Origin of the sequence: Ramlibacter humi (genome assembly GCF_004681975.1) — a bacterium.
In the GTDB taxonomy this organism is placed as follows: domain Bacteria; phylum Pseudomonadota; class Gammaproteobacteria; order Burkholderiales; family Burkholderiaceae_C; genus Ramlibacter; species Ramlibacter humi.
The window spans coordinates 168,229-223,913 of record NZ_SMLK01000004.1 but is presented as its reverse complement, the minus strand read 5'-3'; the positions used below and the strand labels follow the sequence as shown (position 1 = coordinate 223,913).

52 protein-coding genes, 3 tRNA genes and 1 pseudogene (2 of these 56 only partly in view) are annotated in these 55,685 nt (G+C 69.9%); 37 read left to right on the top strand and 19 right to left on the bottom strand.

Annotated features, from left to right (window positions below; translation table 11 throughout):
- On the bottom strand, window positions 1-541 hold the 5' portion of the coding sequence (locus tag EZ216_RS14125; protein ID WP_135250420.1) for an alpha/beta fold hydrolase. 266 nt of this gene lie to the left of the window's left edge; only the first 541 of its 807 coding nucleotides appear in the window; it begins with the start codon at window positions 539-541; its stop codon lies off the left edge, out of view.
- A 1-nt stretch (window position 542) separates the two neighbouring features.
- Window positions 543-1,838, bottom strand: a complete 1,296-nt coding sequence (locus tag EZ216_RS14120) for an O-acetylhomoserine aminocarboxypropyltransferase (protein ID WP_135250419.1) — start codon at window positions 1,836-1,838, stop codon at window positions 543-545.
- Between the two features lie 107 nt (window positions 1,839-1,945).
- Between EZ216_RS14120 and EZ216_RS14115 the strand changes: the two genes are divergently transcribed.
- From EZ216_RS14115 to EZ216_RS14095, 5 genes are all read left to right on the top strand, one after another.
- Entirely contained in the window at window positions 1,946-2,410 is a 465-nt protein-coding gene (locus EZ216_RS14115; protein WP_135250418.1) for a CBS domain-containing protein, read from the top strand.
- A gap of 133 nt (window positions 2,411-2,543) precedes the next feature.
- Window positions 2,544-3,641 carry a chorismate synthase gene (aroC, locus tag EZ216_RS14110; protein WP_135250417.1) on the top strand — a complete coding sequence of 366 codons (1,098 nt, stop codon included), beginning with the start codon at window positions 2,544-2,546 and terminating at the stop codon, window positions 3,639-3,641.
- Window position 3,642: 1 nt separating this feature from the next.
- On the top strand, window positions 3,643-4,824 hold the full coding sequence (locus EZ216_RS14105) for an MFS transporter (protein WP_135250416.1): 1,182 nt from the start codon (window positions 3,643-3,645) through the stop codon (window positions 4,822-4,824).
- A 185-nt stretch (window positions 4,825-5,009) separates the two neighbouring features.
- On the top strand, window positions 5,010-7,142 hold the full coding sequence (locus tag EZ216_RS14100; RefSeq protein ID WP_135250415.1) for a hybrid sensor histidine kinase/response regulator: 2,133 nt from the start codon (window positions 5,010-5,012) through the stop codon (window positions 7,140-7,142).
- Between the two features lie 15 nt (window positions 7,143-7,157).
- Complete coding sequence (locus EZ216_RS14095) at window positions 7,158-7,610, top strand: tellurite resistance TerB family protein (RefSeq protein ID WP_135250414.1); 453 nt, start codon at window positions 7,158-7,160, stop codon at window positions 7,608-7,610.
- Between the two features lie 265 nt (window positions 7,611-7,875).
- Here the strand turns inward: EZ216_RS14095 and EZ216_RS14085 are convergent, their stop codons facing one another.
- Window positions 7,876-8,805, bottom strand: a complete 930-nt coding sequence (locus EZ216_RS14085) for a hypothetical protein (RefSeq protein ID WP_135250412.1) — start codon at window positions 8,803-8,805, stop codon at window positions 7,876-7,878.
- A complete protein-coding gene (locus tag EZ216_RS14080) occupies window positions 8,750-9,598 on the bottom strand; it encodes a hypothetical protein (RefSeq protein ID WP_135250411.1) in 849 nt (282 codons plus the stop codon). The genes EZ216_RS14085 and EZ216_RS14080 overlap by 56 nt, the downstream gene beginning before the upstream one ends.
- A gap of 189 nt (window positions 9,599-9,787) precedes the next feature.
- On the opposite strand from EZ216_RS14080, the pseudogene EZ216_RS14075 reads away from it, so the two are divergent.
- Window positions 9,788-10,037: pseudogene (locus EZ216_RS14075) on the top strand (short-chain dehydrogenase); the annotation flags it as partial.
- Between the two features lie 3 nt (window positions 10,038-10,040).
- Here EZ216_RS14075 and EZ216_RS14070 read toward each other — a convergent pair.
- The 4 genes from EZ216_RS14070 to EZ216_RS14055 are packed head-to-tail and all read right to left on the bottom strand — an operon-like array spanning window position 10,041 to window position 13,209.
- Window positions 10,041-10,421, bottom strand: a complete 381-nt coding sequence (locus tag EZ216_RS14070) for a response regulator (protein WP_135250410.1) — start codon at window positions 10,419-10,421, stop codon at window positions 10,041-10,043.
- 46 nt (window positions 10,422-10,467) lie between these two features.
- On the bottom strand, window positions 10,468-12,084 hold the full coding sequence (locus tag EZ216_RS14065; RefSeq protein WP_135250409.1) for an MFS transporter: 1,617 nt from the start codon (window positions 12,082-12,084) through the stop codon (window positions 10,468-10,470).
- A complete protein-coding gene (locus EZ216_RS14060; RefSeq protein ID WP_135250408.1) occupies window positions 12,084-12,719 on the bottom strand; it encodes a retropepsin-like aspartic protease family protein in 636 nt (211 codons plus the stop codon). Before EZ216_RS14060 ends, EZ216_RS14065 begins: the two co-directional genes overlap by 1 nt.
- Before the next feature lie 4 nt (window positions 12,720-12,723).
- Window positions 12,724-13,209 carry a YajQ family cyclic di-GMP-binding protein gene (locus EZ216_RS14055; protein WP_135250407.1) on the bottom strand — a complete coding sequence of 162 codons (486 nt, stop codon included), beginning with the start codon at window positions 13,207-13,209 and terminating at the stop codon, window positions 12,724-12,726.
- Window positions 13,210-13,254: 45 nt separating this feature from the next.
- Between EZ216_RS14055 and murB the strand changes: the two genes are divergently transcribed.
- The 3 genes from murB to EZ216_RS14040 all read left to right on the top strand — a co-directional run bounded on the left by murB (window position 13,255) and on the right by EZ216_RS14040 (window position 19,969).
- Complete coding sequence (murB, locus tag EZ216_RS14050; RefSeq protein ID WP_135250406.1) at window positions 13,255-14,304, top strand: UDP-N-acetylmuramate dehydrogenase; 1,050 nt, start codon at window positions 13,255-13,257, stop codon at window positions 14,302-14,304.
- 115 nt (window positions 14,305-14,419) lie between these two features.
- Window positions 14,420-16,228 carry an autotransporter assembly complex protein TamA gene (locus tag EZ216_RS21990; RefSeq protein WP_135250405.1) on the top strand — a complete coding sequence of 603 codons (1,809 nt, stop codon included), beginning with the start codon at window positions 14,420-14,422 and terminating at the stop codon, window positions 16,226-16,228.
- Between the two features lie 12 nt (window positions 16,229-16,240).
- Window positions 16,241-19,969, top strand: a complete 3,729-nt coding sequence (locus EZ216_RS14040; RefSeq protein ID WP_135250404.1) for a translocation/assembly module TamB domain-containing protein — start codon at window positions 16,241-16,243, stop codon at window positions 19,967-19,969.
- Between the two features lie 556 nt (window positions 19,970-20,525).
- Here the strand turns inward: EZ216_RS14040 and argG are convergent.
- The 4 genes from argG to EZ216_RS14020 all read right to left on the bottom strand — a co-directional run bounded on the left by argG (window position 20,526) and on the right by EZ216_RS14020 (window position 23,494).
- On the bottom strand, window positions 20,526-21,860 hold the full coding sequence (gene argG / locus EZ216_RS14035) for an argininosuccinate synthase (RefSeq protein WP_135250403.1): 1,335 nt from the start codon (window positions 21,858-21,860) through the stop codon (window positions 20,526-20,528).
- A 14-nt stretch (window positions 21,861-21,874) separates the two neighbouring features.
- A complete protein-coding gene (gene ppnP, locus EZ216_RS14030; protein ID WP_135250402.1) occupies window positions 21,875-22,192 on the bottom strand; it encodes a pyrimidine/purine nucleoside phosphorylase in 318 nt (105 codons plus the stop codon).
- A gap of 176 nt (window positions 22,193-22,368) precedes the next feature.
- A complete protein-coding gene (locus EZ216_RS14025; RefSeq protein ID WP_135250554.1) occupies window positions 22,369-23,040 on the bottom strand; it encodes a glycine zipper 2TM domain-containing protein in 672 nt (223 codons plus the stop codon).
- A 97-nt stretch (window positions 23,041-23,137) separates the two neighbouring features.
- A complete protein-coding gene (locus EZ216_RS14020) occupies window positions 23,138-23,494 on the bottom strand; it encodes an ArsC family reductase (protein WP_135250401.1) in 357 nt (118 codons plus the stop codon).
- A gap of 31 nt (window positions 23,495-23,525) precedes the next feature.
- Here EZ216_RS14020 and folC point away from each other — a divergent pair, with 31 nt between their 5' ends.
- From folC to EZ216_RS13965, 11 genes are all read left to right on the top strand, one after another.
- A complete protein-coding gene (folC, locus tag EZ216_RS14015; RefSeq protein ID WP_135250400.1) occupies window positions 23,526-24,815 on the top strand; it encodes a bifunctional tetrahydrofolate synthase/dihydrofolate synthase in 1,290 nt (429 codons plus the stop codon).
- A gap of 10 nt (window positions 24,816-24,825) precedes the next feature.
- The gene (locus tag EZ216_RS14010; RefSeq protein WP_135250399.1) at window positions 24,826-25,680 is read left to right on the top strand and encodes an SPOR domain-containing protein; all 855 of its coding nucleotides are present in this window, start codon (window positions 24,826-24,828) and stop codon (window positions 25,678-25,680) included.
- A gap of 13 nt (window positions 25,681-25,693) precedes the next feature.
- Window positions 25,694-26,179: a CvpA family protein gene (locus tag EZ216_RS14005; RefSeq protein WP_135250553.1), complete on the top strand. Its 486-nt coding sequence runs from the start codon at window positions 25,694-25,696 to the stop codon at window positions 26,177-26,179.
- Window positions 26,180-26,200: 21 nt separating this feature from the next.
- Entirely contained in the window at window positions 26,201-27,724 is a 1,524-nt protein-coding gene (gene purF / locus EZ216_RS14000) for an amidophosphoribosyltransferase (protein WP_135250398.1), read from the top strand.
- A gap of 1 nt (window position 27,725) precedes the next feature.
- Complete coding sequence (locus EZ216_RS13995) at window positions 27,726-28,937, top strand: O-succinylhomoserine sulfhydrylase (RefSeq protein WP_135250397.1); 1,212 nt, start codon at window positions 27,726-27,728, stop codon at window positions 28,935-28,937.
- Window positions 28,938-28,951: 14 nt separating this feature from the next.
- Window positions 28,952-30,346 (top strand): glutamate--tRNA ligase, encoded by a 1,395-nt coding sequence (gene gltX, locus EZ216_RS13990; protein ID WP_135250396.1) that lies wholly within the window; start codon window positions 28,952-28,954, stop codon window positions 30,344-30,346.
- Window positions 30,347-30,368: 22 nt separating this feature from the next.
- Window positions 30,369-30,444, top strand: a tRNA-Ala gene (locus EZ216_RS13985).
- Window positions 30,445-30,485: 41 nt separating this feature from the next.
- Window positions 30,486-30,561, top strand: a tRNA-Glu gene (locus tag EZ216_RS13980).
- A 75-nt stretch (window positions 30,562-30,636) separates the two neighbouring features.
- Window positions 30,637-30,713, top strand: a tRNA-Asp gene (locus EZ216_RS13975).
- Between the two features lie 127 nt (window positions 30,714-30,840).
- Complete coding sequence (locus EZ216_RS13970) at window positions 30,841-31,053, top strand: hypothetical protein (RefSeq protein WP_135250395.1); 213 nt, start codon at window positions 30,841-30,843, stop codon at window positions 31,051-31,053.
- Between the two features lie 87 nt (window positions 31,054-31,140).
- Window positions 31,141-31,662 carry a septal ring lytic transglycosylase RlpA family protein gene (locus EZ216_RS13965; protein WP_239024386.1) on the top strand — a complete coding sequence of 174 codons (522 nt, stop codon included), beginning with the start codon at window positions 31,141-31,143 and terminating at the stop codon, window positions 31,660-31,662.
- Between the two features lie 9 nt (window positions 31,663-31,671).
- On the opposite strand, the gene EZ216_RS13960 is transcribed toward EZ216_RS13965, so the two are convergent.
- The gene (locus tag EZ216_RS13960) at window positions 31,672-31,962 is read right to left on the bottom strand and encodes a hypothetical protein (RefSeq protein ID WP_135250394.1); all 291 of its coding nucleotides are present in this window, start codon (window positions 31,960-31,962) and stop codon (window positions 31,672-31,674) included.
- A 207-nt stretch (window positions 31,963-32,169) separates the two neighbouring features.
- Here EZ216_RS13960 and EZ216_RS13955 point away from each other — a divergent pair, with 207 nt between their 5' ends.
- On the top strand, window positions 32,170-32,838 hold the full coding sequence (locus EZ216_RS13955) for a response regulator transcription factor (RefSeq protein WP_167772919.1): 669 nt from the start codon (window positions 32,170-32,172) through the stop codon (window positions 32,836-32,838).
- 52 nt (window positions 32,839-32,890) lie between these two features.
- Here the strand turns inward: EZ216_RS13955 and EZ216_RS13950 are convergent, their stop codons facing one another.
- The 3 genes from EZ216_RS13950 to EZ216_RS21450 all read right to left on the bottom strand — a co-directional run bounded on the left by EZ216_RS13950 (window position 32,891) and on the right by EZ216_RS21450 (window position 36,695).
- A complete protein-coding gene (locus EZ216_RS13950; protein ID WP_135250392.1) occupies window positions 32,891-33,784 on the bottom strand; it encodes a CpsD/CapB family tyrosine-protein kinase in 894 nt (297 codons plus the stop codon).
- A 4-nt stretch (window positions 33,785-33,788) separates the two neighbouring features.
- Window positions 33,789-35,168 carry a Wzz/FepE/Etk N-terminal domain-containing protein gene (locus EZ216_RS13945; protein WP_167772918.1) on the bottom strand — a complete coding sequence of 460 codons (1,380 nt, stop codon included), beginning with the start codon at window positions 35,166-35,168 and terminating at the stop codon, window positions 33,789-33,791.
- Window positions 35,169-35,294: 126 nt separating this feature from the next.
- A complete protein-coding gene (locus tag EZ216_RS21450; RefSeq protein ID WP_167772917.1) occupies window positions 35,295-36,695 on the bottom strand; it encodes an exopolysaccharide biosynthesis polyprenyl glycosylphosphotransferase in 1,401 nt (466 codons plus the stop codon).
- 187 nt (window positions 36,696-36,882) lie between these two features.
- Here EZ216_RS21450 and EZ216_RS21445 point away from each other — a divergent pair, with 187 nt between their 5' ends.
- Window positions 36,883-38,187, top strand: coding sequence for a hypothetical protein (locus EZ216_RS21445; RefSeq protein WP_167772916.1), 1,305 nt, complete (start codon window positions 36,883-36,885; stop codon window positions 38,185-38,187).
- Here EZ216_RS21445 and EZ216_RS13930 read toward each other — a convergent pair.
- A complete protein-coding gene (locus EZ216_RS13930; RefSeq protein WP_167772915.1) occupies window positions 38,079-39,365 on the bottom strand; it encodes a glycosyltransferase family 4 protein in 1,287 nt (428 codons plus the stop codon). The two genes, EZ216_RS21445 and EZ216_RS13930, sit on opposite strands and share 109 nt — an antisense overlap.
- 174 nt (window positions 39,366-39,539) lie before the next feature.
- Between EZ216_RS13930 and EZ216_RS13925 the strand changes: the two genes are divergently transcribed.
- On the top strand, window positions 39,540-40,976 hold the full coding sequence (locus tag EZ216_RS13925; protein ID WP_135250387.1) for a UbiA family prenyltransferase: 1,437 nt from the start codon (window positions 39,540-39,542) through the stop codon (window positions 40,974-40,976).
- A complete protein-coding gene (locus tag EZ216_RS13920) occupies window positions 40,973-41,371 on the top strand; it encodes a GtrA family protein (RefSeq protein ID WP_135250386.1) in 399 nt (132 codons plus the stop codon). The genes EZ216_RS13925 and EZ216_RS13920 overlap by 4 nt, the downstream gene beginning before the upstream one ends.
- Window positions 41,372-41,380: 9 nt before the next feature.
- Here the strand turns inward: EZ216_RS13920 and EZ216_RS21640 are convergent, their stop codons facing one another.
- Window positions 41,381-42,847, bottom strand: a complete 1,467-nt coding sequence (locus EZ216_RS21640) for an Ig-like domain-containing protein (protein WP_135250385.1) — start codon at window positions 42,845-42,847, stop codon at window positions 41,381-41,383.
- A gap of 342 nt (window positions 42,848-43,189) precedes the next feature.
- Between EZ216_RS21640 and EZ216_RS21435 the strand changes: the two genes are divergently transcribed.
- The 9 genes from EZ216_RS21435 to EZ216_RS21420 all read left to right on the top strand — a co-directional run bounded on the left by EZ216_RS21435 (window position 43,190) and on the right by EZ216_RS21420 (window position 51,546).
- Window positions 43,190-46,633, top strand: a complete 3,444-nt coding sequence (locus tag EZ216_RS21435) for a hypothetical protein (protein WP_167772914.1) — start codon at window positions 43,190-43,192, stop codon at window positions 46,631-46,633.
- Window positions 46,630-47,919, top strand: a complete 1,290-nt coding sequence (locus tag EZ216_RS13905; RefSeq protein WP_135250384.1) for a lipid II flippase MurJ — start codon at window positions 46,630-46,632, stop codon at window positions 47,917-47,919. The genes EZ216_RS21435 and EZ216_RS13905 overlap by 4 nt, the downstream gene beginning before the upstream one ends.
- A 12-nt stretch (window positions 47,920-47,931) precedes the next feature.
- Window positions 47,932-49,065, top strand: coding sequence for a glycosyltransferase family 4 protein (locus EZ216_RS13900; RefSeq protein ID WP_135250383.1), 1,134 nt, complete (start codon window positions 47,932-47,934; stop codon window positions 49,063-49,065).
- Window positions 49,062-50,402 (top strand): glycosyltransferase family 87 protein, encoded by a 1,341-nt coding sequence (locus EZ216_RS13895; protein ID WP_135250382.1) that lies wholly within the window; start codon window positions 49,062-49,064, stop codon window positions 50,400-50,402. Before EZ216_RS13900 ends, EZ216_RS13895 begins: the two co-directional genes overlap by 4 nt.
- 86 nt (window positions 50,403-50,488) lie before the next feature.
- Window positions 50,489-50,776: a hypothetical protein gene (locus EZ216_RS13890; RefSeq protein ID WP_135250381.1), complete on the top strand. Its 288-nt coding sequence runs from the start codon at window positions 50,489-50,491 to the stop codon at window positions 50,774-50,776.
- Between the two features lie 76 nt (window positions 50,777-50,852).
- Window positions 50,853-51,053 carry a hypothetical protein gene (locus tag EZ216_RS13885; protein WP_135250380.1) on the top strand — a complete coding sequence of 67 codons (201 nt, stop codon included), beginning with the start codon at window positions 50,853-50,855 and terminating at the stop codon, window positions 51,051-51,053.
- Window positions 51,054-51,065: 12 nt separating this feature from the next.
- Window positions 51,066-51,233 carry a hypothetical protein gene (locus EZ216_RS21430; RefSeq protein WP_167772913.1) on the top strand — a complete coding sequence of 56 codons (168 nt, stop codon included), beginning with the start codon at window positions 51,066-51,068 and terminating at the stop codon, window positions 51,231-51,233.
- A 23-nt stretch (window positions 51,234-51,256) separates the two neighbouring features.
- Complete coding sequence (locus tag EZ216_RS21425) at window positions 51,257-51,400, top strand: hypothetical protein (RefSeq protein ID WP_167772912.1); 144 nt, start codon at window positions 51,257-51,259, stop codon at window positions 51,398-51,400.
- Window positions 51,397-51,546, top strand: a complete 150-nt coding sequence (locus tag EZ216_RS21420) for a hypothetical protein (protein WP_167772911.1) — start codon at window positions 51,397-51,399, stop codon at window positions 51,544-51,546. Before EZ216_RS21425 ends, EZ216_RS21420 begins: the two co-directional genes overlap by 4 nt.
- A gap of 53 nt (window positions 51,547-51,599) precedes the next feature.
- Here EZ216_RS21420 and EZ216_RS13880 read toward each other — a convergent pair whose 3' ends face one another.
- Window positions 51,600-52,343 carry a hypothetical protein gene (locus EZ216_RS13880; protein ID WP_135250379.1) on the bottom strand — a complete coding sequence of 248 codons (744 nt, stop codon included), beginning with the start codon at window positions 52,341-52,343 and terminating at the stop codon, window positions 51,600-51,602.
- Between the two features lie 97 nt (window positions 52,344-52,440).
- Here EZ216_RS13880 and EZ216_RS13875 point away from each other — a divergent pair, with 97 nt between their 5' ends.
- The 4 genes from EZ216_RS13875 to EZ216_RS13860 all read left to right on the top strand — a co-directional run.
- Window positions 52,441-52,749 (top strand): hypothetical protein, encoded by a 309-nt coding sequence (locus EZ216_RS13875; protein WP_135250378.1) that lies wholly within the window; start codon window positions 52,441-52,443, stop codon window positions 52,747-52,749.
- Window positions 52,750-53,267: 518 nt separating this feature from the next.
- Window positions 53,268-54,056 carry an XrtB/PEP-CTERM-associated transcriptional regulator EpsA gene (epsA, locus tag EZ216_RS13870; protein WP_135250377.1) on the top strand — a complete coding sequence of 263 codons (789 nt, stop codon included), beginning with the start codon at window positions 53,268-53,270 and terminating at the stop codon, window positions 54,054-54,056.
- A complete protein-coding gene (locus EZ216_RS13865; protein WP_135250376.1) occupies window positions 54,049-55,485 on the top strand; it encodes an undecaprenyl-phosphate glucose phosphotransferase in 1,437 nt (478 codons plus the stop codon). The genes epsA and EZ216_RS13865 overlap by 8 nt, the downstream gene beginning before the upstream one ends.
- 105 nt (window positions 55,486-55,590) lie before the next feature.
- Window positions 55,591-55,685: the 5' end (the start) of an outer membrane beta-barrel protein gene (locus tag EZ216_RS13860; protein ID WP_167772910.1), read on the top strand. 1,237 nt of this gene lie beyond the right edge of the window; the window shows 95 of its 1,332 coding nt (coding positions 1-95); the start codon lies at window positions 55,591-55,593; its stop codon lies off the right edge, out of view.

Sequence of the window (55,685 nt, the reverse complement as noted above, 5' to 3'; positions counted from 1 at the left end):
CCAGCACGCGCCGCATCAGCGCTTTCGATCCGCCGTACAGCCACGTGCCCGGCCCGAGCGCGGAGGGCGGCGGCGCCAGCATGGAGTGCGAGTACACGTTGACCATGTCGATGGCCTTCTGCGGCGCGTTCAGAGAGTCGTCCAGCAACGCGGCCGACACCTTCATCGGCGACGCGGTGCCGAGCAACGCCACGCGCGAGATGCGCGACGGCGCCATCGCGGCCGCTTCCAGCGCCGTGAGCGAGCCGAAGCTGTGGCCGACCAGCGCGGCCTTCTCCACCTGGACCGCGTCGAGCAGGTCGATGACGAAGCGCGCCGCTTCCTCCACGCTCTTCGGGGGATCGCCTTCGCTCTTGCAGTGCCCGGGCAGATCGGGCGCCAGCACGTTCCAGCCGTGGTGCGCGAAGTAGCGCGTCTGCAAAATGAACACGCTGTGGTCGTTCAGCACGCCGTGGATGAAGACCACGGTGGGCTTGGCGGGATCGAAAGCCTTGCCGCCGGTGTAGCAGAAGGTCTTGTGGCCGTGGACGGTGAGTTCCATGTCAGACTTTCTCCGCCGCCTTCAGCGCGCGCTTCAGGTCGTCGATCAGGTCGTCCGGATCTTCCAGCCCGATGGACAGGCGGATGGTGCCCTGCGTGATGCCGGCGCCCGCCAGCGCGTCGTCGCTCATGCGGAAGTGCGTGGTGCTGGCCGGGTGGATCACCAGCGAACGGCAGTCGCCCACGTTGGCCAGGTGGCTGAACACCTTCAGCGTCTCGATGAACTTGCGTCCCTGTTCGCGGTTGCCGCGCATGTCGAAGCTGAACACCGAGCCCGCGCCGCGCGGCAGCAGCTTCTTCGCCAGTTCGTGGCTGGGATGGCTTTCCAGCATCGGGTGGCCGACGCGGTCGACGAAGGGGTGCGATGCCAGGAACTGCACCACCTTTTCGGTGTTGCGCATGTGGCGTTCCATGCGCAGCGGCAGCGTCTCGATGCCCTGCAGGATCAGCCAGGCGGTGTGCGGGCTCATGCTGGCGCCGAAGTCGCGCAGGCCCTCGCGCCGGGCGCGCAGCAGGAAGGCGCCGACGGTGGATTCCTCGCTGAACACCATGCCGTGGAAGCCGTCGTACGGCGCGGTGAGTTCCGGGAAACGGCCCGAGCGTTCCCAGTCGAAGCTGCCGCCGTCCACCAGCACGCCGCCGATGACGGTGCCGTGCCCCGACAGGAACTTGGTGGCCGAGTGGTAAACCAGGTCGGCGCCGTGCGCGAACGGCTGCATGAGCCACGGCGAGGTGAGGGTGGAGTCCACCAGCAGCGGCACGCCGGCCTCGTGCGCGATGGCCGAGACGGTGGGGATGTCCAGCACGTCCAGGCCGGGGTTGCCCACGGTTTCGCCGAACAGCAGCTTCGTGTTGGGGCGGATGGCGGCGCGCCAGCCGTCGATGTCGCCCGGCTTGACGAAGGTCGTCTCGATGCCGAAGCGGCGCATCGTGTAATGCAGCAGGTTCTGCGAGCCGCCGTACAGCGCCGTGCTGGCGACGATGTGCGAGCCCGAACCCATCAGCGTGGCCACGGCCAGGTGCAGGGCCGCCTGCCCGCTGGCGGTGGCGATGGCGCCGATGCCGCCTTCCAGCGCCGAGACGCGCTGCTCCAGCACCGCGTTGGTCGGGTTGCTGATGCGCGAGTAGACGTGGCCCGCACGCTCCAGGTTGAACAGCGCCGCCGCGTGCTCGCTGGACTCGAAGACGAACGAGGTGGTCAGGTGGATGGGCACCGCGCGGGCGCCGGTGGCGGGGTCGGGCGCGGCGCCGGCGTGCAGCGCCAGGGTGTCGAAGCCGGGGTCTGAATGGCCGGGCATGGGGGTCTCGCGTCCCTTGTCTCGTTTGGGGGTGCGCCGGATTGTGGGCTATATTCATCCGCACTTCATCCGCATCCGCCAGCAGCGCCGCACCGAGGAGACCAGCCATGAAAGTCAGCGACATCCTGCGCGTGAAGGGCAACACGCTCTACACCGTCGCCCCCGACGAGCCGCTGGCCCGCGCCATCGAGGCGATGGCCGAGAAGGACATCGGCTCGCTGCCGGTCATGGCGCACGGCGACCTGGTGGGCATGCTCACCTTCCGCGAAGTGATCCAGTGCATCGTCGCCAACCAGGGCGTGGTGGGCGAGAAGCTGGTTCGCACGGCGATGGACGACCACCCGCTCACCTGCACCATGGAGACCGAGCTGGACGAGGTGCGCCGCATGATGCTGGAGCGGCACGCGCGCTACATGCCGGTGATGGACAAGCGCATGCTGATGGGCGTGATCAGCTTCTACGACGTGGCCAAGGCGGTGGTGGACAGCCAGAACTTCGAGAACCGCATGCTCAAGGCGTATATCCGCGACTGGCCTTCGTCGGACGATTCGCAGCCGACGGCGCAGCTCTAGCGCTCACCCCGGCGCCGTCCCCGCGGAGGCGGGGACCCATGGCTTGCATTGGCAGCCCCGCGGAAAGCGGACGCCATGGATTCCCCTCTCCGCGGGAATGGCGCCAATCGGCCCTCTGGAATAATCCGGACGTATGAGCGGCAACACCTTCGGCACCCTGTTCGCGGTCACCAACTTCGGTGAATCGCATGGCCCCGCCATCGGGTGCGTCATCGACGGCTGCCCGCCCGGCCTGGAACTGTCGGAAGCGGACATCCAGCCCGACCTGGACCGCCGCCGCCCGGGCACCAGCCGCCACGTCACGCAGCGCCAGGAAGAAGACAAGGTCGAGATCCTCTCGGGCGTGTACGAAGGCCAGACCACCGGCACGCCCATCTGCCTGTTGATCCGCAACACCGACCAGCGCAGCAAGGACTACAGCGAGATCGCGCAGACCTTCCGTCCCGGCCACGCCGACTACACCTACCTGCACAAGTACGGCCTGCGCGACCCGCGCGGCGGCGGCCGTTCGTCCGCGCGCCTCACGGCGCCGATGGTCGCGGCGGGCGCCGTGGCGAAGAAGTGGCTGGCCCGCCGGCACGGCATGGCATTCCGCGGCTGCATGCAGCAGGTGGGCGAGATCGCCATCCCGTTCGAGTCGTGGGACCACGTCCCCAACAACCCGTTCTTCGCGCCGGTGGCCGACGTGTCGCAGCTGGAGGCCTACATGGACCAGCTGCGCAAGGCCGGCGATTCCTGCGGCGCGCGCATCCGCGTCACGGCCACCAACGTGCCCGTGGGCCTGGGCGAGCCGCTGTTCGACAAGCTGGACGCCGACATCGCCTGGGCCATGATGGGCCTCAACGCGGTGAAGGGCGTGGAGATCGGAGCCGGCTTCCAGAGCGTGGTGCAGCGTGGCACCACGCACGGCGACTCGCTCACGCCGCAGGGCTTCGCCACCAACAACGCCGGCGGCGTGCTGGGCGGCATCAGCACCGGGCAGGACCTGGAGGTGTCCATCGCCATCAAGCCCACCAGCTCCATCATCAGCCCGCGCGACACGATCAACACGAAGGGCGAGGCCACGCAGGTCGTCACCAAGGGCCGGCACGACCCCTGCGTGGGCATTCGCGCCACGCCCATCGCCGAAGCGCTGCTGGCGCTCGTCGTGATGGACCACGTGCTGCGCCACCGCGCGCAGAACGCGGACGTGCAGCCCGCGCTGCCGCCCATCGCCGCTTCCTTCCTCTGAAGTGAGCGCACAGGCGCCCACCCGGCACGCGCTGGTGCCGTTCGCCGGCCTGTCGGCCACCTACTTCGCGCACATCGGGTTCTTCAACCCGTACCTGCCGCTGTGGCTGAAGCACCTGGGCCTGCCCATCGTGGTGATCAGCCTGCTGACTTCGGTGCAGTCGTTCACGCGCGTGTTCGCGCCGTATGCATGGGGCGCGCTGTCCGACCACACGGGTGAACGCGTGCGCCTGCTGCGCTACAGCGCGGCAGCGGCGCTGGTGTGTTCCGCCGGGCTGTGGTTCGACGGCGGCGGCGCGTGGTGGATCGCGCTGGTGCTGCTGCTGCTGTTCACCCACACCAGTTCGATGATGTCGCTGACCGAGGCGGCGATGGCGCACCTGGTCGCGGGCGACTGGGGCCGCTACGGCCGCGTGCGCGTCTGGGGATCGGTGGGTTTCATGGCGACCGTGTTCGCGGCCGGCGCCTGGTTCCAGCGCTTCGGCATGGGCCACTTCCCGGGATGGACCATGGTGTCGCTGGTCGGCGTGCTGGCCTGCACGCTGTGGCTGCCCGACACGCGCGAGAAGCCATCGGCTGCGCACCCCGGCGGCCAGCCCATAGGGCCCGTGCTGCGCCAGCCGGTGGTGCGCTGGTTCTTCGCCTCGCTGTTCTTCCACATCATGTCGCACTTCGCGGTCTATGCGTTCTTCTCGCTCTTCCTGGACGCGCGTGGGTACGGCAAGGCCATGATCGGGCTGCTGTGGGCGGTGTCGGTGCTGGTGGAGGTCGCGTGGTTCTTCTCGCAGGGCCGCCTGCTGCCGGCCTTGCCCATCACGCGCTGGCTGTGGGTGTGCGGCCTCGCGTGCGTGCTGCGCATGGGCTTGACCGGCGCGCTGGCCGGTTCGCTCGCCGCATTGTTCGTGGCCCAGGCGTTGCACGCGCTGACCTTCGCCACCCACCACACGGCCTGCATCGCGACCGTGACCCGGCACTTTCCCGGCCGGCTGCGCGCCCGCGGCCAGGCGCTGTTCACCGTCATCGGCTACGGCTTCGGCGGCGTGATCGGCGTGGTGGCGGGCGGCGCCCTGGTCTCGCGGCTGGGCTACCAGGCGCTGTTCGGCGCCGCCGTCGTGCTGGCCGCGGCCGGCACGCTTTGCGGCTGGCGCACGGATCGGCTCGAACGCGCGGCCAACGCAAGCTGATGCACATGTTACGCGGCTGAACCAGGCCCGGCTGCTAGCGAAAGACTAGCAGCCGAGCCAGTCGATCCGAGGCTGTGGCATGGCCGACATGGTACTGTCATCCGCATTCGCGGGAGGGGCCGCGCACATTCGAGGCCCGGCTGTGAAGCTTTGCCGCTACCCTGATTTGATACCCGTGCTTTCCAATGGCCGCGCTGTCCACGTCAGAGCAGATCCTGAAGACGCCGCTCCGGCAGACGCCGGAACGGCAGGACCCGGTCGGCCCCACGCCGGCGGACGCGCAGTACCTGCACGAGACGCTGCACCAGAGCGAAGAGCGGCTGCAGCTGGCGCTGGAGGCCGGTGGCATGGGCATCTGGCAGGCCGACCTGCTGACCGGCCTGAGCACGTGGTGGCCCGGCATGGACCGGCTGCACGGCCTGCCGCCGGGCGCGCCGCCGCTGCACGGCGAGGACTATTTCCAGGTGGTCGACCCGCTTGATCGCGAGCGTGCCCGCCTCGCCATGGCCGAGGCCATCGAACACAGCGGCTGGCTGCGCGAGGAGTTCCGCGTGCGCTGGCCCGACGGCACGATGCGCTGGCTGGAGGCTCGCGGCGTGGTCCGCCGCGACGAAAGCGGCCGCCCCATCTCGATGGCCGGCGTGTGCATGGACGTCACGCGCCGCAAGCTCACCGAGCTGGACCTGCAATTCCTCGCCGAAGCCAGCGCCGAGCTGGCGAACGTGGACGACTACGGCAGCACCCTGGAGCGCATCGCGCACCTGTCGGTGCCGCACTTCGCCGACTGGTGCGCCATCGACCTGCTGCAGCCCGACGGTACGCTCAGGCGCATGGCCGCCGCCCACGTGGACCCGGCCAAGGTGCAGCTCGCGCACGAGCTGCACAAGCGCTACCCGCCCGACCCGGCCAGCCCCGCCGGCACCTGGAACGTGCTGCGCACCGGCCAGGGAGTGATCGTGCCGGAGATCACCGACGAGATGGTGGAGCTGGGCGCTTCCGATCCCGAGCTGCTGATCATCCTGCGCACGCTGGGTCTGTACTCGTACATCGGCGCTCCGCTCATCGCGCGCGGCAAGACGATGGGGGTGCTGACCTTCATCACCGCCGAATCGCGGCGGCGCTACGCACCCGAGGACCTGGCCCTGGCCGAAGACCTGGCGCGCCGCGCGGCGGTGGCCATCGAAAACGCGCAGCTGGTGGAAGCCCTGCGCGAATCCGACAAGGCCAAGGACGTGTTCCTCGCCACGCTGGCGCACGAGCTGCGCAACCCGCTGGCGCCGATCTGGAACGGCCTGTCCATCCTCAAGCGCGCGCGCGGCGACCCGTACCGGCTGGAGCAGGTGGGCGGCATCATCGAGCGGCAGGTGGGCCAGCTGTCGCGGCTGGTGGACGACCTGCTGGACGTCTCGCGCATCAGCGCCGGCAAGATCGAGCTGAAGCTGGAGCCGACCAACCTGGTGCACATCATCAACGCCGCGGTCGAGATCAGCCGGCCGCACATCGAGGCGGCGCACCACAAGCTGTCCATCTCGTACCCCAGCGTGCCCACCGACCTGCTGGCCGATTCCGCGCGGCTGACCCAGGTGTTCTCCAACCTGCTCAACAACGCCGCCAAGTACACGCGCCGCGGCGGCCGCATCGACGTGGCCATCGACGCGGCCGGCGACGAGGTCACCGTGGGCATCCGCGACAACGGCATCGGCATCGCGCCGGAGATGCTGGGCAAGGTGTTCGGGATGTTCACCCAGGTGACGCAGCCGCGCGAGCGGCGGCAGGGCGGCCTGGGCATCGGGCTGTCGCTGGTGGACGGGCTGGTGCGGCTGCACGGCGGCCGCGTGGAGGCGCGCAGCGACGGGCTGGAAAAAGGCAGCGAGTTCGTGGTGCGCCTGCCGCGCGAACAGTCCGGACCGCGGCGGCCGGCGGCGGCGGCGCCCATCGTGGCGGGGCCGGCGCCTTCGGCCCAGGCGCGCCGGCTGCTGGTGGTGGACGACAACGAGGATGCGGCCAGCACGGTGGCCGACCTGCTGCGCATGTCGGGCAACGAAGTGCTGGTGGCGCACGACGGCGCGGGCGCCGTGAAGTGCATGGCCGAATTCCGGCCCGACGTGGTGCTGCTGGACATCGGGTTGCCGGACATCGACGGCTACGAAGTGGCGCGGCGCATCCGCCGCCTGGAAGGCGTGCGCCAGCCCATCCTGATCGCGCTGACCGGCTGGGGCGCGCAGCAGGACAAGGACGCGGCCGCGCGCGCCGGCTTCGACCACCACTGGACCAAGCCGGTGGACCCGGCGCGCCTGCAGGAACTTTCCACGCGTTGAGCAGGTCCCTCGGGGATGTTCCAAGGGCTGCGCGACTTCCTGGATTCGCTCACCGACGGCCTGGCCGAGCCTCATCCCGACAACCTGCCGCTGGCGTGCGCCGTGCTGCTGGTGGAAGTCATGCGCGCGGAGCCGCAGGTCTCGCCCGCCGCGCGCCAGGCCGTGATGGCCGGCCTGCGCCGCCGCTTCCGGCTGGGCGACGAGGCGCTCACCGCGCTGATCGCGATGGCCGAACAGGCTTCGCGGCACGCGTCCGACTTCCACCAGTTCACCTCGCAGCTGAACGACGCGCTGGACAACGCCGCGAAGATCGCGGTGGTCGAATCGATGTGGCAGGTGGCTTACGCCGACGGCGCGCTTGGCGACCACGAGCAGCACCTGATCTCGCGCATCGCGGGATTGCTGAACGTGACCCACGGCGAGTACATCGCCGCCAAGATGCGCGCGAAAGAGGCGGCGGGCCTGTAGGCACGCTCCGACCCGCGCGGACCGCGCAGTTCTACAGCGTTGCGCGCGGGCGCTTGCCATAGTGGGCGCCGAAAAGGAGCGACCCCATGGACGAGAAACCCGGCGCGAAGAACGCGCAGCGCGGCGCTGGAAGACCTGACCGACGAGCGCATCGAGGAAACGCTGAAGACCAACATCTTCGGCTACATGTACATGGCCCGTGCCGCGCTGTTCGAGGCGGTCAGCAATCGCTGAATGTCACGGGGTTCCATCGCGCAGATTCTTTTCAGAGGTTGACGACGACCGCACCCGGGTCAATGTCGATAAGGCCCTTGTTGAGGCCTCGGCCGTATTCGACCAGCACATTGGTGTACCAGTCGGTGTTGGCCTGATAAGTGTTGGAATTGAGATTCGGGATGATCTCATGGAAGCCAACGTCGAGTTGGACGGCATCGCGCGGTTCGTGTCGCTCGTAATGCGTGTCTGCGCTCAAGTTGCGGCCGCTCACGTCGAGTTCACGATACGAGGCCGAAGCAAGGGCGGCGAGATCGGGCGCGCTCCTATGGAAAAGGTAGCATCCGCAGCTGAGGATGTTCGACATGCCGGTCGCCCATGCCATGTGCTCGATCTCAATTTTGATGATCGGCACGACTGCAGCAGGTTGGGTTAACTCGAAAAGGAAACGCATTCCGGGTATGCCGCAACCGTTCTTGGCGATGGGTTGCGAGCTGTCCGAGCGACGGCGCAAGATGGTGCGCGCGGCACCGATCTGCGGCACAACAGGGGCGAACAGTTTGAACCCGGATAGCACGGTCCACACCGGTGCCTCAAGGACTATCCAAATGAAATCCCACTTGGTCGCCCAATCGGTGCTGTAAATCGCATGATCGATGACCTGATTGATGTCTCGGATTGGACCCGCACGACCAAGCAGCACACCATCATAAGGATTGACCGGGGTGCCGCCCCCCTTCTTGCCAAACAGCCTGAATTGCACCTGGCCACCCGACGCACCCGAAGCATCCCAGCCGTTGTCGGCCGAGCTCACGATGATTTTGTCCACCGCCTGCGGACTTTCTCGAAGATCGACACCGGCAAAGCCGACTGTGCTTTGAGCGTAACCGGTCAGGGTGTTATCGGCAAAGATACCGGTAAGCCCGCTACCGCCTGTCATGGAGCCGAACTTGGGAAAGTTGGTTACGTCGATACGCGACACTAGCTGATCCTCTGTCCAATAAACCAAATGTCGGAACCATCCTGGCCGACGCTGCCGCGACAAGCCCACGTTCTAGGCAATGCCACGGTTCCGAAGTGTCCAGCGCCCATAACCGTCCGCTGGCACAACGCGAACACTCGCCGTGGAATGGGTGCAAGAAGGCCACCAAACCATTCGAGCTATAAAACCCGATGATCGATCCAATCGGATTATCGGTCTGATTGTAACCAACGGCCGGCGGAGATACCGGCAGCAACGATGGTCGTGCGAGCGGTCGCAGCGCCGACATCATCAAGCAATGTCCTTGATGAAAGTTGAAAATACCAAGCGTTGTTTGCGCCGTGCTTGCGTTGGTGCCATCGAGCAATGTTGGGATAAACGAGCTCACGCCGAGGGTCGAAAATACGGTGGCGGCATCGTCCAGAATAGTCCGGACAAAGGTACTAATGCCGATTACGGGTATGACCTGCGCTGGGGTCAAGGTAACAGGCGACCCTGTCCCGCTCACGGCACCAAGCATGGTCAAACCCGTGATGTCTGCAAGTTTCGCCAACGTCATCGCTTTGTTAACGAGCTTCGCCGTCGAGATGATGTTGTCGGTAAGGTTCGCTTGACCTCCCGTGCCGTTGGCATTCGACAACTTGGTCGCCAGCTGCGCGGTCATCGTTGCGGCGAAGTTCGGATCGTCACCGAGCGCGGCGGCGATCTCGTTGAGCGTGTCGAGAGTGATCGGCGCCCCGTCAACAATCGGCGCCATGATAAGGATGGCGATCTGATCCAGTGACAAGTTCACGGTTCGCCATTGCGCATGGCCGGGACGATATGCTCTTCCGACGCCGTGAATCAATGCGGACACTCAATCGTGACTACGCAAAAGTCTCAATAGAGATCGAGCCCGAAATGTAGCGATTGGCGTCGGTCGTTTCGAGCAACAATACCACCCGCCGAATAGCGATTGGCGGCCGTATCGACCGCTGTTACCGCCTCTGCACCGTACCTGATGGCGGGCGCGTCGATAATCGACACCGGATCGGGTGATGGGCCTTCGCGGCAGCGGTTCGCTGCTGGATTACTCCGTGACCAAGGCGCGATCCATGCGTTCACCATGTCGCTGGCGCCCGGCCCAGCCGGAGGAGCTGTCGCCCGCGTACGTGTTCCTGGCCGCGCCTTCGTGCGCGAGCTACATCACGGGCATCGTGCTGCCGGTGACGGGGTCGGTGGGCGCCAGCTGAGGTTCAGGCGGCTTGCCCGAGGCCCGCGCACCAGTCGATCAGGGCCTCGGTTTCCATCGCCTTGTCGAACACGCCGTCGCTGCCCAGCGCCAGGCACTGTTCGCGCACCAGCGGGTCGGCCGTCGCGGTGAGCACGACGACCTTGCGCGCGGGGTCGCGGTGCTTCAGGGCCCTGAGCACTTCGGAGCCGTGACCGCCGCGTTCCAGCACCAGGTCGACGATGGCGATGTCCCAGGCGTGCGCCGGGTCGGTGAGCCAGGCGATGGCTTCCTTCGCGCTGGCGCTCTGCCCGACGGTGCGCACGCCCGCCAGTTCGGCCAGCGCCTCGGCCAGGCTTTCGCGCAGCGTGTCGTGGTCTTCGACGATGTAGGCGTTCAGCGGCAAGGCGGTACTCCTGCGCCGGATGGTAGCGGAGCGCCTGCCCGGCCGCTCACTCCTGCTCGATGACGTAGCGCGTGATCTTGGGCGGCGCGTCGCCCAGCTGGAACGACAGCCGCAGGTCGCGCAGCTGGGCATCGGCGGCGGTGACGCGGTCGAAGCGGCGCAGGTGCTCGGTCCAGGATTCGTCGGTGATCTGCTCCACGTAGCGCCCCGGCTCGATCAGGTCGTGCAGCAGCTGCCAGGCCAGCGCGCCCTGGCGCAGCCGGCTGCGGCGGCTTTCCTCCATCACGCGCGAAAACTCCTCCGCGCGCGCGGGGTCGATCAGGTACTCCACGCGAACCACCACGCGGCCCGACTTCGGCGGCGCGGGGATGTCGGGCACCTTGATCACGTGCGAGGGCGTGAGGTCTTCCTCCGTGCCGCGGTCGGCCACCAGCTTCTGCACCACGTACATCAGGAACACGCCGGTGAAGGCCGCCACCGTCAGGCTGTCGCGCACGCTGCCAAAGGTGGCCACCTGGCCCCAGAACGCCGCGCCGGCGGCGGTGGAGCCCATCAGGCACATCTGGTAGATGGACATGCCGCGCGCGCGCACCCAGTCGGGCAGCGCCATCTGCGCGGCGACGGTGAGCGAGTTGGCCACCGTGATCCACGCCATGCCGGACACCGCCATCGCGGGCACCGCCAGCCAGACGTTGGGCGCGTACGCCACGGCCAGCGTGCCCAGCGCCTGCAGCACGGTGCCGGTGAACACCAGCCGCTGCAGCGGCAGCCAGGCGCGGATGCGCGGCATGTTCAGCGCCGCGAAGATGGCGCCCGCGCCCATGGACGCCAGCAGCAGGGTGAAGGTGCCCGCCGCGCCGCCGGGCAGCCCGCGCGCCACCAGCGGCAGCAGGGCCAACTGCGCGGTGGAGTGCAGGAAGAACATCGAGATGCGCAGGAAGATGCCGCGCAGCCGGCTGGACTGGCGCACGAACTGCAGGCCCACGCGCATGGCGCTGGTGAGGCGCTCGCGGCCGAGCGGGCTTTCCTTGTGCTCGCGCCGCCAGCGCATGATGACGAAGCCGGCGCCGATGGAGAGGCAGGCGTTCAGCACGAACACCCAGGCGCTGCCCAGGCTGGCGATCAGCGCGCCGGCCACCAGCGGGCCGATGATGCGCGAGCCGTTCATGGCCACGCCGTTGAGCGCCAGCGCCTGCGGCAGCTGTGGCCGCGGCACCACCTCGGGGATGATGGCCGCGAACACCGGCCAGCGCATCGCCAGGCCCACGCCGTTGGCGAAAGTGAGGGCGAGCAGCAGCGCGGGATTCAGCGCGTCGAACAGGATCACCCCGCACAGGATGCAGGCCACCGACGCCACCCAGAATTGCGTGACCATGAAGTAGCGCCGCCGGTCCAGGATGTCGGCCAGCGCGCCGCTGGGCAGGCCGAGGAAGAACACCGGCAAGGTGGACGCCGACTGCACCAGCGCCACCCACAGCGGCGACGGCGCGATGGACGTCATCAGCCACGCGGCCGCGACGTCGTTCATCCACATCGTGGTGTTGGCCGCCAGCCAGGTGAACCACAGCATGCGGAACACCGGGATGCCCAGCGGGCCGAAGGCGGTGACCGCCGGGGGCGCCATCGGGGGCGCCTGGAGGGTGGCTTGCTCGGGGTCGGCCATCAGTAGCGCCGCTCGAGGACCATCTGGTCGTTCTCGCGCCGCATCTGGAACCGGTTCAGGAAACTGTTGCCCAGCAGGATGTAAGGCATGGACGCCTGGCTGACGACGGCTTCCACGTCGCGCACTTCCACGTCGCGGATGCGCACGCTGGACAGCGTCACGCGCCAGCCCAGGGTCATGCCGTTGGCGGTGCCCATGCGCACGGGCTGGCCGCCCTTGTAGTCGATGCCCAGGCGCTCGGCGTCGGCGGCGCCCATGCCGATGCTGGTGGCGCCCGTGTCCACCATGAAGTAGGCGGCCTTGTCGTTGATGCGGCCTTCGGTGAGGAAGTGGCCGCCGCTGCCGGCGGTGAGCACGATCTTCGCGCCCTGCGGCGCCGCGGCGCCGCCCACGCTGGCCGGCGCCTCGCCCACGCGCAGCGTCAGGCGCCTGCCGTCGACTTCCACCACCGCCTGGTCGCCGGCGGTGGAAACCACCTTCACGCCGCGGTGCGTTTCGCCCGGCGCCACCGGCTTGGGCGGGGAGCCGTCGACGATGAGCAGGGCGCGATTGCCCATCATGCCCTGCAGTGCCACCTGGGCCCAGGCGGGCGCGGCGGCGCAGGCCAGCGCCGCGACGAGCGCGAAAGTCCTCATGCGGTCAGTCGCGGAAGTTGTTGAAGGACAGCGGCAGGTCGGCGACGTCCTTGCGGATCAGCGCCATGGCCGCCTGCAGGTCGTCCCTCTTGGCGCCGGAGACGCGCACCGCGTCGCCCTGGATGGACGCCTGCACCTTGAGCTTGCTGTCCTTGATGAGCCGCTGGATCTTCTTGGCGGCTTCGCTCTCGATGCCGCTGCGCACCTTCACGACCTGCTTGACGCGGTCGCCGCCGATCTTCTCGGACTTGCCCCGGTCGAGAAAGCGCACGTCGACGTTGCGCTTGGCCAGCTTGTTCGTGAGGATGTCCTCGATCTGCGACAGCTGGAAGTCGGCATCGCCGAACAGGGTGATCTCCTTGTCCTTGATCTCCAGGGCCGCTGAGGTGCCCTTGAAATCGAATCGGGTGGAGATTTCCTTGCTGGCGTTGTCGACGGCGTTGCGCACTTCGACGAGGTTGGGCTCGCAGACGGTATCGAAAGACGGCATTGGTGAGGTTCCCGGCGCCTTGCGCGCTTGGGCCACAATTGTCCCATGATCGTGGAGCAGAACGTCTCCCTGGCGCCGCACAACAGCTTCGGAATCGTGGCGAAGGCCCGTGAACTGGTGCGCGTGCGCAGCGAAGCCGACATCGTGCAGCTGCTGGCCGACCCGCAGCTGGCCGCCCGGCCCAAGTTCATCCTGGGCGGCGGCAGCAACATCGTGCTGACCGGCGACGTCCGGCCGCTGGTGCTGAAAGTCGAGATTCCGGGCCGCCGGGTCGTCGAGGACGGCCCGCGCGCCACCGTGGTGGAGATCGGCGCGGGCGAAAACTGGCACGAAGCCGTGCGATGGACGCTGGACCAGGGCTTCGCCGGCCTGGAGAACATGGCGCTGATCCCCGGCACCGTGGGCGCCTCGCCGGTGCAGAACGTGGGCGCCTACGGCGTGGAACTGCAGGACCGCTTCGAGTCGCTGGATGCCATCGACCTGCAGACCGGCCGCATCTTCACGCTGGACGCCGCGCAGTGCGCCTTCGGCTACCGCGACTCGGTCTTCAAGCACCCGCCGCCGGACGCCGGCAGCGCGCTGGGCATGGGCCTGGCGGGCCGCGCGCTCATCCTGCGCGTGCGCCTGCGCCTGCCCAAGCCGTGGAAGCCGGTGCTGGGTTACGCCGACCTGGAACGCAGGATCGCCGAAACCGGTATCCGGAACCCGGCGGCGCGGCAGGTCTTCGACTGGATCTGCGCCATCCGCGGCAGCAAGCTGCCGGACCCGCGCGTGATCGGCAACGCCGGCAGCTTCTTCAAGAACCCCACCGTCACGCCTGAGCAGTGCACCGACATCATCGCGCGCGAGCCGGGCATCGTGCACTACCCCATGCCCGACGGGCGCGTGAAGCTGGCCGCGGCCTGGCTCATCGATGCCTGCGGCTGGAAGGGCAAGTCGGTGGGCAACGCCGGCGTGTACGAGAAGCAGGCGCTGGTGCTGGTCAACCGCGGCGGCGCCACCGGCGGCGAGGTGGTGACGCTGGCCCGCGCCATCCAGACCAGCGTGTACGAGCGCTTCGGCATCCGGCTGGAGCCGGAGCCGGTGGTGGTGTGAGCCGGCACGGCCCGGCAGCAAGCTGAGCGGTTGTCGGCATGGGCCTACGCGTCCGGCCGCCGAACCTCTTCATAGTCATGTCCGGCCGCACCGCCGCGCGGCCTGCCTTCGCCGGATGACAGATCGCCGCCCCTGGTTCGCCCGTTCGCTGGCCGTGCTCTGCACGGCGGTGCTGGCGTGCGCTGCGGCGGCGCAGGACGTGGAGCCCGCGCCCCCACCGGCCTTCAACATCGACGTGCGCGTCGCCGACAAGGCGGTGCGCGAGCTGCTGCAAAAGCACCTGGAGCTGCAGCGCTACCGCGAGGTGAGCGACCTGGACGACGCCGAACTCGCGCGCCTGCTCACGCTGGCCGAGCGCGACACGCGCGAGCTGCTGGGCACGCTGGGCTACTTCGCGCCCAGGCTGTCCATCCGGCGCGAACCCGGCACGCCGCCCGCCGTGGTGGTGGAGGTCGACCCGGGCCCGCCCGCGACCATCGGCGGCGTCGAGGTTTCGTTCGATGGCGACATCGCCACCTCCGAGGAGCCGCAAGCCATCGTGCAGCGCGCGGAAATCCGCGAGCACTGGCGCCTGCCCGCCGGCCGGCGCTTCACGCAGGAAAGCTGGGACAGCGCCAAGGCGCAGGCGCTGCGCGAGCTGGTGGCGAGGCGCTATCCCGCGGGCCGCGTGGGTTTCAGCATGGCCGACGTGGACGCCGCGACGCAGAAGGTGCGGCTGGGCCTGAAGCTGGACTCGGGCCCGCTGTTCCGCCTGGGGCCCATGCAGGTGACGGGCGTGGACCGCTACGACCCGGTGCTGGTGCCGCGCCTGGCGCAGCTGACGCCGGGGCTGGTGTACGACGCCGACCAGATCCAGCGCGCGCAGTTGCGGCTGGTGGGCAGCGGCTACTTCGATTCGGCCTTCATCTACGTCGATCCCGCCAGCCCGCCCGAGGCGGCGCCGGTGCAGGTGAACGTGCGCGAGTCGCCGCTGAAGAAACTGGTGCTGGGCGTCGGTTTTTCGACCGACGCCGGGCCGCGCGGCACGATCGAATACACGCACAACAAGGTGCCCGGCCTGGGCTGGCGGGCGGTGAACAAGCTGCAGCTGGACCGCAAGAACCCGCTCATCAGCACCGAACTCACCGCCGTGCCCGGCGAGGACCTGTGGCGCTGGGGCGTGGCCGGCCGCATCGAGCGGCAGGACGACGGCCAGCTGGTCACCCACAGCCGGACGCTGCGCCTGGGCCGCTCGCGCACCGAAGAGCGCATCGACCGCAACGTGTACGTGCAGTACGACCGGTCCAACGTGCACGCCGACGTCGGCGCGCCCGCGCCCGCGGACACCGGCGACGGCACGTCCATCAGCGCCAACTACGTCTGGACGGGGCGCTACTTCGACCGCCAGCCTTATCCCACCAGCGGCTTCTCCCTCGGCGCGGAACTGGGCGCCGGCTTCACGCTCACCGGCAGCCGCAGCCCGTTCCAGCGCACGGTGCTGCGCTGGCTGGAGATCCATCCGCTGAAGGACGGCCGCATCCAGTGGCGCGCCGAGGGCGGCGCGGTCCTCGCCAGCCCCAGCGCGCGCGTGCCGGCGACGCAACTGTTCCGCACCGGCGGCGACACCACGGTGCGCGGCTATGGCTACCGCGAGATCGGCGTGCAGCAGCCGGGCGGCATCGTCGGGCCGGGCCGCTACCTGGCGGTGGGCAGCATCGAATACCAGAAGCCGATCCGGCGCGGCGGCGTGGAGACCAGCTTCGAAGGCGCGGCGTTCATCGACGCGGGCGCCGTGGCCGACCGTGCCACGCAGCTGAGCCCTTCGGTGGGCGTGGGCGTCGGCGTGCGTTACCGCAGCCCGCTGGGCCCGCTGCAGGTGGACCTGGCTTATGGCGTGAAGGCGCAGCGCTTCCGGTTGCACGTGAACCTGGGCACGACGTTCTAGGGGCCCGGGACGATGCGCGCGCTGAAGTGGATCGCCGGCAGCCTGTTCGCCCTCGTGGTGCTGGCGGTGGTGCTGGTCGCGGCGATCTGGTGGTGGGCGGGCACGGAAGGTTCCGCGCGGTTCGCGCTGGAGCAGGTGGCGAAGCGCCAGCCCATCACCGCCGAGGGCGTGACGGGCTCGCTGCGGCACGGCTTGCGCATCGAGCGGCTGGCGTGGTCGCAGGACGGCCTGCAAGCCGAGGCGAAGAACGTCGAGCTGGCCTGGCAGCCGCTCGCGCTGCTGCAGCGGCTGCTGAAGCTGGATCGCCTGACCGCGTCGGAAGTGAGCGTGCGCGACCAGCGGCCGCCCACCGGCGGGAAGCCGCAGCCGCCGCGCGCGCTGGGCTTGCCCCTGCGCGTCGCGGTGGACGACTTCGAGGTGGGGCGCTTCACGTGGGCGGGCGGCTCGCCGGTGGAGCTGCGCGACCTGGCGGCGAGCTACGGGTACGACGGTTCTTCGCACCGGCTGGACCTGCGCAATCTGCGCGCATGGGACGGCACGTACCGCGGCGAGGTGCGGCTGGGCGCGGCCGAACCCTTCACGCTGAACGCCTCGCTGCAAGGCCGCGTGGCCGCGCCGGTCCCCGGTGCCGGCAGTCCGTTGCCACTGGTGTTCGATGCACGAGCGGACGGGCCGCTGGCGGGCTTCGACCTGCGCGGTTCGGTCCAGCCTGAAGGGACGCAGGCTGGACCAGGCGCTCAGGCACGCGTCACCGCGCGAGTCACGCCCTGGGCCGCCATGCCGCTGGAGCGCGCGCAGGCGGACTTCGAAGGCTTCGATCCCGCGGCGCTGTGGGGACAGGCGCCGCACCTGGTGCTCTCCGGCGCCGTGAGGACCGCGCCCGCCGGCACGTCCACCTGGACCTTGAGCGGCGACCTGCGCAACGCCGAGCCCGGCCCCTGGGACAAGCACCGCGTGCCGGCCAGCCGCGTGAAGCTGGAAGGCGAGTGGCGCGCGCCGCATTTCGTGCTGCTGCGTGAGCTGGACGCGGACGCGGGCGGCGGGCGCGTGCGCGCGCAAGGCGTGTGGGAGGGCGAGGACGCGTGGAAGGTGGAAGCCGCGCTGGCGGGCGTGAACCCCGCGGCCGTTCACACCGCGATGGCGCCGCTGCCGTTGAGCGGACGCGCGACGGTGCGCGCCCAGGGAGCGGCGTGGTCATTCGACACGGAGCTCGCGGCGTCCGGCGCGCGCGCGCGGCAGGCGCCCGCGTCCAACGAGATCGCCGCCACGGTGGGCGCGCTGGAGCTGCGCTCGCTGCGCGCACGGGGCCGCTGGGCCGAAGGGCAACTGGCGTTGCCCCTGCTGCAGGTGGCCACGTCGGACGCGAAGCTGGATGCGGCGGTGGACGTGCAGCCCAGCGCCCGCAGCGGCCGCGGCCGCGCGCAGCTGGAAGCGCCGGGGCTGCTCCTGCGCGGCGTCGGCTCGGTCGGCCCGCGCACCGGCGGCGGCACGGTGAAATTGAATGCGGACGACCTGGCCGCCGCGCAGCGCTGGCTGCAGAAGATCCCCGGCGTGCCGGAAGCGCTGCGCTCGCCGCAGGTGATGGGCCGCGGCGAACTGCAGCTGGCGTGGCAAGGCGGCTGGGACGATCCCACGGTGCAGGGCACGCTGTCGCTGCCGCTGCTGCAGGCCGTCGCGCCTCCGGGGCAGCCGGCGCTCTGGGCCGTCCGCGATGCGACCGCGAAGCTCGACGGGCGCCTGGCGGATGCGCGCGTGGATCTGCGCGCGCAGGCGCAGGCCGGCACGCGCGCGCTGACGCTGGAAGCGGCCGGCCGCGGTGGGCGGCGCGCGAACGGCGCATGGCAAGGGCAGCTCGCTTCGCTGGTTGCCTCGCTGCGCGACAGTGCCATTGGCCCCGGCCCGTGGCGCGTGACGCTGCGACGACCGATGGACTTCAGCTGGCAGGCGGGACGTTTCGAGGCGGGCGCGTCGGAAGCGGTGCTGGCGGCGCCGGTGACCAACGGCGCGCCTTCGCAGGCGGAAGTGAGCTGGGATCCCGTGCGATGGTCGGGTGGGCAGCTGCGCACCGCCGGCCGCATCACCGGCCTGCCGATGACGTGGATCGAACTGGTGGGCGGCCCGCAGTTCGCGGGTTCGGCGTTCAGCGGTGACATGGTGTTCGACGCGCAGTGGGACGCGCTGCTGGGCGACACGATGCGGGTGCGCGCGTCGCTCGCGCGCCGGTCGGGCGACGTGGCGGTGATGGCCGAGACCGCCGAAGGCGCCAGCGCGCGAGTGCAGGCCGGCGTGCGCGAAGCGCGCGTGACGGTCGAAGGCGAGGGCGAGTCCATCACCGCGGCATTGCGCTGGGATTCCGAGCGGGCGGGCACCGCGCAGGCGCGCTTGACGACGCGTCTCGCGCGCGCGGGCGGCGGCTGGTCGTGGCCGGAGGACGCGCCCTTGTCGGGACAAGTGCGTGCGCAGCTGCCGCGATTGGGCGTGTGGTCGCTGGTGGCGCCACCGGGTTGGCGATTGCGCGGCTCGCTCAACGCCGACGTGAACGTCGCGGGCACGCGCGCGGAGCCCAGTCTCACCGGCACGCTGGCGGCGGACGACCTGGCGCTGCGCTCGGTGGTGGACGGCATCGCGCTGCATGACGGGCGGATGCGCGCGCGGCTGGAAGGCCGGCGGCTGGTGGTGAGCGAGTTCACGCTGCGCGGCAGCGGCGCGCAGGGCGGCACGGTCACCGGCTCGGGCGAAGGCGGCTGGATGCGCGATGGCCTGCAGGTGCGGCTGGATGCGCGGCTGGACCGCTTGCGCGCGAGCATCCGCACGGATCGCGAGCTCACCGTGTCCGGCACCGTGCAGGCGAGCATGGATTCGTCGTCGGCGGCGGTGCGCGGGCAGTTGCGCGTGGATCGGGCGCGCATCGTGCTGCCCGACGAGACCGCGCCTGCGCTGGGTTCGGACGTGGTGGTGCGCAACCTGCCGCCGGGCGTTTCGCTGGGCCGCAACGTGCCGCGCGAGCCTGAGAAGCAGCAGCCGCGCAGCAGCGGTCGTCCGCTCGTGCTGGCGGTTGCGCTGGACCTGGGCGACGACTTCCGCGTGCAGGGGCGCGGCATCGGGACGCGGCTGGCGGGCACGCTCAACGTCGGTGGCGAAACCATCACCGCCCCGCGGCTCACCGGCGTGATCAACACGGTGGGGGGCGAGTACCAGGCTTACGGCCAGCGCCTGGACATCGAGCGCGGCGTGCTGCGCTTCACCGGGCCTGTCGACAACCCCGCGCTGGACATCCTCGCCATCCGTCCGCGCATGGCGCAGCGCGTGGGCGTGCAGGTGACCGGCACCGCGCAGTCGCCGTTCGTGCGTCTGTACGCGGAGCCGGATCTGCCGGAGGCGGAGAAGCTGTCGTGGCTGGTGCTGGGGCGGGCTTCCGCATCGGGCGGGGCGGAGACGGCGCTGTTGCAGTCGGCCGCGCTGGCGTTGCTGGAGAGCCGGTCGGGGCGCAGCGGGGGGAAGGGGCCGGCGGCGCTGTTGGGGCTGGATGAATTGGGGTTCCGCCGGGACAGCGCGGAAGGGCCCGCTGTGACGCTGGGGAAGCGGTTGGGACAGAACCTGTATGCGTCGTATGAGCGGAGTTTGTCGGGGGCTCTGGGGACGCTGTATGTGTTTTATGACTTGTCGCAGAGGGTGACTGTGCGGGCGCAGGCTGGGGAGAGGGCTGCGGTGGATTTGATCTTCACGTTTGCGTATGACTGATGTTGTGAGGTGGTCGGGCTTGGAGGCCGTGCGGGGCGCGGCGGGTAGCGCCTGGCGCGGCCTCATGCTCCAGCGGCCGTGCTTCGCCTTCGGCTCGCACAGGCTTCCCGCCGAATCGGCCGGGCCCGGGACGGCCGGCGCAACTCGTTGCGAGCTGCGCTCGCCACTCAAACACTCACCGGAGCTAGAGGACAGTCGCATCACGCGCTGTCGCGCGTGATGCTGTCCCGGGCCCGGCCGATTCGGCGGCGCTTCCGAAATCGGCCGCGCCAGGCGCCACCCGCCGCGCTGGGACCAGCGTGCGGGTTCGAAGAAGGAATTCCACCTGCATCGCGCGGCCTCTCAACGGCGTCATTCCCGCGAAGGCGGAAATCCATCGCTTCCACTACGGCCGTTGAATGCGGACGCCATGGATTCCCGCCTCCGCGGGAATGACGCCGAAGCCTACGCGAAGTGTTTGATCGCGACAGCGCTCAAACATCGCCGGAGAATGAACCCAGGCCGGGCACCGCCTGGCGCGCCGCGCGGCCTTCAAGCCAACCCCGGATTGCGCGCCTTACTTCTTCTCGCCGATCTGCGGCAGCGAAGCCCCGCCACCCACCGACAGCAAACCGCTCTTGCTGTAAATCCCCAGCTTTTCGCGCGTGTCGACGATGTCCAGGTTGCGCATGGTGAGCTGGCCGATGCGGTCCTTGGGCGAGAACGGGGCGTTCTCCACCTTCTCCATCGACAGGCGCTCGGGCGCGTAGGTGAGGTTGGGCGACTCGGTGTTCAGCAGCGAGTAGTCGTTGCCGCGGCGCAGTTCCAGCGTCACTTCGCCGGTGATCGCACGCGCCACCCAGCGCTGCGCGGTCTCGCGCAGCATGATGGCCTGCGGGTCGAACCAGCGGCCCTGGTAGAGCAGGCGGCCCAGCTTGCGGCCGTTGTCGCGGTACTGCTCGATGGTGTCTTCGTTGTGGATGCCGGTGACCAGGCGCTCGTAGGCGATGAACAGCAGCGCCAGGCCGGGCGCTTCGTAGATGCCGCGGCTCTTGGCTTCGATGATGCGGTTCTCGATCTGGTCGCTCATGCCCAGGCCGTGGCGGCCGCCGATGCGGTTGGCTTCCAGGATCAGCTCGACGGGGTCGGCGTATTCCTTGCCGTTCAGGGCGACCGGCTGGCCTTCCTCGAAGCGCACGCGCACTTCCTCGGCCTTCACCTGCACGTCGTCGCGCCAGAACGCCACACCCATGATCGGGTTGACGATCCTGATGCCGGAGTTCAGGTGCTCCAGGTCCTTGGCTTCGTGCGTGGCGCCCAGCATGTTGCTGTCGGTGCTGTACGCCTTCTCGGCCGACATCTTGTAGGCGAAGCCGGACCTGGTCATGAACGCGCTCATCTCGGCGCGGCCACCCAGTTCGTCGATGAACATCTGGTCCAGCCAGGGCTTGTAGACCTTCAGCGCGGGGTTGGTCAGCAGGCCGTAGCGGTAGAAGCGCTCGATGTCGTTGCCCTTGAAGGTGCTGCCGTCGCCCCAGATGTTGACGTCGTCTTCCTTCATCGCGGCCACCAGCATGGTGCCGGTGACGGCGCGGCCCAGCGGCGTGGTGTTGAAGTAGGTCAGGCCTGCGGTGGTGATGTGGAAAGCGCCGGCCTGCAACGCGGCGATGCCTTCCTGCGCCAGCTGCTTGCGGCAGTCGATCAGGCGCGCCTTCTCGGCGCCGTACTGCATGGCCTTGCGCGGGATCTCGTCGTAGTCTGGCTCGTCGGGCTGGCCCAGGTTGGCGGTGTACGCGTAGGGGATGGCGCCCTTCTGGCGCATCCAGTGCAGCGCGGCGCTGGTGTCCAGGCCGCCGGAGAACGCGATGCCGACTTTCTGGCCGGCGGGCAGGTGTTCGAGGATGGTGCTCATGGCGTGTGCGCGGTTCAGCCGAAGTGGCAGATGTAGTGGTAAGGCTCCGTCACGCGGATCTCGAAGCTGGTGTTGCCCGGCACGCTGAACTTCTCGCCCACGCCGGACTTCTTCCACTCGCTGGTGCCGGCGAGCTTGTACTCGCACGAGCCGCCCACGCATTCCATGATCTCGGGCGCGCCGGTGTTGAAAGTGAGGGTGGCAGGCAGGATCACGCCCACCGACTTCTTCGTGCCGTCGGGAAAGGCCAGCGTGTGGCTCACGCACTTGCCGTCGAAATACACGTTGGCGCGCGTGGTCACGCTGACGCCGGCCAGGGTCTCGGTGGTCATGGGAAGGCTGCCGCTAGGGGAAACCCATGATTTTACCGAGCAGGCTGGGGCTGATCCGCCGAATCCAGCCGGGCTGGCGGCGCGCAGGGAAGGGCAGCCGCCAGAATCCGCCGCCATGGCCGCCAAAGAAAAACCGCCACGGTCGTGGCGGTTTTTTCGTGGGTGCCCGCGAGGGCTCAGCGCCAGTGGCGGTGATGCCCGCCGCCCCACACATAACCCAGGGACAGCGATACCGGCGGGTAGTAGTACGGGCGCGGGTAGTAGGCCGGGTACACCACCGTGCTGGGCACGACGACGGTGGGCGCCGGCTGCACGTAGACGGGCGCCGCCGCGATGGGAGCGGTCTGCACCGGTGCCAGCGTCTGCGGCGGGGGCGGCGCGGCGTTGACCGGCGTGACCTGCAGTTGCACGGTGGGGCCCGGGTCGTTGGGCATGTTCACCTGGTATTGGCGGCCGGCGTATTCGTACACCACGTTGTAACTGGTGGCGCGGTTCTCGTAGAAGGTCTGGGTCGTGCACTGCTGCACGTTCTGCAGCTGCGTGCGGTTGCCGCCTTCGAGGTTGTTGCCCAGCACGGCGCCGCCGAGCGCGCCGATGACCGTGGCCACGCCGCGGCCGCTGCCGGCGCCGATGGTGCTGCCGATGGCGCCGCCCGCGATGGCGCCCATGACGCCGCCGGCGCCGGTGGTGGGCTGCTCGACCGCCACGGCCTGCTGGTTGCAGATTTGGCGCGGCACCGCGACCTGCTGGATCACGGGCGTGGTGGACAGGACGCGGCCGACTTCCTGCGCCTGGACCGCGGCGGTGCCGGCCAGGGCGGCCAGCGCGATGACAACGGATTTCTTCATCATGGGGGACCTCGCTTTCCTGAAGGCCATGCGCAAATTCTAGGCAGGTGCTGTCGCCGCCGGGTACCGCATTGGTAAAGGCACCGTAAAAGATGGGCTAAGGGCGGACTTTGCCCTGCCAGGTGTTGGTGTCGAAACCCACGGTGACGGTTCCGCCGGGCCACTCCACCACCGGGCGCTTGATCACGCTGGGCTGCGCCAGCATCAGCTCGCGCGCCGAAGCGTCGTCGCGCACGGCGCCCTGGACGCCCGCGTCGAGCTTGCGCCAGGTGGTGCCCTGCCGGTTGACCAGCTTCTCCCAGCCCACGGCCCGGCTCCAGGCCGCCAGCCGGTCGGCGGGCACGCCGGCCTTCTTGAAATCGTGGAAACGGTACGCGACGCCCTGGCCGTCGAGCCAGGCGCGCGCCTTCTTGACCGTGTCGCAGTTTGGGATGCCGTAGACGCAAGGTTCCATGGGTGCATCGTATCGCTGGGACAATCGCGGCATGCAGACCCTGCAAGACTGGCTGGCGCATTGCGAGCGCCTGCACCCCAAGGCCATCGCGCTCGGCCTGGACCGCGTGCGCGAAGTGGCCGGCCGCATGAACCTGGCCTTCGCCTGCCCCGTGATCACCGTCGCGGGCACCAACGGCAAGGGCTCCACCTGCGCGATGCTGGAATCCATCTGCCGGCAGGCGGGCTGGCGCACTGGCGTGTACACCTCGCCGCACCTGGTGCACTTCGAGGAACGCTGCCGCCTGCTGGGCGAGATCGTGTCCCCGCAAGCGCTGGTGCCGCACTTCGAGCGCGTCGAAGCCGCGCGCCAGGACGTGCAGCTGACCTACTTCGAGTTCACCACGCTGGCGATCATGAGCCTGATGGCCGCCAGCGAACTGGACGTTGCCATCCTGGAAGTGGGCCTGGGCGGCCGCCTGGACGCGGTGAACGTCATCGACACCGACTGCGCGGTGATCACCAGCATCGACCTGGACCACCAGGAGTTCCTGGGCCCCGACCGCGAGGCGATCGGCCGCGAGAAGGCCGGCATCCTGCGCGCGGGCAAGCCCGCCATCGTGAGCGACCCCATGCCGCCCAAGAGCGTGGTGGAAGCGGCGCAGGCCGTCGGCGCCGACCTGTGGCTGCCCGGGCGCGACTTCAACTTCACCGGCGACAAGCAGCAATGGGCCTGGGCCGGCCGCGGGCGGCGCTACGCGGGGCTGGGTTATCCGGCGCTGCGCGGCGCCAACCAGCTGGTGAATGCGTCCGGCGTGCTGGCCGCGCTGTCGGCGCTGCGCGACCGCCTGCCGGTCACGGCGCAGGCCATCCGCACCGGGCTGGCGCTGGCCGACCTGCCGGGCCGCTTCCAGATCGTGCCGGGCCAGCCCACGCTGGTGCTGGACGTCGCGCACAACCCGCATTCGGTCGCGGCGCTGGCGGCGAACCTGGACGCGATGGGGTTCTATCCCACCACGCGCGCGGTGTTCGGCGCGATGGGCGACAAGGACCTGAACGCGATGCTGCGCCGGATGGACCCGCTGGTGGACCGCTGGCATTTCACCGACCTGGACACGCCGCGCGCGGCCAGCGCCGCTTCGCTGGAAGCGCTGTGGAAGTCGCAAAGCACGCGCAAGGACGCTTCGTCTACGACGCACGCGACGCCGCTGGAAGCGATGCGCGCCGCGATGGGCGAAGCGGACCCCACTGATAGAATCCTGGTCTTCGGATCGTTCTACACGGTGGGGGGTGTGCTGAAGGACGGACTGCCCCGCCTTCAGGCCCGCCACCTGGGCTCCTGAACCCACGCTCATGGCCTTTTTCAAGTTCCGCAAGGGTGGTGCCGACGACAGCGCGGCCGCCGCCGCGCCGCCCGAAAGCGTGGAAGTCCTGCGGCGCCGCGCGCGCCACCGCCTGATCGGCGCCGCCGTGCTGGTGCTGGTGGGCGTGGTGGGGTTCCCGCTGCTGTTCGACACGCAGCCGCGTCCCGTCGCCGTCGACATCCCCATCGAGATTCCCGACCGCGCCAAGGCCAAGCCGCTGCCCGCGCCCGTGCCGGTGGCCAAAGCGCCCGTGGCCAGCGAGCATGTCGCGTCCGCCGAACCCGCTTCGGCGCCCGCCGCGGCCAAGCCCGCTTCAGTGCCTGCCGTGGCCAAGGCGGCATCCGCGCCCAGCCGCCCTGTCGCCGCCGGCGCCATCACCGCGGCGCCGGAAGCCAAGCCTGAACCCAGGCCCGAGCCGAAGGCCGAAGCGAAAGCCGAAACGGCCAAGGCCGTGGCCGCCGCGAGCAAGCCCGCCGCGCCCGTCAAGCCCGAAGCGCGCAGGACCGAGACCGCCAGGTCCGACGACGGCACTCGCGCGCAATCCCTGCTGGAAGGCAAGCCGGTGGAAGCCAAGCCGGTGCAGGCGTCGGCCGGCAACGAGGCCGCCGCGAAGGGCGTGCGCTATGTCGTGCAGGTGGGTGCGTTCTCCGATGCGGCGAAGGCGCGCGAAGCGCAGCGCAAGCTGGAGAAGGCCGGGCTCAAGAACTACACCAACGTGGCCGACACCAAGGACGGCAAGCGCACCCGCGTGCGCGCCGGCCCTTACGACAGCAAGGCCGAAGCCGAGAAAGCGGCCGGCAAGGTCAAGGAACTGGAATTGCCGGCGGCCATCCTCACCTTGTGAGGCTGGGGTGGGCATCGCGACGCTCGACTGGGTCTTCCTCGGCGTGCTGGCGTTCTCGCTGCTGCTGGGCCTGCTGCGCGGACTGGTCTACGAGGTGCTGTCGGTGCTGAGCTGGGTGGCCGCCTTCGTGCTGGCCCAGTTCCTGGCGCCGGAAGTGGCAAAGTGGATGCCGATGCCCGACGCGGCGGAGCCGCTGAGGTACGCGGCCGGGTTCGCGGCGGTGTTCATCGTGGCGGTGTTCGCTGGCGGGCTCATCGCGTGGGCCACCCGCAAGCTGGTGGAAGCGGTGGGGCTGCGGCCGGTGGACCGGGCCCTGGGCGGCGCCTTCGGGCTGGTGCGCGGCGTGGTGCTGCTGCTGGCCGCGGCGGTGGTGGTGAACATGACGCCGCTGCGCAACGCGCAGTGGTGGACGGAATCGGCGGGCGCCGGCGTTTCGACGGCGGCGCTCAGGGGTTTGAAGCCGGTGGTGCCCGAGAGGTTCGGGCAGTACCTGCCTTAGCGGAAGTTCGGAAGGTCTCCCATGTGCGGAATCGTCGGCGTCGTCAGTAGCGCGCCCGTGAACCAGCTGATCTATGACGCGTTGCTGCTGCTGCAGCACCGCGGCCAGGACGCGGCCGGCATCGTGACCCAGCAGGAACGCAAGTTCTTCATGCACAAGGCCAAGGGCATGGTGCGCGACGTGTTCCGCACCCGCAACATGCGCGCGCTGCCGGGCAACGCGGGCCTGGGCCAGGTGCGCTACCCGACGGCGGGCAACGCGTACAGCGAGGAAGAGGCGCAGCCGTTCTACGTCAACGCGCCGTTCGGCATCGTCCTGGTGCACAACGGCAACCTCACCAACGCGCAGGCGCTGAAGGCCGAGCTGTTCTCCACCGATCACCGCCACATCAACACCGAGAGCGATTCCGAAGTGCTGCTCAACGTGTTCGCGCACGAGCTGGAGAAGGCCACGCGCGGCGTGCCGCTGCAGCCCGACGACGTGTTCCGCGCCGTCGCGGCCGTGCACAAGCGCGTGCGCGGCTCGTACGCGGTGATCGCGCTCATCGCCGGCCACGGCGTGCTGGCTTTCCGCGACCCGTACGGCATCCGCCCGCTGTCGCTGGGCCGCGGCAAGGACGGCACGGTGATGGTGGCCAGCGAGTCGGTCACGCTGGAAGGCACGGGCCACGTGCTGGAACGCCACGTGCTGCCCGGCGAGGCCGTGTTCATCGACCTGCAAGGCAAGGTGCACGCCAAGCAGTGCGCGCAGGACGCGAAGCTGTCGCCCTGCATCTTCGAGTACGTGTACCTGGCGCGGCCCGACTCGGTGATGGACGGCATCTCGGTCTACCAGGCGCGGCTGAACCTGGGCGAGACGCTGGCCAAGCGCGTGGTGTCCACGGTGCCGCCCAACGAGATCGACGTCATCATCCCGATCCCCGAGAGCAGCCGGCCCAGCGCCACGCAGCTGTCGCACCTGCTGGGCATCCCGTACCGCGAAGGCTTCGTGAAGAACCGCTACGTGGGCCGCACCTTCATCATGCCGGGGCAGGGCGTGCGCAAGAAGTCGGTGCGCCAGAAGCTCAACGTCATCGGCAGCGAATTCAAGGGCCGCAACGTGCTGCTGGTCGACGACAGCATCGTGCGCGGCACCACCAGCCGCGAGATCGTGCAGATGGCGCGCGACGCCGGCGCGAAGAAGGTCTACCTGGCCAGCGCCGCGCCGCCGGTGCGCTTTCCCAACGTCTACGGCATCGACATGCCCACGGCCAGCGAGCTGGTCGCCTACGGCCGCACGGTGGACGAGGTGCGCGACATCATCGGCTGCGACGCGCTGATCTACCAGGACGTGGAAGGCATGAAGCGCGCGGTGGCCGCCGCGCGCGCGCCCAATCAGGCGGTGCACCTGGACGGCTTCGACGCTTCGTGCTTCGACGGCGTGTACGTCACCGGCGACATCAACCCGGACGACATCGCCCGCATCAACGAGGCCCGCATCGGCCAGGAAGATCCGCTGGACGAAACCACCTCGCGCCTGGCACTGCCCAACGCGCAGGAGGCCTGAAGTGAAGGAGAAGAAGCTCCCCGCCGGCCTGCATCGCGACACGCTCGCCGTGCGCACGGGCCTGCCCGCCAGCCAGTGGGGCGAGAACTCGGAGGCGCTGTACCTCACCAGCGGCTTCGTGCAGCCGGACGCAGAGACGATGGCGCATCGTTTCGCCAATCCGCAGGAGGGCTACACCTACGGCCGCACGTCGAACCCGACCGTGACGTCGTTCGAGCTGCGTCTCGCGGCGATGGAGGGTACCGAAGCGGCCATCGGCACGTCCACCGGTATGGCCGCCATCTTGCTGCTCGGCATGGGCGTGCTCAAGGCCGGCGACCACGTCATCTGCTCGCGGTCGGTGTTCGGCTCCACGCTGAACCTGTTCGCCAAGGAGTTCGGCAAGTTCGGCGTGCAGTCCACCTTCGTGTCGCAAGTCGACCTGGCGGAGTGGAAGGCGGCAGTCCGGCCGAACACGAAGCTGCTGTTCGCGGAGACGCCGACCAACCCGCTGACGGACGTGTGCGACATCGCGGCGCTTGCGGAACTCGCGCACGGCGCGGGCGCGCTGCTGGCCGTCGACAACTGCTTCTGCACGCCGGTCCTGCAGCAGCCTGTCGCTCTCGGCGCGGACTTCGTCATCCATTCGGGCACCAAGTTCCTGGATGGCCAGGGCCGCGTGATGGCGGGCGCGATCTGCGGCAGGGCCCAATGGATCAACGAGGTGTTCGCCCCCATCGTGCGCACGGCCGGCATGACGCTGGCGCCGTTCAACGCGTGGGTGGTCACCAAGGGGCTGGAGACGCTGGGCATCCGCGTGCAGGCCCAGAGCGCCAACGCGCTGGCCATCGCCCGTTTCCTGGAGGCGCACCCGAAGGTGTCGCGCGTCTACTACCCGGGGCTGGCCTCGCACCCGCAGCACGAGCTGGCGATGCGGCAGCAGTCCGGCTCGGGCGGCGCGGTGCTGTCGTTCGACGTGAAGGGCGGCGATCCCGGGTCGCTGCGCAAGAACGCGTTCAAGGTCATCGACAGCGCCCAGGTGATGAGCATCGCCACCAACCTCGGCGACACCAAGACCATCATCACGCACCCCGCCGTGACGTCGCATGGCCGCCTGACCGAGGAGCAGCGCCAGGCCGCCGGCATCGGCCAGGGCCTGATCCGGCTGGCGGCGGGCCTCGAACACGCCGAAGACATGATGGCCGACCTCTCGCGCGGCCTGGACCTGATTTGAATCTCCCTACCGACGTGAAAGTCCGCACCCGATTCGCCCCGTCGCCCACGGGCTTCATCCACCTCGGCAACATCCGGTCCGCGCTGTACCCGTGGGCGTTCGCGCGCTCCACGGGCGGCGAGTTCGTGCTGCGCATCGAGGACACCGACCTGGAGCGCTCCTCGCAAGCCGCGGTGGACGTCATCCTGGAAGGCATGCAGTGGCTGGGCCTGGACCACGACGAAGGCCCGTACTACCAGATGCAGCGGATGGACCGCTACAAGGAAGTGCTCGCGCAGATGCGCGCGAAGGACCTGGTGTACCCCTGCTACATGAGCGTGGCCGAGCTGGACGCGCTGCGCGAGCGGCAGATGGCCAACAAGGAAAAGCCGCGCTACGACGGCACTTGGCGGCCCGAGCCCGGCAAGCAGCTGCCGCCGGTGCCCGAGGGCGTGCAACCGGTGCTGCGCTTCCGCAACCCCACTGGCGGTTCGGTCGTGTGGGAAGACAAGGTGAAGGGCCGCATCGAGATCAGCAACGAGGAACTCGACGACCTGGTCATCGCGCGGCCCGACGGCACGCCCACGTACAACTTCTGCGTGGTGGTGGACGACATCGACATGCGCATCACGCACGTCATCCGCGGCGACGACCACGTGAACAACACGCCGCGCCAGATCAACATCTTCCGCGCGCTGGGGCAGGAACCGCCCGTGTACGCGCACCTGCCCACCGTGCTGAACGAGCAGGGCGAGAAGATGAGCAAGCGCAACGGCGCCAAGCCCGTCACTCAGTTCCGCGACGAAGGCTTCCTGGCCGACGCGGTGGTGAACTACCTGGCGCGGCTGGGCTGGTCCCACGGCGACGACGAGATCTTCAGCCGCGAGCAGTTCCTGCAGTGGTTCGGCCTGGACCACCTGGGCACCAGCGCCGGCCGCTTCGACGAAGCCAAGCTGCGCTGGGTGAACCAGCAGCACATGAAGGCGATGGACGACGCGGCGCTGGCGCAGCTGGTGGCCGCGCAGATGAAGAAGCTGGGCGTCATGCCGGACGAGCGGCTGCCGCGCATCTGCGGCCTGCTGAAGGACCGCTGCGACACGACGGTGGCGCTGGCCGAGTGGGCCGCGCGCTTCTACCAGCCGGTGCAGGGCAGCGGAGAGGATCGCGCCAAGCACCTCACCGACGGCGTGCGTCCGGCCATCAGCATGCTGGCGAAGATGCTCGAGGGTGTGCCGTGGGAGAAGGCGGCCATCGCCGAGAGCCTGAAGGAAGTGCTGCGCGCCACGGGCCTGAAGATGCCGCAGCTGGCCATGCCGGTGCGCGTGCTGGTGCTCGGCACGCCGCAGACGCCGTCGCTGGATGCGGTGCTGGAACTGCTTCCGCGCGAAGTTGTTGTCGAGCGGCTTCGAAGGGCTGAAATTTCAGTGTAGAATGCGAGGCTCGACACCAAGCGGGGGTATAGCTCAGCTGGGAGAGCGCTTGCATGGCATGCAAGAGGTCAGCGGTTCGATCCCGCTTACCTCCACCAAAATGCAAGGTGTCGAACGGAGACGAAAGTCCCAAGGTCACGACCCTATCGTCTAGAGGCCTAGGACATCACCCTTTCACGGTGAGTACCGGGGTTCGAATCCCCGTAGGGTCGCCAGAACTTGCCGCAAGGCAATGAAGGCAACAAGTTAGGCTGGCACTTGGCCCGAGAGGGCGGACGCCGCACCGACGCGGAGTGGTAGTTCAGTCGGTTAGAATACCGGCCTGTCACGCCGGGGGTCGCGGGTTCGAGTCCCGTCCACTCCGCCAAGTCTTCAAAACGCCACGCAATCGCGTGGCGTTTTTCTTTTTCCGCGGCCGTTTGGCAACGTGCCGCCCGCCGGCGGCTCCACGGTTGGGTTCGCATTTGATGATAATCCGGTGTGCGAGCCCGCCCATGACGCAAGAAGACCTGTTCCAACGTTGGCGTGACGCCGAGCAGGCCGCGGTCGACGCCGAAGTCGAGCTGGCGCGGGTGGGCCGGGCCGCCGCCGATGCGCGCATGGCGGAAATGGCCACGCGCGCAGCCGGGCTCCGGCGCGCCGCCGACGACCTGCTCGCGCGGATCCTGCTGCAGTCGGGCGCGCGTCCGCCATCGGCATCCAGCTGATTCCAGCAGCCGAGCCGCCAAATCCGACGGCGATTCGCGGCGCGGCCTGACGACGGGCCGGCCTCTGCCGCGACAAGACTCCCGGTCATGAGCAAGGCTGCCCTCTTGGTGCGCGCGATGAGCCTGTTCGCCGCCGCCTTCGCGATGTCGATGTGCGCGGCATGCTTCGCGGCCGATGCGCCGCAGCCCGCCGGCAAGCCGCAGTCCGCCGCTTCCGCGGCGCACCCCGCCGCCAAAGGCCACCAGCTCGATCATTCCGGCCGCCGCCAGGTGGGCAAGGCTTCCTACTACGCGCGCAAGTTCGCCGGCCGCAAGATGGCCGACGGCCAACCCATGAACCCGCGCGAAGACAACGCCGCGAGCAAGACCTTGCCGCTGGGCACCAAGGCCAAGGTGACCAACCTGGACACGGGACAGAGCGCCGTCGTCACCATCCAGGACCGCGGCCCCTACGTCGACGGCCGCATCGTCGACCTCTCGCCCGCCACGGCCGAGAAGATCGGCATCACCAAGAAGGACGGCATCGCGCCGGTGGAAGTCGCGCCCATCGCGGTGCCGCAGCCTGACGGCAGCATCAAGCCCGGGGTGGCCGCCGCCGATCCCTCGTGAGGGCACGCTTCAGCGCAGCGCGTAGAAGCGCGGCGCGCGCAGCCGCAGCGCGATGCCGGTGCCGCCGATCTCGTGTTCCACCCGCAGCACCTGCGCCAGCGCGCGGAACCGCAGGCCGGCCTGCCGGAAGCCGATCTCCAGCGCGCACCACCGGTGGAAGACGTGGACGCCCCGCACGAGCACGTACGCCCCCTCGGGCGAGATGTCGCGTGTCCATCCAAAGCGCCCGTCGTCCCAGTGCACGGGCACGCGCAGCGCCTCGCGCGGCACCGCGCGGCGCTCCGGGAAGTGGTGGGCCATGGCGCAGTCTGGTCCGATTCGCCCCATCGCGCATCGGCGGATGCGGCGCCCGCCACCGGGTGCTTTCTCCCGCGCGTGGCCGTACACATAAGCCAGCCCGGCCGCTGAAAGTTCCATGGTCTGGGGGTAATGAAACGAAAGAATGCTCGGTGCTGCCGGGCCTGCCGCCTACCATGCTCGCAAGACCAACAACCAGTGAGTTGCACCATGGAAGAAGTGGGCGTGCGCGTGGCCTTGATCGCTTCCACCATGATGGCCTGGGCGCTCCAGCAGCTGATGGCGACGTCGCCGCGATTGCGGTGGGTGGGCACCGCGGCGACCCTGGGCGAAGCCGGCGAACTGCCGGGCAGCGCCGACGTCGTGGTGCTCGACCTGGACGAGCGCTGCGAGCTGCCGGAACTGGTGCGCTTCGTGGCGGTGAGAACGCCGAAGGTGCTGGTCCTCACCAGCCTGCGCGACACCGCCGTGCTGGACGCCGCGGTCATCGCCGGGCTGCACGGCATCGTGCACCGAAGCGACCCGCCCAGCACGCTGCTCACGGCCATCGAGAGGGTGCACGAAGGCGAGCTGTGGCTCGACCGCGGATCCACCAGCCGGGTGTTCATGCACATGGTGCGCCACAAGGCGGCGCAGCGCGACGATCCGGAAGTGGCGCGCATCTCCACGCTCACCGACCGCGAGCGCCAGGCCATCGCCGCGCTGGTGGCCGACACGTCGGTGCCCGCCAAGGTGATCGCCAGCCGCATGGACATCAGCTCCCACACGCTGCGCAACCACCTCACGTCCATCTACCGCAAGCTGCACGTGAACAACCGGCTCGACCTGTACGCCTACGCGGCGCGCAACCACCTGGGGCACGCCGGCGAAGCCCGCTGAGGTCCGGCGCGCGCGGCGCGCCGGGTGTGCACGATGACGGCGCGCGCCGCGCTCAGTCGTCGTGGCGGTTGATCACCATCCCGGCGATCTCCACCTTCTGCTGGCCCATCCTGCCCAGCATTTTGCGCAGGTCCTCCAGCGTGCTGCCGTCCTTGCGCCCGACCACCAGCGCCGCGCCCGCCGCGGCCGCCACCAGCCGCGCATCGGGGCCCCATTCGCCGGCCGGCGTGTCGATCACCAGGTGGTCGAAGGCGAGCAGCATCTCGAACACCAGCAGGTTGAACCGCGGGCTCTGCAGCAGCTCCACCGGGTTCATCGGCACGGGGCCGGCGGGCAGGAAGAACAGGCCGGGCACCTGCTGCACCGCCTGCACCAGCGACGAGCGGCCTTCGCCGCGCAGGATGTTGCTCAGCCCGTCGGTCTGCTCCGTGTCCAGCAGGCGGTGCAGCCGCGGCGCGCGCAGGTCGGCATCCACCAGCAGCGTGCGGCCGCCCATCCGGCCGAGGCAGGCCGCGAGGTTGGCGGCCAGGTAGCTCTTGCCGTCGCGCCGGTTCGGGCTGACGACCGCGAGCGCGACCTTGGTCTTGCGGTCCACCGCCTTGGTGGCCAGCTGGATGCACAGGTCGCGGAACACCTCCGCCGGCTCGCCGAAAGGATCCGCTGCCACCACCAGTTCCGGGTCGCCGTCGTAGGCGCGCAGGGGCGGCAGGGGCGTGCGCAGCTGGCGGGCCAGCGTGTCGGGCACGCCGGCGTGTTCCAGCACCGGCTCCACCCGGCCGTCGTAGCTCAGGCTGCGCTGCCGCTGGCGCCGCAGTTCGCGCTCGATCTCCACGGGGCCCCACTTGCCGGGCCGGCGGGGCGGCATGTCGCCGGTCTCGAGGCCGTCCAGGGGCGGCTTGCCGCCGCCGGGCAGCCGGTTCTCGGGTTCACCATTCATCGCTCTCATGAGGTCACCTCCCTGGCGATTCCAGCGCCAGCCTGCGCCGCGGCGCCGCCGAGTCGGGCAGCACCACCAGCAACGACTGCCCCAGCTGCGTCACGTCGTCGGCGATGCGCAGGCGGCGGTTCCACCCCTCTCGCCACAGCGCCGCGAACACCCCGAGCAGCAAGCCCAGGACCGCCGCCGCCGCCAGGTTGAGCTTCAACCGCGGCCAGGTGGGTCGAAGCGGCGCGGAGGCCGCCTTCAGCACCGAGACCGTGCCGCGCACCGCGCCGGCCTCCACCGTCGTCTGGCTGGCCCGCAGCAGCACCGCGTCGTACGCGCGCTGCGCGTTGTCCACTTCGCGTTGCAGCACCTGCGCGCCGTTGCGCTCCTGGCGCAGCGCCAGCACGGTGGCGCGTTGCTGCTCGAGCGCCTTGCGCGCTTGCGCCAGGCGTTCCGCGGCCATGCGGTTCTCGATGCCGATGGCCTCGGTCGCGCGCCGGCTCACGCCGTGCAGCCGCGCGCGCAGGCCCGACAGCACCTGGCGCGCCTCGGCCACGTCGGGGTGGTTCTCGCCCAGGCGCGACAGCAGCTCCGTCAGCCGGTTCTCCTGGCGCGCCACCTCGGTGGTCAGCGCGAAGACGGCGGGGCTTCTCTGCACGTCGTCGAAGCCGCCGGGGTTCACCTCGGACTGGCGCTGGCGCGCCTGCGCATCGGCCGCGGCCGCCTGCAGCACGGCCACCTGCGAGCTGAGTTCGGACAAACGCGTGTTCTCCACGTCCAGCCGGTCGTCGGTGCTGACGATGCCGAACTTGCGCTGGTAGTCGGCCAGCTTCGCCTGCGCCTTCTCCAGCGCGTCGCGCTGGCGCGTGGACAGTTCGTCGACGCGTGCGTTGTACTGCCGCGCGGGTTCCTGCTGCAGCGCCGCCGTGCTGCGGATGTAGGCCTGGGTCACGGCGTCGGCCACCCGGGTGGCGGCGTCGGGGCGCGTGGCGGTGAACGACACCGCCAGCACGTTCGATTCGCGCGTGGGCCGCACGTCCAGCTTGCGCACCAGTTCGCCGGCCAGCCAGGTCTCGAACGAGCCTTCGCCGCCGGTGCGCTCCATCCAGCGCGCGCGCCAGGCCGGATCGTTCTGCAGGTCCAGCAGCTTCAGCGCGGCCATGGCGACGCGTTCGCTGCGCAGCACCTCGATCTCGGTCGGGATGTGGTTGGCCATCCCGATCGCGGCCGCGTTGCCGAGCTGCGGGTCCGGCACCCGCGGGTCCACCAGCAGCACGGCCGTGGCGGTGTACTGCGGGGTGGCCACCAGCGAGACCACCGCCGCCACGCCCACCGCGGCCAGCCAGATCGCCAGCACCATCCCGCGCCGCGCGCGCAGCACCTCGGCAAATCGCTCCAACGTCATGCTCGGCTCCCGCGCGCCGCCTTGGGCGCTTCGTTCCATGATCGGCTGGCGCCGCTTGGCTGTCTCTAGGACAGAGCGCCCAGCGGGAATGGGATGGACAGGCCACGCGCCGCCGCGCACGCGCGCTCAGAACGCGTTGTGGTCCCCGCGAAGGAGCAGCAGCGCCGTCTTCCACATGATCAGCAGGTCCAGGCCGAGGCTCCAGGTATTCAGGTAGTGCAGGTCGCATTCGGTGCGCCGGCGCAGCGCGGCGATGTCGTCGCCGCCGCGCAGGCCGTTCACCTGCGCCCAGCCGGTGATGCCTGGCCGCACCTTGTGCCGCAGCATGTAGCGCGGGATCAGGCGGCGGCATTCCTCGTTCACCGCAAGCGCGTGCGGGCGCGGGCCCACGATGCTCATGTCGCCCGCCAGCACGTTCAGGAACTGCGGCAGCTCGTCCAGCGAGGTGCGCCGCAGCACGCGGCCGACGGCGGTCACGCGGTCGTCGTCGGCGGTGGCCGGCCGGTAGCTCTTGCAGCCGTCCTCCAGCGCGGTCATGGTGCGGAACTTCCACACCAGGATCTCCTCGCCGTCCAGGCCGAAGCGCCGCTGCTTGAAGAACACCGGGCCCGGCGACGTGGCGCGCACCAGCAACGCGATGACCGCCATCAGCGGCACCAGCAACGGCAGCGAGGCGATCGTCAGGCCCAGGTCCAGGGCGCGCTTGAGGACGCCGCGCATGCCCTCGAACGGCGACTCGCACACCGCGACCATCGGCACGCCCGCGAGCACCGAAGCGCGGCACTGGATCGGCTGCACGATCGACAGGTTCGGCACCAGCCACACCGAAGCCGTCGTGTCCTGCGTCTGCACCAGCAGGTCCTTCATGCGCGGCGACGACGACAGCGGCAGCGCGACGTAGATCAGGTCCGTGTGGTGCCGCTTCACGATCTCGCCCAGGTCCGCGAGGCGCCCCACGCGCGCGCTGCCTTCGGGCAGCGGCGCGCGCGCCTGCTCGCGGTCGTCCAGGTAGCCGGCCAGCTGCTGCCCCGGCACCAGCCCGAGCTGGATGGCGCGGCCCAGGTGCAGCGCGCCTTCGTTGATGCCGACGATCAGCACCTTGCGCGTGCGGCGGTGCGGATCGAAAGCACGCAGCACCCACGGCGACGCGATGCGCGACAGCAGCACCGCGCCCAGCGCCGCGGCGCCCCACGACAGCAGGAAGGGCTGGTCGGCCAGCGGGCCCTGCACGTTCTCGCCGGCCAGCGTGCCGGCCGCCAGCAGCGCCAGCATCAGCAGCGTCCAGCGCGCCACCAGCCGCAGGAGGGTCGCGCCGGAGGTGCGGCCGAACGGCAGCGACCCGGGCATCGAGAGCAGCACCACCAGCACGATCGGCGCCACGTCCTGCATGCGCCACGGCGTGGACCACAACTCGAGCGCGACGAAGTACGCCACCACCACGGCCGCCGCATCCGCCGCGGCCGCGCGCCACGACAACGGTCGCCAGCTCAGGCCCCGGGGCTGGGGGGGCAGGGTGGTGGAGGGCATCTGCATGGCTTGCTCGCGCTGGCTGATGGATGGGCGCCGATTCTTGCGGCCCGGGGCGCGGCCGCAATCGGCGCTTTGTCCCGGGACAAGCGCGGGGGCCACGGAGGCTCCCATGCCAACTGTCCTGCCCGCCATGGGAGCAAGCGCCGGTTTCGCCGTGCGCGCGCCCGGCCCAGACTCTCGAGCCATGGCCAGCTCCAGCGTGCTCAACGGCCCCTTGCCTCGCGCGTGGCCGGACCGGGCCGCGCCGGCCAGCTCGGCCACCGACGCGCTGCTTCGCGTGCTGCTGTGCGTGTTCATCGCCACACTCGTCGCCGAAGGTCCCTTGCGCTGGCTGGCCGTGCTGTCGGGCGGGCCCAACTTGCTGTACCTGCGCGACGCCATCCCGGCCGGTTCGCTCGCCGTCCTGGTGGTGCGGCCGCTGCTGCTGCAGCGCTGGCTGAACCTGCCCGTGCTGGCGGCGCTGGGCGCGCTGGCCGTGCACGCGCTCCTGGGCCTGATGCTCGGGCTGGCGCCGTTCCAGGTGGCGCTCGGCACCAAGACGTTCATGTACGTGCTGTACGGCATGGCGATGTGGCCGCTGCTGCAGGACCGCTGGCCCGCGGTGCTGCGCGCGGCCGTGGCGGCGTATGCCGTGACCATCGTCGGCCTGGCGGTGAACTTCACCGGGCCGATGCCGTGGGAGGGACTGGAATACGACACCGCCTTCGGCACGGTCGCGACGACCTGGCGGTGGTGGATGGGTGCCATCCCGCGGCTGCCGGGTTTCGCGCGCGTGTCGTTCAACGCCGCGATGATCCTCGGGCTGTCCGGGCTGCTCGTCATGGTGTGGCTGCGGTCGGCGTGGTGGCGCGTCGCCGTGGCGGTGCTCACGACGGCCGGCATCCTGGTCACCACCAGCAAGGGCATGCTGCTCGCCTTTCCGCTCGCCGCGGCATGGCTGTTGTGGCCGGCGGGCGAAGGGCACTCGCGCATCGGGCGCTGGATGGTGCAGGGCCTGTGCGCGCTCGGGCTCGCGTTGCCCCTGGCGGCCGTGATGTGCGACTACGCGGGCGGACTGTCGCCCGATGGCTGGCCGGCGGTGCTGGAATCCGCGTGGGAGCGGTTCAGCCTCATCTGGCCCACGGCTTTCGACCTGCTGCCGCCCGGCGTGGCGGGACTGCTCGGCGGCGGGCTGGGCGCCATCGGCACGCCGCAGATGTTCGGCCATTACCCGCATCACTTCCATCCGGCGGACAGCCTCGCCGTCTACCTGCTTGTCGACTTCGGCCTGGCGGGCGCCCTGTACTACCTGCTGCCCGCGTTGACCTTGCGCGTCGCCACCGCGGGCCTGCCCGAACAGGTGGCGCGTGTGTACGCGGCGGTGCTGGTCATCGCGTACGGCTACGGCACCTCGATCTCGATGTTCGAGGAGACGTTCTTCGCCACCACGCTGGGCATCGCGCTTGGCGCGGCGATCAGCGGGAGGGGAACGGCCCTGCGGTCCGCTTGAGCGGCCAGCAACACCTCTTCGTAGTCGTCCGCCATGCGGCCGATGTCGAAGTGCGCCGCGCGCTCCAGCACGGCGGGCGCCATCGCAGCCGCCATGCCCGGCCGGTCGATGAGGGACTGGATGGCGTGCAACAGGGCATCCGGCTCACTGGCGCGGTACACGCGGCCGGTCTTCCCGTCCAGCACGATGTCCGGCAGCCCGCCACGGTCGGACACGATCGCGGGCACGCCGTGCCGCATGGCCTCGATCGCCGTGGTGGGCAGCGGGTCCTGCCACAGCGAAGGCACCACCAGAGCGTCGATGCTGCGATACAGCTCGTGCGGGTCGACGAAGCCGGCGAACCGCACGTGCGCCGGCGCCAGCTCGCGCCATCGGTGCTCCTCTTCCTCGCTGCCCCTGCCCGCGATCACCAGCTCGCAGGCCTGCGGGTCCAGCGAACGCATCGCGTGCAGCAGCGGTTCGATCCCCTTGGGCGCGACCAGCCGGCCGACATAGCCGAGGCGAAGCTTCCTGCCGGCTTGGCGTGGCGCCGCCGCCGCGTCCACTTCCCCGGGCAGCCCGTTGTGGATCACGCGCCGCACCGCCGCCCCGCCGAAGTAACCCAGGTCCAGGTGGCGCTGCAAGGTGAAGCGGCTCACGCCGACGACCGCCTTCACCGCCTGCGACTGGCGAAGGGCCGGCTGCGAGAGGAAGCGGCAATCGCGGCATGGCCGCGCGCAGTTCTCGCCGGCGCGGAACATGGAAGCGCGCGGGCAGGCGAGCGAATAGTCGTGCAGCGTGTGCACGACGGGCACGCCGCGCGAATGCGCCGCGGCCCATGCGGCGGGCGAGAACCCGGTGAGCGCATGCGTGTGCAGCACGTCGGGCTGCTCGCGGTCCAGCAGCCGCGCCACTTCGCGCCCCATCCAGGGGTTGTAGCGGTTGGCCAGGTGCCAGGCCGGCTTCAGCCACGAAGGCGCGCGCCCGCGCCCATAAGGCCAGTACAGGTTGCGCAGCCCGACCGCGTGCACGCGCACGCCGTTGTGCATGGAAGTGCGGATGCCCCGGCCCGGCCGCGTGGTGGCCACCACGCACTCATGGCCGCGCGCGCCCAATGCTTCGGCCAGCACCTGCGCGATCTTCTCGGCGCCGCCGACCTGGTGCGGCGCGTACAGCGTGCTCAGGATCATCAGTTTCATGGCGCCAGCGTCGCCTCTGCAGCGGCCGCTGTCTCTAGGACAAAGCAACCGGGACGCCGGTCTCGCGGCGCGCGGCCAGTGCACATCACCCGGGAGCGCAGGGACAAGAGGCCTATTCACGTCACGTGGCCCTGCCGCATCCAATGCCCCATCGCCACGCCATCGACCGCCGTCATGTCCGCTGCCACGTCCCCGCTGCCCATCGCCGTCGACCTGGACGGCTCGCTGGTGCGCACCGACACGCTGCACGAGCTGGCGCTCGTCCTGCTGCGCACGCATCCGCTCGATCTGCTGCGGCTGCCCTTCTGGCTGGCGCATGGCAAGGCCCACCTCAAGCACGAGCTCGCGCTGCGCGCCGGCATCGATGCCGCCACGCTGCCGTACAACGAGCCGCTGCTGGCGTGGCTGAAGGAGCAGAAGAGCGCGGGCCGGCGGCTGGTGCTGTGCACCGCGGCCGACGGCCTGGTCGCGCACGCGGTGGCCAGGCACCTCGGCATCTTCGACCAGGTGCTGGTGTCCGGCGAGGGCATCAACCTCGCGGGCCCGGAGAAGCGGGCCGTGCTGGAACGCGAATTCGGCCCGCGCGGTTTCGATTACGTGGGCAACTCGTCCGTCGACCTCGACGTGTGGAGCGTCGCGAACGCCGCCGTGGTGGTCAGCCCTTCGGCCTCGCTCGCGTCGAAGGCCGCGAAAGTCTCCGAACTGCTCGCCGTGTTCCGCGAACCGGTCCGGGCGGGCACGATGGCCAGGGCGCTTCGCATGCACCAGTGGATCAAGAACCTGCTGCTGTTCGTGCCGCTGGTCGCGGCGCACCAGCTGGGCGAGCCCGCGCTGGTGGCGGCAGCCCTGTTCGCGTTCGTGAGCTTCAGCCTGTGCGCCTCGGGCGTGTACGTCGCCAACGACCTGCTGGACCTGGAGAGCGACCGGGCGCACCCGCGCAAGCGCCGCCGCCCGTTCGCCAGCGGCGCGCTGCCCATAGCGCTGGGCGTGGTGCTCGCGCCGGGGCTCATGCTCGCGGGCCTGTCGATCGCGGTCTGGATCGACGGCGGGTTCGCGGCGTGGCTCGCGGCCTATCTGGTTCTCACCGCGGCTTACTCCGCGCGGCTCAAGCGCATGCTGCTGGTCGACTGCGTCGTGCTGGCCTTGCTGTACACGCTGCGGGTGGTGGCGGGCGCGGCGGCCACCGGCATCGCGCTGTCGTTCTGGCTGCTGGCGTTCTCGGTGTTCGTGTTCTTCTCGCTCGCGTTCGTGAAGCGCTACGTGGAACTGCGCGGCGCGGTGCGGAAGGACGAAGGCGAGCTGATCCGCGGACGCGGCTACATGGTGCAGGACCTGGCAGTGGTCCAGGCGATCGGCATCGCGGCGGGCTATGCGTCCGTCGTGATCCTGGCGCTGTACCTGCAGGGCGACACGGTGCGCGCGCTCTACGCGCGTCCCGAAGCGATGTGGGGCGCGGTGCTGCTGATGCTGTTCTGGATCAGCTGGATCTGGATGAAGGCCGGCCGGGGCGAGGTGGACGACGACCCGGTGGTGTTCGCCGCCAGGGACCTCACCAGCCTGGTGGTGGGGCTGGGCATCCTCGCCTGCTTCGTGGCCGCCAAGCTCGGATGACCGCCGCTTCCACCGCCGCGCGCTACACCGCCATCGCGGTCATCGCGAGCCTGGCCAACCTGGCGCTGCAGCGTTGCTGGATGGCCGCGTACACGGGGCCTTTCGCGGTGGAGACGGCCGCGGTGCTGGCGACCGGCCTGGTGCTGCCGTTCAAGTACCTGGCCGACAAGCATTTCATCTTCGGCTTCCGCACGGTATCGGCCGTGCAGGACCTGCACAAGCTGCTGCAGTACACGACGGCGAGCCTGTTCACCGTCGCGATCTTCTGGGCCGTGGAATTCGGCGCGTGGCGCGCGTTCGAAACGCCCGCCGCCCAGTACATCGGCGGAGCCCTGGGCCTGGCCCTGAGCTTCCACGCGAAGTACCTGATCGATAGGCGTTTCGTCTTCCGCTGAGCGCGGCGGTCAGCGCGTGCGCAGCGTGGCCGAGGCGCGCGCGGTGTTGCCCGACGTGTCGGTGGCGGTCGCCGACAGGGTCGAGCTCCGGTAGCGCGACGAGGGCATGGTGAACGTGCAGCGGTAGGGCGCCGAGTTCGTCACGCACGTCGCGCCGTTGAACGTCATGGTCACGCTGCGAACGGCGACGTTGTCGCTGGCGCTGGCGGTGGCCGTGAAGGACGAGCCGCGGCCCAGCGTGCTGCCGTTGGCGGGACTGGTGATGCTCACGGCAGGCGCGGTGCGGTCGCTCGGCGCGGGCGACGGGGCCGGTGTGGGCGCCGGCGTAGGCGCGGGCGTCGGTGCCGGGGAAGGCGCGGGCGTCGGCGAAGGCGAAGGCGCGGGCGAAGAGCCGCTCTTCATCGAGTCGATGTCGGCGTCCGTCAGCAGGCCGCGGCGCGTGATCTCCTGCCGCTCGGCGAGCGTGAGGTTGCCGCCCGCGAAGGCCGTGGCCAGGTACATGTGCACCTTGGGGCTGGTGAGGTTGTAGGCCAGGCCGAACTTGCCCTCCGCGCCGGCCTTGCCTGGCTCGTCCTGCAGCTCGTAGAAGGTGACCGATTCCAGCTTCGCGGCCGTCTGCGTGCGCAGCACCTTCAGGTGCTTGGCCAGCGACTTCAGGCAGGTCTCGGTGAGGGTCGCGCCCATCTGGTTCTCGTAGGCGGAGTCGTAGATTTCGCCGCAGTGGAACTCGTTGATGCGCACCGGCTTGCCGAAGCGCGCGAGCTGGCCCAGCGGGCCGCCCGCTCCGTACCAGGTGTCGGTGGTCAGCGTGGCGTTGCCGTAGGTGGGATAGATGTGGTAGCCGACGACGTCGAAGGCCACGCCCTTGTTGCGCAGGAAGTCGAGGAAGCCGAAGTCGCGACCCACCGTGCCCATGATCGTGCGCAGCGGCAGGCCCGAGCTGGCCCGGATGTCGGCGACGGCGCGCGACATGCCGCGCAGCACCGCCGTCAGCGTGGCGACGCAGGGCTTGTTCTCGTACGCTGCGGCGTTGTTCTGCGCCGTGTTCCAGGGCACCTCCTTCTGGATCTCGTCGCGCAGCTGCACTTCGTTGAGCAGCTCGAAGTCGTACGCGAGGTCCTTCATCGCGTTCACGGCGCTGGCCATCTGGTTGTAGGCGTCCTGCTCGACCGCGGCGAGGTTCGAGTTGCAGCTCGAGTCCCACATGTAGGAAATCTGCGTGACCAGCTCGGCGCGGCCGCCGTTGGCGTTGATCTTCTGCACCTGGTCGCGCAGCATCGAGATGTTGCCGCCGGGGATGTAGTCGAGGCGCGCGGTCGTGAAGTGCCGCGTGTTCATCAGCGTGGCGATCTGCGCGTCGACGGCGGTGCTGCCGCCGCCGCCATGGATGTTGACGCCGTAGTCGAGGGCGTAGGAAGGGACCGCCGTCGCGGCCATCAAGGCCGACAGCAGGGTGAGTCGCGAAGGGAATTTCATGGTCGGTACTGCCAGGTTTCTTCAGGGAGGAGGCCGTGCCCTCAAGCTCAGCCGAAGGCCATGCTAGGGCGCGGATGAGCTTTCCCGAAGTCAGCTGTAACCGAATGGCAGCTCAGCCCATGAATGGCCGAGCTATCGATGCTTGCGAACGCTGACCTTACGAGGGGTTACGCGCAACGTTGCGTGCCATCTTCGTGCGTGCGCGCACATAAGACAGACTGAGTCGATCCGGGGATGCGGAGACACCCTCATCGATGCGCAGTGGTTGCGCATGCGGAGGACTCCCAGGGACGTTGTGACTATGGACCGCCGCAGGACCGGCAGCGATAGTGGCTCGACGCCATGCCCGCCGCCCTGCATTCCCCCGATGTCGCCGCTGCCCGGCCGGCGAACCGGGCGGAGGCGGCGCCGTGGCTGACTTCGCGCACCGCGCATGGGGCCATCGCACTGGCGTTGGCGGTGGCGGCCTCAGCTTTCTCCTTTCACCTGTCGGGCAGCCTTGGCACCGAGCTGTTCGAGCCGTACGCGGGCGACGTGTGGTTCCAGGCCGACTTGCCGCGCGTCGTCGCGAACATGACCGACGCGGCCAGCAGCCACTACCGCAACAAGGTGCACCCCATCGCTTCGCTGGTGGTGTACCCCATCGCTCATCTGCTGCTGGCGCTGCACCCGATGTCCGCCTTGATGGCGGCGCGCGCCACGGCCGCGCTCTCGGCCGGCGCGTGGACGCTCGTGCTGTATGCGCTGATGGCCGCGCTGGGACTGCCGGCGGCGGCTGCCATCGCGTTCGTGTTGCTGGCGATGTCGTCGGGCGCCTTCGTCATGTTCTTCGCCGTGCCCGAGCTGTACCAGCTGGGCTCGCTGTCGATGATGGCCGTGCTGCTGGGCGCCGCCCTTGCGGTGCGGCGCGGCATCGGCGGGCGCGCGGTGTTCGGCCTGGGCCTGGCCAGTCTGGCGATGACCACCACCAACTGGATGGCGGGCATCGCGCTGGCCTTCACGCACCTGCCCTGGCGCCGCGCGGTGCGCTGCTGCGCATGGGTGCTGGGCATCGCGATCCTGCTGGCGCTGGTGCAGAAGCTGCTGTTCCCCACCTCGGGCCTGTTCTTCCTCTTTCCTTCGGGCGAGACGCAGTACGTCGGCCGCAAGGAGGCGGGTCTCGTGTGGAACAAGCTCGCCGGCCTGCTGCTGCATCCCTTCGTGGTGCCGGACCTCGTGCGCCTGCCGCCCGCGAAGGAATTGCTCTGGCCGCTGCTGTCGGTGCAATCGTCCATGCCGGGCGGAAGCCGCGGCACCGGCGTGGCCGCGCTGGTCATCTGGGCCGCGCTGTTGGGCGCGGGCATCGCGGGCGCGCGCCGGCTGGTGCCCACGCACCGCCGCTTCCTGCTGGTGCTGTTCGGCACGCTGGCCGGGCAGGTGGCGCTGCACGTCGTGTATGGCGAGGAGACGTTTCTCTATTCGTTGCACCTGCTGCCTTTCCTCGTCACGGTGGCCGCGCTGTCGTGGTTCTCGCGCTGGCGATCGCTGGTGATCCCGGCGGTGCTGCTCGCTTCGGTGCTGGCGCTGTCGAACAACCTGCGCGCGTTTTCGGAGGCCGGGCAGCACGTCGAGCAATCGCTGACCGAGCGCGAACGGCTGAAGCGCGCGATGAAGGCGCGCCCCGACGCGGCGTGGCCGCGCAACGAAGGGCACGTGGTGCTGGGCGGACCGGGCACGCCGCTGTCGCGCAAGGGCTTCCAGGAGCCGGGCGGCAGTTTCAGCCCGGCCCCGGGCAGCTTCGGCGTGTCGGTGTGGGTCACCGATGCGCAAGGCCGGCGCATCGCCACCAGCGACACCATGCCGTTGCCGCAAGTGAGCCAGTCGCTGGCCGCCGTGCCGGGCAGCGCGGTGCCGGCGCTGGTCACCGGGACGCGCTACTACCGCGCGCGCTGGTCGTGGGAACGAGGCGACTTCGTGCTGGACCTGCAGCCCGCGCGCGCCGATGCGCAGCAGCGCCTGTGGGTGCTGCTGCGTTCGGTCGGCCCCGCCGGTGCGCCGCTGCGCTCCATCCGCCGCGACAGCGGGCGGTTGGTCCTCAACAACCAATGGGAAGTGGCCGCGGCCGGCGCGGCGGACGCGCTGATCGGCGACGAAGCCGTCGCCGCGATCGACCTGCGCCAGGGCGGCGTGCAGACCGTGAGCCACGCGCTTACGGCGCGCGCGCCTGCCGGCGCCGGCGACGGCTGGCTGTTCGCGGCGTTGCCGGTGGGCGAGCGCGGCGTGCGCATGCGGGTGAGGGACTTGTCCGGCGCGGGTGGTGAATCGCTGCCCGCGAGCCCCGCGTACTGGTCGCCTTCCGTTCCCGACGAGCGCTTCGCCGCGATGGCGCAGGCGCAGCAAGCGCACCTGCTGATGGGACTGACCGACTCGGGCACGCGGCCCGGCGAGCCCGTGAGCTACGACAGCGAGTGGGCGCGCGATGGCGCCTACGTCATCGCCGCGCTCGCGCGCGCGGGGCAAGGCGCCACGGTGGAGCAGCTGGCGAAGCCGTTCGCGGAGCGCGACTTCTTCGGCGGCTTCGGCGCCGAAGCCGACGCGCCGGGCTTTGCGATCTGGGCGCTGGCCGAAGCCTCGCGCGCGGTGGCCGATCCACGCTTCGACGCGTGGGCATGGCCGCACGTGCGCCGCAAGGCCGGCTGGATCCTCGCGTGCCTGCAGGCGGCGCGCACCGTGGAAGCCGAAGCGGCGGGCCGGGTGCTGCCCGCCTACCGCGAGGATCCGCTCGCGCGCCGCCCCTGCGAAGCGGCGCAGGGCGGCCTGGCGATGGGGCACATGGACCAGCACTACCCGGTGCTGTTCGTGAACGCCGTGAACTATCTCGGCCTGCGCGAAGCCGCCGGCTTCGCGCGGCGCGTGGGCGAGACGCGCGGGGCTTCCGCGCTGGAAGAGAAGGCGCAGGCGCTGGCGCTCGCCTGGCGCCACAAGTTCACGGGCACGCCGCGCGAAGCGGCGAAGGACCTGCTTGCGCAGGCACCGGCGCTGGCTGTCGGCCTGGCGCGCCAGCAGCCCGGGTTCAAGCGGCGCGTGCTGGACTGGCTGCATGCGGCGGACGACGACCGCACCTATGCCGCGGCGTTGTGGCCGAGCGGCGTGCTGGGGCAGGACCCGGCGGCCGTCGCGGCATTCGAGGCGCGCCTGCAGCAGCGCTGGCAACGGGAACGCGACGGGCGCGGCCAGTTCCTGCAGGCGCCGAAGTGGACCTACTTCAGCTTCGCCGAGGCGCACCAGTGGCTGGCATTGGGCCGCCCAGAGCGTGCGTGGCCGACGCTGGACTATTTCATGCGCACCTCTTCGTCGCCCGGCCTCTACACTTGGTGGGAAGAGGGCACGGAAGAGAACGCCAGCTACCGCTGGACCGCCGTGCGCGGCTGGACCGACCCGCAGCGCATCACGCCGCACTACTGGAGCGCCGCCGAAGCGCTGATGCTGCAGATGGCGATGCTGGTGCGCGTCGATGATGCGTCGCCGGAAGCCGGGATCGTGATCGGCGCCGGCGTGCCGGCCGGGTGGCTTTCGCACCGCATCGACAGCGGCACCATCCTCACCCGGTACGGGCCGGTGCGCTGGGTGTGGGACGCGGGGAGGCTGCTCGTCGACGCTCCCCGTGCCGCGCCGCGCGTGCGGGCCGCGCCGGTGTTCGGCAACGCCGAGGTGATCGTGCGGAACGAGTTGCCGCCAGGACGCGTCGCGCAGGTCGCGTCGGGCGGCACGGGCTCACCGCGCGAGGCGGCGGGGGAAGAGCGGTGACCGCGCGCCTCGGCCTGCTGCTCGGCGCCATCACCGCGGCCAACATGCTGCTGTGGTTCCTGCTGCAGGGCTACGTGCTGGCCACGGCGGGTGCGGGCGCGCAGGCCGATGCGTTCTTCGCTTCGCTGGCCCTGCCGCAGCTGGTGCTGCTGGTGGCCAACAGCAGCCTGTCGCACGTGCTGGTGCCGTTCTTCTCGGGCAAGCCGGTGGCGCAAGTGCGCGGCGAAGCGACCGTGCTGGTGCTGGTGGTGGGCGGCACCTTCGCCGTGATCGCCGCCGTGTTGTGGCTCGCGGCGCCGGCATGGGTGCCGCTGCTGGTGCCCGGCTTCGACGCGAAGGGGCAGGCGTTGACCATCGCCCTCACGCGCGTGCAGGTGGCCGGCATGGCGTTCTCGACCGTGCTGGCGGTGCTGGTGGCGGCCTGCCACGCGCAGGGCCGGTTCGCGCTGGCCGAATCGGCGCCGCTGGCCGCCACGCTGCTGGCGTTCGCCGCGATGGTGATCGTGCTGCCGCGCTACGGCGTCGCCGGTGCCGCGTGGGTGAACGTGGGGCGCGCTGTCGGCGGCGTGCTGCTGCTCTCGCCGACGCTGGCCGGCGCGCAGCGCGTTCCCTGGTCCGCGGTGGCGGGCCTGTGGGGCCGCATGCGCCCGCTGCTGCTTTCGGCGTCGTACTACAAGTCGGACCAGCTGTTCGACCGCTTCTTCACTTCCATGGGCCAGGCGGGCGAGCTGTCGCTGTTCTATTTCGCGCAGCAGGCGGCACTGGCGGTCAACACCGTGCTGGGCAAGGGCATCTCGGCGCCCGCGGTGCCCCGGCTCGCGGTGCTGGTGCGGCAGGCCGACTGGGCCGGGTTCCACGCGCTGTACCACCGGCGGCTGTTCCTGCTGACGGGCGTGTCGATCCTGTGCTGCGTGGCCTTTGGCGCGGCGGGCGCCCTCGCGTGGCAATTCGCCGGCGGCATCCCCCAGCTGATGCAGCTGCACGGCCAGGCGTTGCGCGATGCCATCCAGCTGTTCCTGCTGCTGTCCGGCGTCATCGTCGGCGGTGGCGCCGGGCTGGTGCTGTCGGAAGCGTTCTTCAGCCTGGGCGACACGCTCACGCCCGCGCTGGTGACGGCGGGCTGCTTCACGGCCGGCATCGCGATGAAGGCGGTGGGCTTCTCCTTCCTCGGCGTGACCGGCCTTGCGCTGGCGAACAGCGCGTACTTCCTGTCCTACCCCGCCGTGCTCTACGTGCTGCTGGAAGCGCATCTCGCCCGCCGGCGCGCGCCGGCCGCCGCGCGCTAGGGAGGCCATGCCATGGGCGTGCTCTTCGTCACCTCCAAGAGCCTGGGCGGCTCGGGCAAGCACATCACCGCGCTGGCGGAGGGCCTGCGCCCCTGGGTGCGCTGCGAGCTGGCGTACTTCCCTTCGGGCGTGGCACAGGACTCGGAGCTGGAGTCGCCGTTTTCGCGCGTGCACCACTTCCCGCGCAAGCCTTCCTTCGATCCGGGCGCGATCGCCGCCGACGTCGCCTTCACGGCCAGGCTGCTCGCGCAAGGCGGCTACGAGGCGGTGCACACGCACACCAGCCTGGGCGGCCTCATCGGGCGCGTGGCGGCGCGCGTGTGCCGCGCGCCGGTGCAGGTGATCCACACCCTGCACGCGTACGGCGCCGACGAATTCACGCCGGTGCCGCAGAAATGGGTGTACTGGGCCGTCGAGAAGGCGCTGGACCGCATGACGAACCGCTACGTCTCGCCTTCGCACTACACGCGCGAGTACGGCCGCCGCACGCATGTGATCGACGCGGCCAAGGCGCGCGTGATCCACAACTCGCTGCCGTTGCAGCCGCCATCCGAACGCGCGTCGCAACGCCGCCGTCTTCGCGGCGAGCTGGGCCTGGCGGAGGACGAGACCCTGTTCCTGTTCTGCGGCCGCTTCGAGAAGCAGAAGGGCGTGGACGTGCTGCTGGAAGCGGCGGCCCGCGTCGCGCCGCCCGCGCGTTTCCGGCTCGTGCTGTGCGGCACCGGCGAGCTGCAGCCGCAGCTGATGCAGCAGGCGCACCGCCTGGGCCTGGGCGGCCGCGTGCTGTGGGCCGGCTGGCAGCCCGACGTGCGCCCCTACTACGCCGCGGCCGACGTGTTCGTCATGCCCAGCCGCTGGGAGACGTTCGGCCTGGTGTTCCTGGAGGCGATGAACTACGGGCTGCCCATCCTTTCCACGCGCACGCAGGCCGTGCCCGAGGTGGTGGAGGACGGCGTGTGCGGCCTGCTGTCCGCGAACGAGGATGCGAACCAGCTGGCGGCCAACATGTACTCGCTCGCGATGCGGGCCGACCTGCGCGAGGAACTTGGCGCGAACGGCCGCCGGCAGCTGGCGCGCTTCTCGTACGACGAGTTCCTGCGGTCGCACCTGGCGCTGTACCGCGAGTGCCGGGTGGTGCTCGCATGAACCGGGACGCCGCGATGGGACCGGCCGCATCTGCCGCCACGCGTGCCTTGCCTTCCATGCGCGGACTCCGGGGATGGGCCACGCGCTGGCGCATCGAATGGATGGTGGTGGTGTTGCTCCCGCTGGCGCTGGCCGCGGCCATGCAGGTGGCCGGCGAGGCATCGCTGCTGCGCTACCTGCGCGAATGGCTGCGGATGTCGGCCTGGGTGGATTCCTGGGCGCCCATGGAACGCGCGTTGCCGCTGATGCGGCAGGCGGGCGTGCGTGCCTACGACGTGCTGTTCTTCGGCGAGGGCGTGAAGTTCCAGTACCCGCCCACCAGCCTGGTCGTGCACGAACTCGCGGCCCGCATGGGATGGCCACTGACGGTCCAGGGGTTGAACCTGGTGAACTGGTTCCTGGTGTGGGTGTACGCGGCGCTCTGCGGCGTGTTCGGCTGGCGGCTGGCGGCTTCGTCGCACGAGGGCAAAGCCGATCGGGCCATGGCCGGCGTGCTGGCCGCGTGCATGGTCGTGCTGTCGTATCCGGTGATCAAGGCGTTCACCCTCGGGCAGGTGCAACTGCTGCTGGACGTGGCGTTCGTCGCCGCATGCCTGGCGTGGCTGGGCGGCCGCAAGTTCGCGTGCGGCGCGCTGGTCGGCGCCATCTGCCTGGTGAAGCCGCAGTTCTCGCTGTTCCTGGTCTGGGCGCTGTTGCGCGGGCAGTGGCGGTTCCTGGGCGGCTGGGCTGTCGTCGTCGCGGCGGGCCTGGCGCTGTCGCTGTCGTTCTTCGGATGGCGCAACCACTTCGACTACCTGCGGGTGCTCGGCGCGTTGTCCGCGACCGGCGAGACCTATTACCCGAACCAGTCGGTCAACGGCATCCTCAACCGCCTGTTCGGCACCGCGCCGGTCACCACGTGGCAGGCGAACGGCTTTCCGGCCTACCACCCGTGGGTGCATGCGGTGACCTTCGCGAGTTCGCTGCTGCTGATCGGCGTTGTGCTGCTCCTTCGCCGTCACACGCGGCCGCGGCTGCTGGATTTCCAGGCCGCGGCGCTGGCGTTCACCATCGCATCGCCGATCGCGTGGGAGCACCACTACGGCATCCTGCCGCCGATGCTGGTCGCGCTTGACTTCGCCCTGGGCCGCGAGACGCCGCACGGCAGCGCGCGGGGCGCCTGCATCCTGCTGGCTGCGTGCTGCCTGCTGGCGGGCACGCACCTGGGCATCGCGCACCACGCGCAAACAGGCCCGGCAACACTGCTGCATTCGTACCTGTTCGCCGCGGCGCTCGGCGTGCTGTGGCTGCTGTTGCGGCACGCACCGAAGGTGGCGCCGCACGCGCGGCACAGCTGAGCTGCGCCAGCCCAGCCACGTGGACTTCGCGCGCACGCTGCGTTGTCCTACAACCGCCGTGCTTGACGGTGCCTAGCATGGTTTCCATGCGCTACAGCCGTGCCGATTACGCGAAGATGCTGGCTGCCCAGCAGGAGGTCGCACGCGCCGAAGAGGACTACCACCGGCTGCGCGCGGCGTACGTCGAGATCGCGAAGAACGAACCCGGCCACGAAGTCGCGCTGGCGATGATCGGCTGCGACATGGACCGCGCGCACGCGCGCCTGCAGGCCTTGATCGGCCTGCCCCGCATGCCCTTCACGCACGACCCCAGCAAGACCGTGCTGCGCGACGCGGAGCGCGAGCTGAAGGACCGCGAGAAGGAAAGCGCCTAGGTGTCTTGACCGTCGGCCCGCGACTACAGCGGGTTGGCGTGTGCACTGAACGCGGCCGCGGTGCCTTTCGCCCAACATGGGTCCCAACGCGGAGGACCCTGCGATGATCCCCTACGACACCGATCCCACACTGCACGTGGCACAGCCGCTGCCGCCCCAGCTCGACGACGGCTTCTCTCCGCCGGCGGCGCACGCCGAGCCCAAACCGGCCGACCTGCGGCCGGTCGAAGTGCCCGAGCCGGTAGACCCGTCGCTGTGGGAGAAGAGCCAGTTCTGAAGGAGGCCAGGCATGTCGCGCAAATCGGCGCCCCATCCGGTCGAGCCCGAGGAACCGCTCGAGCCCGGCACCAATCCCGGCACGCCCAACCCCACGCGGCTGCCGGTGGAGCCGGAGTTCGGACCGATGATGCCGCCGGCCGAACCGGAAGACCCGCAGGGCAAGCCGCCCACCCTTTGACCGCATTGCAAGGAGGCGAACCCATGGGCATCGAGAACCCCACCGGCATCCCGCGCCTGGACCGCGAGGAGCCCGATTTGTGGATGGAGGAAGACATTCCCACGCCGTCCAGCGACGATCCGGAGGAGATCGCCGAGAACACGGACGTGCAGCGGCAGACGCCATGAGCACGGGCGTGCCGACGCCGGAGCCCGAGCCGGGCGAGCCGCCGAAGCCGGCGAACCCGGAGCCGGCGCAGCACATCCCGAAGGACCCGGAGAAGCACCACCGGCCCGAGCCCGATGAAGGGCATTCGGAGCATCCGAACCAGTGAAGTCCGTCATTCCCGTCTTCGCGGGGATGACGCTCTCCGAGGTGCAGGGTCCGTCAGCCGTCGTTCGCGGCCAGCAGCCCTTGCGCGTCTTCGTCCAGCCCCGCGACCGGCGTCGACTTCGCCAGCACCATCCAAACGCCGAAGGGCAGGGCGGTGCGCCGCGCACGCGGTGCGGCGCGGACGACCGACAGGCGGCCTTTCTCGAACACCATCACGCCGCACGACTCGGGGATTTCGTCCGCGGCGCCGATGCAGCGGCCCCGCGCGTCGCATCCCAGCACGTACCAGCACTCGCCCAGGTCCAGGTACGCGGCGCGCTTGGCTTCCACGCGCAGGTCGGCAAGCAGGTCCGATCGGCGCACCTTCACTTCGTGCACCACGGGCTCCACGTATTCGGCGACCGAGGTGTTGCGGATGGAGAAGACGTCCGGCTTGGCCATGCACCACTGCGCGGGCTGGGTGCTGTCGCCGGTGGGCACCTGCGCGCGCAGCATCAGCCCTCGCCACGCGATGCGGCCTGCGCGGCCCATCTCGGTGGCGACGCGCTCCACCAGCGATTCGTGCGCCGAGAGGCGGTCGCGGTTGTCGGCCAGCGTGTTGGCGATCATGCGCAGGCCGGTGGGCGTGACGCGCAGCGTCTCGTGCCCGGTGGGCGCCAGCAGGCGCTCCAGCAGGCCGGCGGCCAGCAGTTCGATCTCCACCATGTCCTGGCACGGCCAGCCGGCCGAGCGGTAAACCTCGCGCAGGCGGCGCGCGTGGGTGCGGCCGAGCGCGATCGGCGGGATGGCTTCTTCCATGGGAGCGGGCCAGTGTAGCGGCGCCGTAGGCACGCTCCCACGCGAGTTGGCGGGTTCGGCTGATCCGCACGGCGGGGCCCGCTTCCAGAATGCGCGCATGGCAGAGAAAGCCACTTACGGCATCACCGCGCTCCGCTACGCGGGCACCCAGATCGTCGAGGCGATGATGGGCCTGATCGACGCGCAGCGGGCGCGCTGGGACCTGCGTCCCGCGCCCACCCGCGTCAACGAAGTGGTCGACCGCCTGGTCGAGGGCGACACCGTCATCAGCGTGTTCCCCGACGGCGAAGGCCACCTGCAGGCCGGCCCCGAAGTCATGGTCGACGTGCTGCCCGGCGGCAACGAGACGCTCGCGCTGGCCGAGGAAGCTCCCGGCCGCTGCCTGGACGACCTGCCGCGCTTCTGAAGCGCCGCGGGTCCCTTTCCCCCTTCCGCTTCCCATTCCGGGGTCTGCCTCCAGCCCGGCAGTGCCCGGCTGCGTGTGGCCGCGCTGGCTCAGCGCCTTGTCCTGCACGGCGCGTCGGTGCAATCCCACCACGGCCCAGGCGGAAAACACTTGCTTGACCGGTGAAGCACCCCGTAGCGCCCCGTACGAATGGGTTACGCAACGGCTCTGTCGGAATCCGCTGTCATCGCGATGAGCCGAAACCGACACGAAGCGCCACGGCAAGCCTACGCGTCCGGCATGTCCATTTTTCACACCATCACCCGTCGCCGTCACACACAGGGAGAAACGACCGATGAACCCCGCGCGATCCATGTCGGACGACCGCTGTCAAGCGAATCGTGGCGGGCGGGCAACGGCGGTCACACAGAGTTTCGCGGTGCAAAGCGCGTTAACGCGCTTTCACCAGCGGACCGCGCGAAAACTGTTTCGGAACTTGTCGGCCGTTCGCGGCCAGTGAAAAGAGCGGGAGAAAAGCCATGAGCACGATGCAAGCCATGCCGGACGTCGATCCGGTGCAGTTCCTCAAGATCGCCGGCCTCGGCGCCCAGCTGCGGACTCATGCGGACCTGTGGCGCTGGCTGCAGGGCGACGTGCAGAAATGGCTGCCGCACGACATCCTGCTCGTCGGCTGGGGCGACTTCCGCTCCGGCGACCTGCAGTACGACATCATCTCCAGCCTGCCCGGCCTGCGCACGCACCTGTGCCCGGCCTCGCGCATCGCGCCGCTGGTCAACTACTTCCGCGATTGCTGGATCGCCGCGCAGTCGCAGCCCTGCCAGCTGGACATCGGCGGCTGCGGCCAGCTGCTGGGCGAAGCCGGCCAAGGCTGGGCGCCGGCCCCCGGCACGCCGGGCATGCGGACCGCGCTGGTGCATGGCGTGGGTGACGGCCGCCTCGGCGGAGAGCGCATCTTCGCCGCGCTGAGCGCCGACCTGGCGCCCGCCGGCGGCGCCGCGTCGCTGAAGCTCATCGTCCCGTTCATCGACTCGGCCCTGCGCCGCATGCCGCCCGCGCCCATGAAGCAGCCGGGCGCCGAGCGCAACCAGGTCGAGCAGCTCGTGGTGCGCCTGGGCCAGTTGTCCGAGCGCGAGCGCCAGATCATGGTGTGGGTCGCCATGGGCAAGACCAATCCGGAGATCGGCTGCATCCTGCGCATCAGCGAGTTCACGGTGAAGAACCACATGAAGAGCATCTTCAGCAAGCTGGACGTGACCAACCGCGCCCAGGCCGTGGCCAAGCTCACCCGGATGGCCGCGTATGCCTGAGCTGGGCGGTACCCACCCGGGCGTGGCGGCGGCACCGCCGCCCGCGCCGGCGCTGCCGGGCCCCGCGGTCTTCAGCCACAGCCGGCTGCTGCGCGCGTTCGAGGCTTTCCTCGAGCCGCTGGTGACGGTGCTGTCGCTGTGGTGGCTGGTGTGGCTGTTCGAGGGCGCCATCTCCACGCGCTGGCTGGTGGTGTCGGTGATCGCTTTCGCCCTGGCGTACCCGGGCCGTCCGCAACTGCGCGCTTCGGCGCCGCGCGTGATCGCCGACACGGTGCTGGCCTGGGCCTGGACGGCCGGCCTGCTGCTGGCCACCGCCTACGCGGTCGGCCACCTGGAAGACTTCGCGCGGCCGGTGATCCTGCACTGGCTGTGGCTCGCCCCCACGTCGCAGCTGGCCGCGCACTGGATCCTGCGCAAGTCGGCGCCGCATCTCATTCGCCTGCAGGGCCCGCCGCTGCGCGCCGTGGTCGTGGGCATGAACGAGCAGGGCGGCTCGCTGGCCGACCGCCTGTCGATGGCGCACTACACGGGCGTGGAGCTGCTCGGCTTCTTCGACGACCGCACGCCGGACCGCCAGCACGGGCGGGGCCGCCACCGCATGCTGGGGCGCATCCAGGAGATCGCCGACTACGTGAAGCGGAACAACGTGCAGCTGGTGTACCTGTCGCTGCCCATGGCTTCGCAGCCGCGCATCAAGCAGCTGCTGGACGCGCTGAAGGACACGACGGCATCGGTCTACTTCGTGCCGGACATGTTCGTGACCGACCTGATCCAGGGCCGCACCGACTCGATCTGCGGCCTGCCGGTGATCTCGGTGTGCGAAACGCCGTTCAAGGGCCCCAACCTGGTGGTCAAGCGGGCCAGCGACATCGTCCTGTCTGTTGCAATCCTGCTACTGCTGTCCCCTCTGATGCTGGGGATCGCCGCGGCGATCAGGTTCACCTCGCCGGGCCCCGTGATCTTCCGCCAGCGCCGCTACGGGCTGTGGGGGCAGGAGATCATGGTCTACAAGTTCCGCTCGATGACGGTGACCGAGGATGGCCCTGTCGTGACGCAGGCCCGCAAGGAGGATTCCCGGGTGACGCCGCTCGGGCGCATCCTGCGGCGGACATCCATGGATGAGCTTCCTCAGTTCATCAACGTCCTGCAGGGCCGAATGAGCATCGTGGGACCCCGCCCGCACGCGGTGGCGCACAACGAGTTCTACCGGCCTTTGATCAAGAGCTACATGCTCCGGCATAAGGTCAAACCCGGAATCACGGGCTGGGCCCAGGTGAACGGCTACCGCGGCGAGACCGATTCACTCGAAAAGATGGAAGCACGGATTCGCTGCGACCTCGACTATCTGCGAAACTGGTCATTGCGGTTGGATCTCTACATCGTCTGGAGAACCATCCGGCTGGTGTTCAAGGATGGCGCGGCTTATTGAGCACTAGTTCAAATGAGCCATTGTCCGCCCGTGAGCCTTCGCGTGACCATGCAGAGCATGACGGATTGCGTGTTCCCGCAGGGCGTTCCTCGTGAGAGAACACCAATGAAGAAACTGTCCATCCGGCCCGTGCTGACCGCGACGGCGGCGGCGTGCCTGCTGCCCGCAGTGGCGGTCGCCCAGACCACGCTGCAATCGCC

Coding starts and splice junctions, on each gene's coding strand:
- EZ216_RS14120 (WP_135250419.1), bottom strand. CDS start 1,838: ATGCCCGGCCATTCAGACCCCGGCTTCGACACCCTGGCGCTGCACGCC.
- EZ216_RS14115 (WP_135250418.1), top strand. CDS start 1,946: ATGAAAGTCAGCGACATCCTGCGCGTGAAGGGCAACACGCTCTACACC.
- aroC (WP_135250417.1), top strand. CDS start 2,544: ATGAGCGGCAACACCTTCGGCACCCTGTTCGCGGTCACCAACTTCGGT.
- EZ216_RS14100 (WP_135250415.1), top strand. CDS start 5,010: ATGGCCGCGCTGTCCACGTCAGAGCAGATCCTGAAGACGCCGCTCCGG.
- EZ216_RS14095 (WP_135250414.1), top strand. CDS start 7,158: ATGTTCCAAGGGCTGCGCGACTTCCTGGATTCGCTCACCGACGGCCTG.
- EZ216_RS14065 (WP_135250409.1), bottom strand. CDS start 12,084: ATGGCCGACCCCGAGCAAGCCACCCTCCAGGCGCCCCCGATGGCGCCC.
- EZ216_RS14060 (WP_135250408.1), bottom strand. CDS start 12,719: ATGAGGACTTTCGCGCTCGTCGCGGCGCTGGCCTGCGCCGCCGCGCCC.
- EZ216_RS14055 (WP_135250407.1), bottom strand. CDS start 13,209: ATGCCGTCTTTCGATACCGTCTGCGAGCCCAACCTCGTCGAAGTGCGC.
- murB (WP_135250406.1), top strand. CDS start 13,255: ATGATCGTGGAGCAGAACGTCTCCCTGGCGCCGCACAACAGCTTCGGA.
- EZ216_RS21990 (WP_135250405.1), top strand. CDS start 14,420: ATGACAGATCGCCGCCCCTGGTTCGCCCGTTCGCTGGCCGTGCTCTGC.
- EZ216_RS14040 (WP_135250404.1), top strand. CDS start 16,241: ATGCGCGCGCTGAAGTGGATCGCCGGCAGCCTGTTCGCCCTCGTGGTG.
- argG (WP_135250403.1), bottom strand. CDS start 21,860: ATGAGCACCATCCTCGAACACCTGCCCGCCGGCCAGAAAGTCGGCATC.
- ppnP (WP_135250402.1), bottom strand. CDS start 22,192: ATGACCACCGAGACCCTGGCCGGCGTCAGCGTGACCACGCGCGCCAAC.
- EZ216_RS14025 (WP_135250554.1), bottom strand. CDS start 23,040: ATGAAGAAATCCGTTGTCATCGCGCTGGCCGCCCTGGCCGGCACCGCC.
- EZ216_RS14020 (WP_135250401.1), bottom strand. CDS start 23,494: ATGGAACCTTGCGTCTACGGCATCCCAAACTGCGACACGGTCAAGAAG.
- folC (WP_135250400.1), top strand. CDS start 23,526: ATGCAGACCCTGCAAGACTGGCTGGCGCATTGCGAGCGCCTGCACCCC.
- EZ216_RS14010 (WP_135250399.1), top strand. CDS start 24,826: ATGGCCTTTTTCAAGTTCCGCAAGGGTGGTGCCGACGACAGCGCGGCC.
- purF (WP_135250398.1), top strand. CDS start 26,201: ATGTGCGGAATCGTCGGCGTCGTCAGTAGCGCGCCCGTGAACCAGCTG.
- EZ216_RS13970 (WP_135250395.1), top strand. CDS start 30,841: ATGACGCAAGAAGACCTGTTCCAACGTTGGCGTGACGCCGAGCAGGCC.
- EZ216_RS13965 (WP_239024386.1), top strand. CDS start 31,141: ATGAGCAAGGCTGCCCTCTTGGTGCGCGCGATGAGCCTGTTCGCCGCC.
- EZ216_RS13960 (WP_135250394.1), bottom strand. CDS start 31,962: ATGGCCCACCACTTCCCGGAGCGCCGCGCGGTGCCGCGCGAGGCGCTG.
- EZ216_RS13955 (WP_167772919.1), top strand. CDS start 32,170: ATGGAAGAAGTGGGCGTGCGCGTGGCCTTGATCGCTTCCACCATGATG.
- EZ216_RS13950 (WP_135250392.1), bottom strand. CDS start 33,784: ATGAGAGCGATGAATGGTGAACCCGAGAACCGGCTGCCCGGCGGCGGC.
- EZ216_RS13945 (WP_167772918.1), bottom strand. CDS start 35,168: ATGACGTTGGAGCGATTTGCCGAGGTGCTGCGCGCGCGGCGCGGGATG.
- EZ216_RS21450 (WP_167772917.1), bottom strand. CDS start 36,695: ATGCCCTCCACCACCCTGCCCCCCCAGCCCCGGGGCCTGAGCTGGCGA.
- EZ216_RS21445 (WP_167772916.1), top strand. CDS start 36,883: ATGGCCAGCTCCAGCGTGCTCAACGGCCCCTTGCCTCGCGCGTGGCCG.
- EZ216_RS13930 (WP_167772915.1), bottom strand. CDS start 39,365: ATGAAACTGATGATCCTGAGCACGCTGTACGCGCCGCACCAGGTCGGC.
- EZ216_RS13925 (WP_135250387.1), top strand. CDS start 39,540: ATGTCCGCTGCCACGTCCCCGCTGCCCATCGCCGTCGACCTGGACGGC.
- EZ216_RS13920 (WP_135250386.1), top strand. CDS start 40,973: ATGACCGCCGCTTCCACCGCCGCGCGCTACACCGCCATCGCGGTCATC.
- EZ216_RS21640 (WP_135250385.1), bottom strand. CDS start 42,847: ATGAAATTCCCTTCGCGACTCACCCTGCTGTCGGCCTTGATGGCCGCG.
- EZ216_RS21435 (WP_167772914.1), top strand. CDS start 43,190: ATGCCCGCCGCCCTGCATTCCCCCGATGTCGCCGCTGCCCGGCCGGCG.
- EZ216_RS13900 (WP_135250383.1), top strand. CDS start 47,932: ATGGGCGTGCTCTTCGTCACCTCCAAGAGCCTGGGCGGCTCGGGCAAG.
- EZ216_RS13895 (WP_135250382.1), top strand. CDS start 49,062: ATGAACCGGGACGCCGCGATGGGACCGGCCGCATCTGCCGCCACGCGT.
- EZ216_RS13890 (WP_135250381.1), top strand. CDS start 50,489: ATGCGCTACAGCCGTGCCGATTACGCGAAGATGCTGGCTGCCCAGCAG.
- EZ216_RS13885 (WP_135250380.1), top strand. CDS start 50,853: ATGGGTCCCAACGCGGAGGACCCTGCGATGATCCCCTACGACACCGAT.
- EZ216_RS21430 (WP_167772913.1), top strand. CDS start 51,066: ATGTCGCGCAAATCGGCGCCCCATCCGGTCGAGCCCGAGGAACCGCTC.
- EZ216_RS21425 (WP_167772912.1), top strand. CDS start 51,257: ATGGGCATCGAGAACCCCACCGGCATCCCGCGCCTGGACCGCGAGGAG.
- EZ216_RS21420 (WP_167772911.1), top strand. CDS start 51,397: ATGAGCACGGGCGTGCCGACGCCGGAGCCCGAGCCGGGCGAGCCGCCG.
- EZ216_RS13880 (WP_135250379.1), bottom strand. CDS start 52,343: ATGGAAGAAGCCATCCCGCCGATCGCGCTCGGCCGCACCCACGCGCGC.
- EZ216_RS13875 (WP_135250378.1), top strand. CDS start 52,441: ATGGCAGAGAAAGCCACTTACGGCATCACCGCGCTCCGCTACGCGGGC.
- epsA (WP_135250377.1), top strand. CDS start 53,268: ATGAGCACGATGCAAGCCATGCCGGACGTCGATCCGGTGCAGTTCCTC.
- EZ216_RS13865 (WP_135250376.1), top strand. CDS start 54,049: ATGCCTGAGCTGGGCGGTACCCACCCGGGCGTGGCGGCGGCACCGCCG.